We start from the raw sequence: 57,671 nt of genomic DNA on the forward strand, positions 1-57,671 counted from the left end.
TAAACGGCGACAGGGGGAGGTCGCCGAAACATGTTATTTCCGCACAACACTGACTGTGTTCGCTGCAGTAACCGTGTCGCTGTCTGCAACTGACGACGACAGGTGTGATTGCAGCGGGGAGCATTTACAGAAGTCATGAAGCAACTGGAATATCAACGAAAATTTGACAAGGTCGTTTCAACAGCTGTCGAATAATCTGGTCAGCATGTGACGGAAATCCAGGTCTCAGCTTGACAATGAATCGCGAAAATGACATAATTTATACTTCAAATAACTGATGAAGATGTCATCCGGAGTGACGAAAGTGATTCGGTGGAGCGAACTTCATGGTAAGATCATCATCTGAACAATACGGTTCACGCGACCAGATGCACGATGAAGTCCCGATCGAAGAACAGAAAAAGGCGGCAATTCAGGCTCCCGGCAAGTCTTGGCATGACTGGTTCCTGAACGATTTTCTACGTTATTCTTTCTGGCTCATGGTTCTGATGGAATCCCTGTTTGTGATTTCCATACTCTCTTACGTGACTGGCGTATCGCAGTTCAATCCGCTGCTGATCGGTTCCACGGTCGTGTTCCTGCTGTTGACCGAGTATTATTTCATTTACAGAAGAATCTGGGGGAACGGAAAAAGGAAAGATGAATCTGATGAATTCGATCTGGCAAGCAATGACATTTTTGATAGAATAAAATGACGCTGCAGCTCAAACCTTTTCCATCAGGTTGTGAGCGTCTAAGGCGTCACCCGGGAATGTAGACCAAATCAAAGCCGAAGCACACTCAGTGCTCCACAACTTCGGGCATGCATTCCAAAGCTGCCGCGTCATATCACGAAGAGTTTACACTGCAGTCCGGCTATCTCATTCGTTCCAAATCTTGTGCATTCTTACGCACTTTTCGTATCTCCGTGAAACACGGTCCCAGTTGAGATTCTTGAAGAATGCTTCTATGTATCCCTTTCTGCCGGTGCCGTAATCGATGAAATATGCATGTTCATACACATCCATCAGGACCAGCGGAACGACGGTTGCGGGAAAACCTGCGTTCTGCGCATCAAGCACAACGTTGTGAAGCTTTCCGTCATCCAGACCGTAACACAGCATTCCCCAGCCGCGTGCTGCCATGCCTGATGCCACAAAATCTTCCTTCCACTTGTCAAAGGAGCCAAAATCCTCACTCATTGCCTTCTGCAGTTGCTCCGATGGTTTCGTCCCTTTTCCGTCTTCAAAGTCGCCGAAATAGAGTTTGTGATTCCACATGCCTCCGAGATTGAACGAGAGCTGTCTCTTAGCTTCGCCGTACTCGCTGTATGTTCCTGCCGATTTTGACGGATCGGCGAAGTTACTGGCAATCTTTTCGTATATTTCATTGGTCTTGTTGACGTATCCTTCGTAGAGTTTGAAGTGTTCGGCAAATGTCTTCGCCGATATGCCTTCCAGTTCTTTGTACTTGAGCGGTGCTGCTGTATATTTTTGTCTTGACATTCAATTCACCTTGCATACCTATTTTGTTTATGAAATATAAGTTTTTAGGTTTATTAATGTGGTCAATAGCTGACTAACAGATAGGATATAATTGTGATGCTCTATCAGAACTCATGGAAAGTGCAGCAGAAGCCCGCACAGTCATGGGAAGACTGTCCTTCCTTGAGGGAGAGTGGAAAGGGAGCATACAGAACAGGGACTCCAGAAGCACATATGAGGACATGCTTGTCTGTCGCAGGGAAGGGGAAAGGATTCACTGCGTATCGACGATGTACCACAACGGAGAGTCTATTGCCACCAGAGGATTCGAAATCTGGCTGGATGATCGCAGTATTCTAGGCAAATGGAACATTGACGGGGAGGACAGTGATATTTATGAATGTGAATATGAGGAGGAAAAAGACGAGTTTCTCTTCAACCTGATAGACTACCCTACATCGGTGGATTACAGAACAATTCGGCGAATCGACATGATGCATTTTATCACAATGGAACAGTTTCCCCGTGAAGGCACCTCTTCAGTGGAAACGCTTGAAGTCGAATACTCCAGAACGCTTTAGGACATCTTCCTCCCTGGAAATAATCCGCTCGAAACCCGAACCGTATTGCATCGCCTTCTTCGCTTTCGAGCTCGCAGTGAGACCCATCTGCATTGCCAGCTTCCTCAGCAGCACCTTATTCTGGCCCTCCGAGAACCTGTCTCTGTCCTCAATGTCACCGGAGAGGCTGACCACCGGTTCATACAGATATGGCGCAGCAAGCGTCTTTCCAAAATGGGCAGCGACGGCCCTGTCCCTGTCCATGCCTTTTTCCAGCAGCTCTGAAAGATCGTTTTTCATTGAAATACTCCGTTCTGCCACGCTCATCGAACTGTATCTGCTGTATCCACCGAACGCTTCGTCTGCCCCCTGTCCCGTGAATACAAGTTCTTCTCTTACATGCATCATGGCCATCACCACCGGTGAAAATATTGAAAGCTCCAGCCTGTCAGGCTTCCTTCTCAACGAGCCCTGAAATATGGTGCTGAGCAGGCTGCATGCTGAGAGCACATCGTCTACAGCTGCAGTAATCTTCACAAGAGGTATGGCCAGTTCTCTGGCACCCTCCGCTGCCGCCTTGAGATCGTGACTGCCTTCAATCCCCACTGCATATGCGGTTGTGGTCATTGCTCGTGAAGCCAAAGCCGCTACTATGCTGCTGTCGAGTCCGCCGGAATAGAGCACTGCGCATTCACTGTATCTGTCTTTGAATCCTTCAACATATTCAAGCAAGAACGATCGCAGCCTGTCCACAGGGTTCACTTTCACAATTGTTGGATGACGTCCGCAAATAGAAAAGTTGTCCTGTAGGTCCTGCTTGAGTGAAAATGCTTTCCGTCAGGGATCCTCCATGAACGACTGTTTTGCGCCAGTGCGGACCTCGCAATAATTAACTACGAACCCGTCATTGAGAGCCCCGGTGGTGACTGTGATTAGCCCCGGCGGGCCTTTCAAAATAGATGGAGCTTCAGGCGAAGTGAAGATCAGGGAATTACGATGGGAGGATTTCGCAGACATAGTGAGAAACTATTACTCTTTCCACGACGAACTCGAAGACAACCCCGATATTGGACTGATAATAGACGAACGCAGGCCCTCTATGGAGGAGGAGGCAAACTGGTTTGGCGCTCTCTATGCGGACTTCCTGGCGAGAAAGGCAGTCGTCTTTGTTGCTGAAGTAGATGGGCATGTAGTGGGTGTGTGTGATGTCAGAGGAGGAGTCAGACGTCCAGTCAGCCACGTGGGAACGCACGGCATCGCCATACTGAAATCGTACAGGCGTATGGGCATCGGCGAACAATTGATGACCCACACCATAGCATCGGCTAGAGAGTTGTTCGACGTCATTGTGCTGGACGTCTTCACAGTCAATGCAGGTGCGAGGCATCTCTATGCCAAACTCGGATTCAGGAGCATGGGCATACTCCCAATGGCTGTGAAGAGAAAGGGCCGCTATTACGACGAGGAGCGGATGTATCTGCTGTGCAGGTCAGGTGCGCCACCAGTTCACTGAACTGTGTCATCAGAGGCACCGGACTTCCATGAACAGTTGACATGTTCCGTCAATAGGAAACATTTTATCCGGTCTGCCAATATGTTTGCTCATATCGGAAAACAACTGTGAGGAACGTGGCATAATGTCAAAGATCAAATTCGAACGGGGTCTGATCCTCGCACTCGACGAAACAGATTACAGAAAGGCAATGAACATAGTGAATCAGGTAGGCAAGTATGTTGATGCTATCAAGCTGAACTGGCCTATCGTGCTTTCAAACGGACCGCAGATAATCACTGAAATTTCAAACCACTTCCGTGTGATATGCGACTTCAAAGTCTCCGACGTACCGCACACAAATTCCATGGTCGCTTCCGCGGCAGCAAAACTCGGAGCATCCGGCATAATCGTGCACGGATTTCCAGGCGAGGACGCTGTCGAGGCCTGCATAAACAGTGCTCATGGTGCATCGATCTTTCTGGTCGTGGAGATGTCCAATCCCGGTTCGGCCGAATTTGGAAAGAAGTATTCTGACGAATTGGCCAGAATGGCTGTTAAACTGAAGGTCGACGGCATTGTGGCTCCCGCAACCAGGCCGGAGAGGATTAAGCATTTCAGGGGAATAGTTGGCAACCTACCCATCATTGCGCCGGGTGTAGGAGCTCAGGGCGGCGATGCCAGGAAGGCAATTATGAATGGAGCCGACGCACTGATCGCCGGACGCAGCATCTACGAATCAAGCGAGCCGCTGGAAGTGGTGAACAACTTTCTGTCAGAGGTGCAGTCCGGAAGGGATGAAATCGGGCAGTGAACAGACGCACGGAAACGCAGATTTTTTTTACGGAGATTGTGCAGTTTTCCTGTCGGATCATGACGGCTCTAGAGGTGCAGCGCGGGGAATATTTTTCCTCTTCAGACGCGTGCAACGCTTAAATAGCAAGTTCTTTATTGTGCAAAAAATACACTCTGGTTGTGCTTCAAAAAATGGCAAATAATGACACGTCGACCATGCAGAAAAACAATCAAAAAAGACAGGACATCACCAGGCGGTCCCGGCTAGCCGGACATTTCACCGTACTTCGTGGTCTGGACTGGGAGACAATAGGTATACTCGCGTTGCTCGTTTTCTTCGGAGCCTACCTGCGTGTATACTTTGATTTTTCGCAGGCAATAGCCAATGGTTATCCAGGCCTTTCCGGTGGTTCAGACGCAGATTACTACTTCAGGGTTCTCACATATGCAATGACCACGGGCCATCAGCTTGAGTTTGACAAACTGCTCAATTATCCCGTGGGGGCAGGCAATCCTTTCCTGCCTTTCTATGTCTGGTCAACTCTGCTTGCCGCATGGCCCATATCCTTCATATTCCACCTGCCTCCAACCGCCTCGATCTATTCGGGAGTGCTTACAGGTGAAGTAGTGGCTTACGTGCTTATATCGGCATTCTCAGGCGTTGTCACAATTATCGTTGCATATTATCTTGGAAAAGAACTCTTCGACAGGCATACAGGCATATTTGCGGCGGCTTTCATGGCTTTCTTCCCGTCGATTGTTTCGGAAAGCACTGCCGGTTTCGGAGTGCACGATCCATTCATACTCATGCTCACGGCCATTTTCTTCTTCTTCCTGTTCCGTTCACTGAAAACAATTAACGGAAGAAGGTGGGTGGAGTCTTACACAAAAGAGGACTCACGTATGCTCGATTTCAGAGGCATTTATGCCGGTATGCGTAAATACGCCAATGAAAACAGACAGTCCCTGACTTATGCCCTGATGGCCGGTATAGTGGTGGCATCCATTGCGAATGCATGGGAGGGTTTCGCCTATCTGATTGTCATAGTCTCTCTCTTTTACCTCATTCAGTCGTTCATATATAAATTCAAGAACCGCGATACGCTGGCGCTCACATCGATCTATGCGGTCGTCGGCGCTTCTCTTCTTCTCTTCTCACTCCCGATTTATTTCCTGGGGCATCATGAGTATCCCTGGTATGTCGTTCCCGTTGTATTCTTCATAGGAACATTCATCGTGGGTGTCATTTACACCGTTACGAGAGATGTTCCATGGCTCACTGTCCTCGCCTCCTTTGTGATTGGCGTTCTTGCCGTGCTGGCCTTCGCTGAATTTGTCGAGAAACCCCTGCTTCATACAATCGTGGCGGACATCCTTCTGGCACAGAGCTACTTCATCAAGACTGCTGTCTATACCACAATTGCAGAAGCACTTGCGCCTCCGTTCAGCCTTCTCGCTCTCTCTCTAGGCGGTGCAGTCTTCTTCATCGCCTTTGCAGAGCTGGTCTATGCCCTTTATGCGAATAGGAAATCCATTTCAGATTCTATGATGCTGTTCGCTGTGTGGTCGATCATAGCGATTTTCATGGCAGTTTCCACAGTAAGATTCATACTGGACGCCACAACCGTCTTTGTTATACTGGGCGGAAAGGGCATATCTTCTGTAATACGATGGACGAACTTCGGCGAAGTGAAGAAAGGATTCGACACGTTCGGCTTCTCGTGGAGCGGAGCTAAGAAGAGCATCAAGCTGAAACACATCGTTGTCACACTGTTCGTAGCGTTTCTGATCGTACTCCCTGTTGTCTGGACAGGAATAGATGCTGCGACGCCCACGACAGCCAAACAGAGTCTCAACTCGCAGGTATACAACATACTTCCGTCTTTTCTCAGGCCGGCAGGTTATACCAACAACGGAAGCAGTCCATATTATTTCGGTGGTTTTGGGTACAGTCTATCGACACAGAATGACTATTTCCCGGCCGCCTGGGAGTGGCTGCACAACCAGACTGCAGGCATTGAACCGTCCTGGCAGCGGCCTGCCTACCTGAGCTGGTGGGATTATGGAAGTGCCGTAATTACAAAGGCGGGAGTACCGACGGTTGCCGACGACTTCCAGCAGGGATATCACGTTGCATCGGCAGTTCTTTTCAGTCAGAATCAGACACAGCTGATATCGCTCCTCTCCGCCAGAGTTATGTATGGAGTCTTCAAGGATTACGGTAATACGCTGCCTTCCAACATAACCACGCTGCTGAACAGTTATGGCATCAACAGTTCCTATATTCTCTCAGTATACGCCAATCCGGCAAAATACACTCAGACAGTGCTTGCAAACCCCCAGGTTTACGGCCCGTTTGCAAATAGCGTGACTCCGCCAAATGTCATGTGGGCAGTGCTGATGGCTACACTTTCCAAGATAGGTCTAAACAATTCTGTGCAGCTTTATGGACAACTGTCACAGCTGACGCATTATTTTATTGGTTACTTCTCTGTGGACACAAGACTCTTTCCGTTCAGCGCAACCAACACCGGTGTATTCTACGCCCCTGCCTTCCTGGGCGGAAGACCAATCATCGGCCCGAGCGTTTACAACATACCCTATAACTATTACACACTGACTGCCTCGACGGTTACCGGACTTAGTTATCCAATCCAGAATCTTCCACCAAACACACAGGTATCTTCATACTCGATAAATTATCAGCCGATGTTCTACAACATGACGCTTTACAGATTCTTCATGGGATACAGCGGTTATGACCTCACGGGACAGGGCGGTCTTCAGGGACTCCCGGGTCTGACAGGCAGCTTCGTATCAACCCCCGGACTCCAGAATCTCCAGCCGCTGCCGGGGTGGATGATGTCACATTTCTTCATGGCGTACAGAACTGCCTATTTCAATCCTTATCCCATACAATTTGTCAGGGATCACCCGAATTCCTGGAAGGCAATAGATGTCTCAACGGCATTGAAGCTGCTTAAGAAGGATCCGAATAATCAGAATTACACCATAGATCTCAGCCCGCAAAGTGATTACGGCAACGGAATAGTCATAATGCAGTATTACCCGGGCGCATACGTGAACGGGACGGTTCTGCTAAACAATGGAAATCCAGCTGCAGGCGTCAGGGTAACCATGCTTGACGAATGGGGTATACCGCACGATATAACCTATACAAATGCGCAGGGAAAATACTCGCTCATTGCTCCTCCCGGCAATGATACAGTTGTATTCTCAACCGGTTCATTGTCCTCTCCTTCAGCAAGGGTCGCCGGCATCGGACAGTTCTTTGGCGAGCAGACGTACAATATTTCATACAACCAGGCAATGCGCAGTCCGGCGCTCAACACCACCACTGGTCTTCCCGCGTTCAACGTTGCGGCAAAGACAATGACGCTCCAGGCCACTTCGCTGAGCGGATACGTCTTCTATGACAACAACAGGACCGGAACGTTCAACCCCGGTGTCAGCAGACTGTTCCAGAATGCGACGGTCAGGATAACGAACACCACAACGGGTCAGTCTTTCACTGCACCCGCCAGTAACGGTCATTACGACTTCTCAGCCGTCCTCCCCGGAATATATCAGTTCTCCATTCTGAAGGGTAATTCCACAATAACCACTCAGAATCAGACGACTGTTAATTATGCCTCAAACAGCACGCAGAATCTGCCTGTTTATCCCGGCGCAATTGGAGGCTATGTCAGATTCGGCGGCGGTGCGCCGGCGGCAGGCGTTTCAATAACTGTAGCGGGCGTCAGGAACGGCCTAACTGAAACGACTTCATCAACCTCCAACGGCTCATACTCGGCGGTAGGTCTGCCGCAGGGGAACTACACAGTTTCGATCACTTCCGGCGGTACAGTTTCGGGCATATACGACGCTTATGTCCGCAGCTTCAACACGACAAGTGTGGACATCACCGCTTCGTCAGAATCACACATTGACGGGAACGTTTTCATCAACGGTTCGGGTGCTGCGTTTGCAAAACTCTATTTCTATGCCAATTCCGGCAACTCCCTGCCTTATGTCATTACGACCGGCGACAACGGTCAATATAACGTCACTATAGGTTCGGGCAACTACACGGCCTACTCCATTTATTACCTCAATGGTGCAAAGTACGTGCTTCTGCAGTCAATATCCGTGGCGCCGGGACAGAATCTCAGTGAGAATCTGTTTTTGACTTCTGCGCACAGTGTCTCGGGAGTTGTGAAACAGAATGACGGAGTGCCTGCCTCCTTTGCACTGATACTCGTCCAGAACGGTGGTGCATCCATGGCATTCCGCTCGGACGGCAGCGGCAATTACTCGCTTGCGGTGCCATCGGGCACTTACAATATGTGGGCTCAGAACCCGGGCGGCGCATTCATGGGGCAGTTCACCGCCTCCGCGAGCGCAATGACCATGAACATAGCCGAGTCCCCCTCCCTGCGGTTTGCCGGGACCTTGAGCTCCAACACAACCGGTCCGAATCGCGGCATATCCGGGGCAGACATGGCAGTTGATTTTAACGGTATAACCTATCATTACTATACCGGCTCCGCCGGAAGCTTCTCGCTCTATCTCCCATACGGTAATTCATACAGCCTTTCTGTTTCTGCATTCGGTATGATTTCGCACACTTTCCAGACAGGAAAGGGTTCGAATACGTCGGTTAATCTGGTATTGCAGCCGGCAGAGGTTGCTGTAAGCGGCAACATTGCATCACAGACGTCTCTGCCGTCCGGCATACAGGTGACTTTTGTTCCGCTGGCCTCCAATTACACTTCGAATTCTACTGTTGCGGTAAAAAATGGAGGTTATTCCGACTCTCTGCTTCCGGGTTCATACGGCATTGTTCTTACGGGCTACAACAATTCCAGCGTGCACTATGAGACGACGGCTGGTACCGGCACACTGAATGTTCCTGTGGGCAGCCCACTCTCCCATAATGTTTCGATCCAGGCGCTCTATAATCTCACACTGTCTTTTGATTACCCAGCCGGCTCGGGTTTGAACGGCAGCACCCCCCTTACGAGACTGGATATATTCGGCAGTACGCTTTCTCAGCCCATAGCGGCTGACGGTTTTGCGAACGGCACGCATGAATTCCTGCCGTCCGGATCTTATGTACTCTATGCTTATGCCTCTGTATCCGGCAGAGTGTATGTGTTCCTTGACCGTATCACTCTCAATGGCGGAAGGGCGTTTCAGATGAACCTGACTTCTGCAGTAAACCTGTCAGGCGCGGCATATTATCAGGGTTCGCCGCTCTCCTCGTCTGAAACAGTCACCGTTACACAGCAGTCAACCGGCGCCAACATAACGGCTGCTGTGCAGTCTAACGGCACATTTACGGTAAGCCTGCCTTCCTCCAGCTACTCGATCAACATAACTTACTCCACCACTTCCTCTACTCCGGGTCAGAAATATGTCGTGTATTATGGTGAAGCAACAGTATCTCTGACCTCTGCGACCTTCGTGCCTATAAACGCGACACTGCACAGTGATAACAGCTCCGTCACCGGCACGGTGTCCTGGTTCTACGGCACCGGCGCACAGTCAAATATTGAATTTACTGCATCATCCAATACATCGGACACATTCAACGTCACCACAGCTGTCAACGGCTCCTTCTCAGCCTCGTTGCAGCCCGGAAGCTATCACGTGCGTGTCCTCTCCACCGGTTACACCGGTTCAAATTACACCACGATACAGGTCGTTCAGGGAACGTCCATGGTGCTCAATCCCGTTCTCCACACTTCATACAACGTGACAGGCTCACTGTCCGTATCGGGCATAGGCCCGGTCAGTGCACAGGTCACATTCATGTCGAACGCTTCATCGATAAGCGCTGTGGCTGTCAACGGTGCGTATTCCGTCCCCATGCCTGCAGGCAAATATGCGGTCTTCGCATCTTACTCAATGAAGTCGCATGGCACCACTTATTACTATGAATATGCAGGAAACCTTACGCTTGGTTCACCGGCATATGTGCCCATTACAATGAATCTCAAAACTGTCTATTCGATAAGCATGAAGGTTCTTTCCAGTCAGCAGAACGGAGGCTCGGGCGGTTTTTCCGAAGTAACCGTTCTGGTCAACAATACAGGTGATGTCCCGATAACGCTCAGCATGGGTGTTGTGACGAACGGCTGGTACGGCTCCTTCAGTCCTGCATTCCTGTCGCTTGGAACGGGCAGCAATTCCTCCGCTGTCGTCAAGGGCATTATGTTCACATCGGCTGCCGTAGGCGGCGGAAACTCCTCGGTATACATACAGGCATATTCGCCGCATCTCACTGTTTCATCAGACACAGTAAAGGTCAGCCTGAGCGTTCCAACCTTCTACTCCTTCAACGGCAAAATTTCCTATTATGCACGTGAAGAACCGGGCAGGGTGTTCTCCGTCAACCTGGCCGTTTACAACAACGGGAATGCGCCAGCCAGTTTCGTCGTTTCCATCAGCAATTATGCTGAACTGCTGAAAGAGGGATGGACGGGCGGCATATCCACAGCACTATCAGGACCGTTTAACCACAATTCGACATCGTTTTCTCTTTCTGCCGGACAGAATCAGTCTATAACTATCACACTGACAGCAAACAGTTCTGACACTCCTAACGTCGTGCCGATAGGAGTTTACATCGTCAACACAAACACAAACAAATCAAGCTCCATGTCGGTGCCAATAAGTCTGCCTAATCCCGTCGTGTCGCTCAGCGGCATCTCGGTCAGCGGGCATGGCGCATCGGTTGTTCCTCCGCCTCTGTTTACGTCAAAGAGAGGGATCATCATATTCATACTGGCGGCTATAGTCATAGCCGATATCTACATGGCAAAAAGGAAGAGGCTGATCAGATGAAAAAGTTTCTTCTCACTTTGGCAGCATTGCTGTTGCTCATGCCATCGCTTTCCGGGGCGGTAATGGCCATACCTGCATATCAGAACAGTTCAGCACCGCTTAACGTCTACCTGGCCGGACCCTCTCTGGTGGCCAACGGCTCGACTTCACAGTACTATCTAAATCTCTCGGGGGGCCCGTCCGGCTCCACGTCATTCAACTATTCCTATTCGGCAACAGTGCACGCCTCGAATATCACCGGATCCAGCGTGAGTCCATCGTCAGGAAAGAGTCCAACCGGTGTATTTCCGATAAACATAACCGCCACCTCCGGTTCGGGCGTCATGACGATCGTCGTTAACGCGTCCTATGCTGCAGGAAGCGTTACTGTAAACAAGTCACAGTCATTCCTCATTACTGTTGTGCACCCGATAGTAATCATCGTTCCTATTGTCAACAACGGCAATGTGGGAGTGCACAACGTTCCGGTTTCCATGTATGTGGATGGCGTATTTGTCCAGTCTCAGACTGTGAGTATTGCTGCCCACAATGAGACAAACATCACGTTCGACTGGATTGCTTATTCATACTCTCCCGGGACTCACTACATTACGCTCGTTATAGATCACAACGGGACGCTTCTGTTTTCAAACGGTGCCAGCCGGACTACCGTCACTCTGTACATACCGTCCAGCACGTTTACCATGATTGACGATCTGCTGATTTCAGGCATAATTCTTGCGAGCGTTGCCTTCTTCCTGATTTACATGAGAAGACCCAAACCCAGAAAATGAGTTGGCGGGCCGGGACCGGGAGTTGAACCCGGGTCTAGGGATCCACAGTCCCACAGGATACCGCTACCCCACCCCGGCCATGCGCATCTGTGAAATAGGGGGCATTATTTAAAGTTATGACGATGCTGTTTCCATGGATTAACGCCGGCAGGGGAAAGGCAGTCATGTGTGCAGGCGATGAGGCGGATGGTGCTGCTGATGCAGGATGAGGCTGAGCGGAACGTGCTGGACAGGACGGAAGCGATGGTCAGGAACAGGCTCTGCGGAGAGAGCTCCGGACATGACTGGTGGCATGTTCTGCGAGTCAGGAGAAACGCCGCACTAATTGCCTCTGCAGAGGAAGGCGTGAACACATATGTTGTGGAGCTCGCATCGCTGCTGCATGACATTTCCGACTGGAAGTTCAACGGCGGAGATGCTGCTGCAGGTTCCAGGGAAGCCGAAGAATGGTTGAGAAGGCTCGGAGTGCCTGAAGAGACCATCCGGAACGTGTGCACTGCAATCAGCGAAGTGTCGTTCAAGGGAAGCGGCACGAGCACGATCCCATCCACGCTGGAGGGCAAAATCGTGCAGGACGCTGACAGGCTGGACGCCATAGGGGCGATAGGCATAGCAAGAGCTTTTGCATACGGTGGCAGGATGGAGAGGGAGATATACGACCCGTCGGTAAAACCCCACATGCACCGGACCTTTGAAGAGTACAAGCGAAGCAGGAGTCACACGATTAACCATTTCTATGAAAAATTGCTGCTTCTGAAGGATATGATGAACACTGAAACTGCTAGGCAGTTGGCCGTGGAAAGACATGATTTTATGCTAGCATACATTGACAGATTCAAGCGGGAATGGGAAGGGACTCTCTGAAAATTGCGGAAGTGCTGAATAATATGCCAGAAACAAACATTGCTGCCAGCAGGACTGCCCTTGTGGTCATAGATCTGCAGAAAGGTATCACCTCAATACCTGTATTCCCGCGTGGTTCCGGTGAAGTCATCGCAAACGCTGCCACGATTGCAAATGAATTCAGAAAGAAGAAGATGCCTGTGTTCCTCGTCCGAGTTATGCCCGGCCAGCCTCTCGGCCTCACGCCGGAAAGCGATGCCCAGCCGCCTGCGGCTCAAAGCTTCCCTTCCGGCTGGGCCGACATTGTTCCAGAACTCGGTCCCATGGAGGAGGATGTTGTCATCACTAAGAGACAGTGGGGCGCATTCTACGGCACGGAACTTGAAATGCAGCTGAGAAGGAGGGGCATCGATACAATCGTGCTGTGCGGCATATCGACGAACATAGGTGTCGAGAGCACGGCGCGATTCGCATACGAGTTCGGATTCAACCAGATATTCGTTGAAGACGCCATGGCTGCAAGATCCGAAGAGGAACACCGTCTTGCCATGCGCACGACGTTTCCGAGGATGGGAAGAGTAAGGAGCACTTCGGATGTGCTTGTGGCGCTGTCCCGCTGCTGATGCGCACCGGTGCGAATACAAAGTCAGACAGGTGGCACGTTACAATTAAATACATTGGCACTGAATATTTGGCCCGAGGATTCATAATGGTGGACGTGAAGGAACTTGCTTCCAGGGCGATGGAATTGCACAGGAAGGGCCTTAAGCCCATGGAAATAGGAGATGAGCTGCATCTGAGTCCTGACACCGTTGGTTATCTGCTTGAAGAAGGACTGGAAGGAACGCTTCCGCCATCTGACGTGAAAATCGGCTGGCGTTCAGTCGGTGTGAGTCCGAAGAGGATGAGGCTGGCGTCGGAGATTCTTGCCGACATAGCGCAGGAGGAGATAACGAAGCAGGGCAAACCTGCGGACGCCGTTGCAGGCATAGCTATAAACGGGGTGCCGTTCGCCCTGTCCATGGCTGAAATAATGGGACTCGAGATTATCGTCTACCGCCCTCCGCCGGAAAGAGGAAAATCTGTCGGTGCCTTCAGTTCCAATTATGCGGCAACAGCCGGAAAGCGTGTCATACTCGTTGACGATGTATTGTCTACCGGGCACGCAATGGAGTTTGCGATTAATGACGTCAAGGCATCCGGCGGAGAGCCGGTAATGGCCGTTGTGATGGTAAATAAGAGCAGCCTTAACGAGATTGCAGGCATACCGCTGAGGGGAATGATTCGCGCACGTTCCATTGGCGGCACCATACTCGGCGGAGGGCCCCTTCGTTCCTTCGCATACAAGTGAAGAGTCGGCATACATCTTCGTGACCGTGGCACATCAGCCGCTGGAAGCATCTTGTTTATTTATCGGCACATCAATAAACTGTAGCGGAGAGTGGAATATCCTGCCTTAGCCCGCAGACCGGAGTTGGCGCATGCCGACAGAGCCGTTCAGACGCATCATCACGGCTTGAAAGCGGAATATCAGCCCATTTGCATAGTTTCTGATGATTTCCGTTTTTCATACGATGTTTCAAGGCGCTTCTTTGAGCTCAGATTGCATTTCTATCAGGCAGAAAACGACGCCGGCATACCCCGGGAAGCGGGCATAATAGTGAAGAAGGGACTGTCCGGTGTTTCCATCCAGGGGAGACGTTTTATCATTTACGGTGATGCAGAGGAATGCTCAGCAAAGGCGTGGCTCATACAGGGTGGCCTTGTCAACTGGAAGATCCGGGCTGTTGTAGGTATAGATCCGGGTGAGAGGCCGGGCATAGCCATTTATTCCGCAGGGAAGCGAATAGCTGTCACAAGCGCTTCGTCACCCGAAGACGTTTCGCGCTTTACGCGCGTTATATCCTCCTTGGTTGGCGTCAGGCGTGTTCTCGTCCGCATAGGAAACGGCGATCCGACAAACAGAAACAGAATCATCCGTTCCGTCTGGTCCACATGCCACTCCGTGGAGATTGTTGATGAGAAGAGTACGAGCAGGATTGCCGGTTCGGACGGCGAGGCAGCAGCCATCATCGCCGGAACACCGGGTATCAGTCTCAGTGAGCTGCCTGAACTCTCTCCTACAGACGGTGAAATCAGAAACATACAGCGCAGGAGCAGACTTTCAAGCGGCGGTCTTACAACAATATCCAGAACCATGGCAAAGTCTGTTGCCACGGGCGAATACACACTTGATGAAGCAATCAGGAAACAGAAGTCTGTCGACAGGAAGAGAACGTCAAAATAGATGCCTGCCGATGATTCTGCTCGGTCCGCCAACGCTGCACCGTATGGTCTCTATTCCGATTTCCCTGATTCTCTTTTCCACTTCTGCCGATTCGCCTTCAGGGGAGTTGATGTATACCGTCGCGCCTGTATCTATGGAAAAGTAGGCGCTCAGCCCATCCTTTCTCATTGCACGCACTTCCTCGATTACTTTCAACGTGTCCGGTTTCCACAGCAGCATACCGCCGGGCCCAGTCATGGTTACGGCGTGAAGAACGAGCGTATCTCTTTCGGCAATCCTGCCTATCCCGTCAACATCGCCCGCTCTTATTGCTTTCTCCATCTCATCGAGCGCCCCGTCCAGATACGCGAGCCGTCCCTGAAACAAGGGTGAATGCAGGACCTCCGCGTGCGCATCCTCTGTCTGTTTGACAGTTTTCACTATGGCAACCACAATGCCCATCTGAAGATCTTCCGGTCCGGCGATACATCTGGCAATGCTGTCATCATCCCCGCTGCCCTTGTACCATCTGGCGAAACCGCCTGCGACAGATCTGGAAGCGGAGCCTGCGCCTAGTCTGGCGATTGCCGAAACGCGATCGGTATCGAGTTTGAGTCCCGCGGCAGTGCACGCAGCAGTTGCAAGAGCTGCAAATCCCGAGGCGGATGCACCGAGTCCTATGCCTGATTCGAAATCACTCACGGATACTATTCTGAAATGCTCCTCTATTGATGCCATCTCTCTGACACGGTCGACGACGCTCAGCACGCGCTCAAATGATCTGCCACCGGCCTTCTTCCCGTCTATCACAGCACTGTCCTGGTCAGATTCGCCAAATTCTATGGTGGTGGTGGTCGTTATCGGTGCCGTTGCCACGGAGATGGAATCATGGAAAGGAAGACGCAATTTTTCATCTTTCAGACCATGGTATTTCACAAGTCCCTGCATTGGGTGAGCAACGGCTGTTGCCTTCATTGATGACATAATCGTGATGCCTCAGACATCTATTATGAAACGTGCGTAACCCTTATCAATATTTAATTCAAGCATGTGGTATGTCACCGCCTTCACATCATCCTTCAGCACATGTCTTCGCCTGTCGATTTTCTCACCTTTTACGGTGGAAGACAGCCGGAGTCCATTCACCCTGACTGAGAAATCACAAAAGAGGAAATGCATCGTACTGCAGAGAAATATAAGTTCGCTCAGATAGTCTACGAGCAGCGTATCCTGTGAGCCTGCCTCAAGTGTTATGGATTCAGTTCCCTTTTTCCGGACAATTCCTATGTCTGTTATCTGGTCAAACAGTGCGTACGCAGAGTTTTCGAATATCTCATTTATGTCTTTTCCGAAGGCTTCAATCCGTATGTCGGCAGTATGTTCAAGGAGCCTGTATCTCACAGGCTGAGGTAGCTGCTGCGATATGTTAAACGTGCCGTTTTAAGTTCTGGTAACAATTTATATCACAATCTCCATTGACTGGACATGAAGAGCAGGAATGCAAGACTGTTTGAGTTCATCGGCGACAGGACAGACGCTGTCGTCATAGTCAATGGTCACGATACGCATGTCGATCAGAACTTCAGGTATTTCGTCCAGGCGGATTCCGGTGTTTTTGAAGGTTCGGCTTTAATAATCGAGAAGAAAAAGCTGAGTGTCATAACATCGCCTCTCGAAGCTAGCGCACTCTCCGGGACCGATGCATCGGTCACCGTCGCAAAAGGCGCTGACGAGTTCGATTCCAGTCTTCGGCGCAAACTCTCGGGATTCGGCAGCATAGGCATGAATTTTCCAGCCCTCACGCATGACGGTTACAGACGTGTCAGAAAGAATTTCAGGGGAAAGATCGTTGACTGCAGCAAGGCGATATCACAATGCAGGGCGGTGAAGGACGAGCATGAGCTCAGGCGCCTCTCCGTTTCGTGCAGAATCGCATCAAAGGTTGCCGCCAGCATACCGGAGATGCTGAAAGATGGAATGACTGAAAGGGAACTGTCCTCGTCTATATCTGTGGCGCTCTACGAGGAAGGCAGCGAAAGTCCTTCGTTCCCGCCTATTGTTTCGTTCGGCAGAACAAGCGCCATACCGCATTACTCCCCAGGAGGCGTCAGGCTGAAGAAGGGCAGCTTCGTTCTCGCAGACTTCGGCGGCACGTATCAGCGTTACTGTTCTGATATCACCAGGACATTCGTTTACGGCAAGGCAAACAGCAGACAGCGGGAGCTGTACAACACCGTGCTGGAGGCACAGAAGAGTGCGCTCTCTGTCATGAAGGCGGGCGTAACCGGAAAGCAGGCTGACGCCGCTGCAAGAAAGGTTATAGATGATTCCCGGTTCAAGGGAACATTCATACACAGCCTCGGTCACGGTCTTGGCATGCAGGTGCATGATGGTCAGCCTGTCCTCTGGCCCAGGGGGAAGGAGAAACTGGAACCGGGCATGGTAGTCACTGTCGAGCCGGGTGCGTATATTCAGGGTTTCGGCGGCGTGAGAATTGAAGACGACGTCGTGATAACACCTAACGGTGTGAAAATACTCACCGACGCTCCAAGGGAATTTATCGAATGCTGAGCGTGCCGCATGCGTCGGCTTCAGCCGATATGTAATGGCCCTGGAGCGGAGCGATATATTCGTCGTGCATGCCTGAACCGGTTGAATTCGCGATGAATCCGGTTCACTCCAGTTTAAGTATCCGGCGCATCTCTACAATATATTGAATGACGGAAAAAGGGCTTCCGGACAATGATGTCGATCGCAATGCCACCCTGCACGAGGGTGAACCGATGGAAACCAGGCTGGATATACCATGTCATGTGTGCGGAGAGAAGAATGTTTTGAACATTTCAGTTACGCTGCGTCTTCCGCATTTCGGAAATGCGCTTCAGATGACACATCTCTGCACCTCGTGCGGCTTCAGGCATTCGGATGTGATCATGCTTGAAAACAGAGGTCCCACGAGATGCGAGCTCTTCGTAAATACGGCTGAATTGTTGAACTCGAGGGTCCTCAGATCTAATTCCGGAACGATCAGAGTGCCTGAAATAGGCGCAGTGATAGAACCTGCCGCCGCATCAGATAGTTTCGTCTCAAATGTGGAAGGAGTGCTGGACAGAATAGTCGAGGTTGTTAAACTTGTCAGTTCCGATTCCGAACTGGATGTCTATGAGCGATGCTCGGCCCTGCTAGGCAAGATAGAGAGAATGCGAGAAGGTCGCGAAAAATTCCATCTGGTAATAGACGATCCATACGGCAACAGCGCTATATTGGGTGATGGTGTCTCCGTGAGGAAGCTCAGCGAAAAAGAAACTTCTGAGCTGCAAACGGGTGAAATGACTTTGGACTCCGGGCATATATCCGCAATCCGCACCGGTGATGAAGGAGCAGGTCACAGGTCAGGTTGGTGACTTCAGATCAATGACAAACGTCGTTCCCTGCGTGTAGTCCCCGGGAACACGTTCCTCTGCATGGATTTTCCCGTCGACACTCTCGACAATCTCCCTGACAAGAGATAAACCGAGACCAGTGCCTTTTGCAGCCGTGTCGAATCTGTGGAATAACGTTTCGCGCCGATCTGGCGAAATGCCCCCGCCGTTGTCAGATACCATCACTCTGACTATGTGTTCACTTCCGTTGTTGAGTCTTTCGGCTTTTACGACAATCTCGACAGCTGAACCGGTGCAATACTTGGCGGAATTAGAGAACAGATTCGAGAAGATCTCACCAAACAGGCTGTTCCCCTTTACCAGAACGGCATCCTCGGCAATATCAAATTTGAAGTTTATGTTCTTTGAGCCGAAGTTGAGCTTTATCAGATTCGCAGATTCCTCGACAATCCTGCTCAAGTTGAGCTCGGTCGAGGAGGCAATAGATCCTGCCTTCAATTTCATTATTTTCAGCGTATTTTCAAGAAAGCTTGTTGCAGTATCAATGGACATCAACGTCTTCCTGATGTAATCGACATCGTTCGCCCCGACAGTGCTGTTTTTCGACAAATCGATCATAAGAAGCTGCATGTAAATCCGTATGGGCTGGAATATGTTTCGCAAATCGTGCGAAATCAGTCCGGCTCTTGCCTCAGCCAGATTCCTCTGCATGGTCAAGCCGTCTTTCAGTGCATTGGTTTCTATTGCAACGGACAGCAGCCTGGTCATGGAATTTATAACTTCGGTGTCCAGTCTGTTGAATGCATTTAGCGCATTTGACTGGATATCCAGGACGGCCACGACTTTGTCATGATGTATTATTGGTGCGTCATATTCACTCTTCGTTCCGGAGCCGGCAGGGTCAAAATAAGTCTGCTCGGATTTCACGTCATTGGCAAGCATGGCAACACCGGTTTGTGCGACCTGACTGATCATGCCGCGTCCGGGCGGCAATTCAGCTCCTTTCTTCATTATGCCGAGGTCCCTGTCTTTCCACGCCATGCTCTGCAGAATCATGTTATTGCCTTCGACTTTCCAGACGGCCACATTTTCAAACCCGAGTCCGTCCGAAACCAGTCTGACTGAAGCGTCATAGAGATCATCTGTTTCAGATAAGGAAAACAGCGTATCTGTTGCGTGAATCATCGACAGAAGCTGAGTCACCGTTCTTGACTGCCTGACCGAAGTTTCTCTCTGAAATGCAAGGAAGCCTATTCCTGTGGCTATCGAGCGCAGCATCGTTATTTCGGCCCTCTCCCACCACACTCTGTCTCTTTCCCTCATACCCACCATGTGATATCTGCCGTTGGGCGCCTTCGCGATGACCGAAATATATGGAACTCCGGATGCAGCCATGAGTTTACTCGCAGTATCAGAATTCTGGGAAGAGGATATGGTCACATCCGTCTCCGACAGTACAGAGACACTGTCTGTGAGATTCAGCAATCCCGGCATCTTTGCCATAGGCACGCTGTATGACATGGCCTCCAGTTCAAGCTCCCAGTCAATGCCGTTCATCGACGTGTAACAGAATACCGATGATTGTTCAAACACAGTCGGAATAAGCTCAATCACACTGCTTGCATGCTCTCTCTGCGTCATTGAAGACAGCGTGCTGTGTCCGTCACGTATGATTTTGAACGCGCCTCTCAGATCTCTGTTGAACCACCTGTAATCCTGAAGCATGCCCCAAGCCACAAAGAGCATAGACAGCCAGATGAAGATGCTTGAAAGCCACCATGCATTATCGAACGTGACACCGGACAGAAGGTGGAGTACAATTCCTGTAGACTGCAGTCCGGCAAAAATGCACAGGCCAGTCAGACTCTTGCTGAACTGGACAATGTGCAGGCGTCTGATTTCAAGAACCACAATCATGGCTGCAACTATTGCGACAATGTGTACGGACAGATCGGCCGTGGTTTTAGATGCGGAATAGAGATAGTGGACTGGACTGAGCAATAATAAAATGAGAAACGCAAGCGATGTAAGCGACGGTCCCAGAAGCAGCAAAATCAGTTGTTTACGTCCGAATCGCTTCCGTGTTACAGTCCGGGGAATACCAACGGCAAGAATTACTAAGGTTTCGGTTGCAATGTTCGGAATCAGTATGTTGGAAATAACTGTAAGAGAATAAAATCGCATGAATGCCGACACCAGGAATAACTGGAAAAATGCAACCGAAACAACTGCATCCTGGCGGAATCCGGTCTGACCATATCTCAGCCAGTATGAAACCGTCAATACTGATGCTGTCGTCATGAAATATACAGTTGACACAAGATATATTTCCGTCTCAAGCTGTGTTCCGTGCAGTAAAATCCCCAACACATTCACGATTGACAATGCGATTAGTGATGAAATGATGGCGGCCACCGGGAGCCACCAGCGAGCCAGATGTGATAGCCCCCTCTTCAGTGGCACGCTTTTCATGAATGTAATTGTCATCCCTTTACGATCCCCGTTTAGCCGGACGCATCTGCTCGTTCGTTAAAGAAAATCTTCTTCTCAACATATATAATGCATTCGTGCACAGTTTGCCTACAGGTGAATCTGAGCGCATATCTTCGATATGCCCAGGGCAGGCTCAGGAGGTTACCTCCATTGCGGGCTGAAGCCCACTGTCCTGATACTGCGACTTGTTGGCAGCACAGCATCGCTTTTATATGGCATCTGTGAATTGTGCAATCGGCGCCACCATAGCTCAGGCGGTAGAGCGGCTGACTTGTATCTGATGCAGGCAATCAGCAGGCCGGGAGTTCAAATCTCCCTGGTGGCTCCAGTGCGATTCCGGCATCTGACACCTGTAACGCCGCTGTCCTTCCTCATGTGCAGCGAAGCAGGAATGCGGCAATTGAACCATTCAAAGGCATGCGGAAGGCATTCGCACCTTAACAACATCATGTCTCTTTCCTTGCACCGCCAAATTTCGAAAAGCATTAATCGTTATTGACTTTACTCACCCCCATGACGTCCAGCCGTTCAAAGGATGCGGGTCTTCACAACGAATGGGGCACACTCAGAACTTTCAGCTCAGGTGGCAGGACATTGCATTATTATTCCCTGCCGGCCCTCGAAGAGGCAGGCATCGGGCCTGTCTCCACTCTTCCGCTCTCAATAAGAATTGTGCTGGAATCGCTGTTAAGAAACATGGACGGCAAGGCCGTAACCGAGCGTGACGTCAGAGCGCTGGCAAACTGGAACGCCACTTCCCCTGCAGATGTCGAAGTTCCATTCAAGGTTGCCAGAGTTCTCATGCAGGATCTCACGGGCGTTCCAGCTATCGTCGATCTGGCGGCGATGAGGGATGCTGTAAAGAAGCTTGAAAAGGATCCAGGACTGATTGAGCCGCAGGTGCCTGTAGACCTTGTGATAGACCATTCAGTTCAGGTCGACTCTTTCGGCACTTCCGAGTCGTTCGTGCTCAACAGGGAAATCGAGTTCAAGAGAAACCATGAGCGTTACCTGTTTCTCAAATGGGCAGCAACCGCATTCCATAACCTCAGAGTCATGCCCCCCTCGCTGGGCATCGTGCACCAGGTGAATCTTGAGTATCTGGCCACCTGCGTAACAGTGCGATCTCAGGGAGGCGTGGAGATGGCGTATCCGGATACGCTCGTCGGCACCGATTCGCACACAACGATGGTTAACGGAATAGGTGTGCTGGCCTTCGGCGTCGGTGGTATCGAGGCCGAGGCAGCGACACTCAATCAGCCGGTCACTTTCGCGCAGCCTGAAGTCGTTGGCGTCCATGTTGTCAACAGAATGAATGAGGGTGTGACCGCAACAGACGTCGTGCTCACGCTTACACAACTGATGCGTAAACACAAAGTGGTAGGCAAATTCGTGGAATTTTACGGGCCCGGTATAGCAAATCTCAGCATACCGGACCGTGCGACGCTCACCAACATGTGTCCGGAATACGGTGCTACAATAGCGCTCTTCCCCATCGACGAGAAGACGCTGGATTATCTCAGGCTCACGGCCAGAGCTGAAGACCATATTTCCATCGTGAAAGAGTATTGCCGTCTGCAGGCCTTTGATGTCATTGATTATTCAAAAGTGAAGTACAGCAGCACAATGGAATTGGATTTGTCAGCAGTCAGGCCAAGTGTAGCGGGACCGAAACTTCCGCAATCCAGAATCGATCTCGCCGATATTGGTGCAAATTTCCTGAGTTCCTTCCCTACGGTACAACGCTCTGCGGCCGTTGCGGATTCCGGCCGGAATGCCAGTCTGATGCAGGAGAAGCGGTTGGGCAAGGGCAGCGTAGGCATTGAATATCCGCCCGGGGTAAACACCACCATCTCAGACGGAGATGTCGTGATCGCGGCAATAACCAGCTGCACAAATACCAGCAACCCGGAAGTCATGATCGCTGCTGGCCTTCTTGCCAGGAATGCTGTTGAGAGGGGGCTGAAAGTTGAAAAGAAGGTAAAGACGAGCCTTGCACCTGGATCCAGGGTTGTGACCGATTATCTGCAGAGAGCCGGTCTCATGGAACCGCTGGAGAAACTCGGTTTCTATCTTGTCGGATACGGCTGTACGACGTGTATAGGAAACAGCGGACCGCTTCCGGGACCGGTATCCGCGGCCATTACTGAAAACAAGCTGTCTGTCGCAAGCGTTCTTTCCGGCAACAGGAACTTTGAAGCGCGCATTCACGGCGATGTGATGGCAAATTACCTGATGTCGCCGCCGCTCGTGGTGGCGTTCGCCATTGCCGGAACCGTTCTCACCGATCTCACTAGAGACCCTCTTTCCAGAGGTGGTGCGGAAAAGGTCTACCTCCGCGACATATGGCCTTCAAATGAGGAAGTACGGAAGGCACTTTCTCTGGCGCTTACGCCCGAAATGTTCAGGCAGCGCTATTCCGATGTGGACACTGCAAACGATGAATGGAACAAACTCCGGGCTCCGGAAGGGACGCTCTATGCCTGGGACGACGAAAGCACGTACATACAGCTTCCGCCCTTCTTCACGGAAGTCGGGCAGCAGGTGGCGCGGTTGAGAATCAGAATAAGCGATGCAAGGGTGCTCGCGGTATTCGGTGATGCTGTCACAACCGATCACATTTCTCCGGCTGGTGCATTTTCACCGGAAACGCCGGCCGGAAAATATCTGATTTCCAGAGGAGTCGCTGCGGCGAATTTCAATACTTACGGGGCGAGGCGTGGAAACGACAAGGTCATGGTCAGGGGAACATTTGCCAACAAACGTATAAGGAACCTTCTGGTTCCAGGCGTCGAAGGAGGCTTCACGCGTCACTTCCCGGACGGAGAAAAAATGACAATATTCGATGCATCCCTCAGATACAGAGATGAAGGCGTTCCGCTGGTCGTGTTCGCAGGTGCGGAGTACGGCACGGGCAGCTCGCGCGACTGGGCGGCAAAGGGACCGAAACTTCTCGGAGTCAATGCGGTCATAGCAAAATCATTCGAAAGAATTCACAGGAGTAATCTCATTGGCATGGGCATACTTCCGCTTCAGTTCAGCCCCGGGGAAGACGTGCGGTCGCTCGACATCGACGTTGCGGAAACGGTGACAATAGAACTGCCGGACAGGCTGACGCCAAGGGCAAAGGCAAAACTGTCGTTCAGTAACGCTAAAACCCACAGCGTGGAAAGTACCACTCTCGACGTGCGCATAGATACGGAGATAGAGGTGGAATACTACACGCACGGCGGCATTTTGCACTATGTTCTCTCGAGGCTATTGAACTGACGTGCATGAGCAACCGGTCAACGAGGCCTGCGGAGCCGGCGCGATTGTTTCCCGGGCATCAAACCTTTTATGCGTATTGTGTTTTCCGGTTTCATGGATCGCAAGGAAGACAGTGGCATATTCGGCTCAATCGCTTCAATAATACGAGGAGATCCTTATCTGCGGAGCCTCGACGTTCAGGTCCTTGAAATGGAAAAGGGGCACGCCAAACTGATGCTGCCGGGCAGCGATCGTGTTCTCAGACACGGCGGTATAGTCAACGGCGGTGCGATATGCACGCTGATGGATGCGGCCGGTGGCACGGCCACCGCCACGGTCAACACCGGCAAGAATCAGGTCACAATAGAATTGAAGGTCAATTTTCTGGAACCAGTGAAGAAGGGCAACATGTACTGCGCTGCCGAAGTGATCAGGGCCGGGAAAAATATAGTGGTCGTCAAAATGGATCTTACTGATGCTGACGGAGTGCTGTGTGCCAGCGGCATAGGAACATGGATGATATTGCACGAAGACAGGTTCCCGGCACGCAAAGATTGAGTTGAAGGAAGTATTGTCGAGTCAGGCCATGGCTGGTAAAAGGGGCGCCGAATCCCGGCGTAAACGCTCTTCAAGGGTTGCACTGATACTGTCCACACTCAAGAGGAACTATCCAGATGCCAAGTGCGAGCTGAATTTCACAACGCCGGAAGAACTGCTTATCGCCACCATACTGTCAGCTCAGTCGACCGACAGAACAGTGAATTCCGTCACTCAAGAACTCTTCTCCCGTCTTCCTGTACCCGGCGTTCTTGCAAGAACGAAATTGAGCGAAATTGAACGCCTCATCAGGCCGTGCGGCTATTACAGGCAAAAGGCACGCAGCATCAGGGAGACTGCGGCTGCTCTTTCCTCACGCTACGATGGGCACGTTCCGGCAAGAATGGAGGATTTGCTGACGCTGCGAGGTGTTGCCAGAAAAACAGCGAACGTCGTGCTCTCCGTCGCCTTCGGCATCAATGAGGGTGTTGCAGTAGACACTCACGTTGCGAGGCTGAGCAGAAGACTTGGTCTTTCAGAAGCGACAAGGCCGGATATCATTGAGAAGGACCTGATGGCTGCAATACCAAACATGGAATGGGGCAATTTCACCACTCTGCTGATAGCTCACGGACGCAAAGTATGCAACGCCAGAAAGCCACGCTGCTCTGCATGCTGCATCAGCTCCCAGTGCCCTTCTGCCTTCAGACTTTCGTCATGGTCCTGACGCGTGTCGGCGCAGATTTCCCTGCTGATTGCTCAATCGAAAACACAGCACTCATGGCGGGACAGGAACACTGTCGGCAACTGACAACTACAGGCAGGACTGCGGCGGACAGCCTTGACAAACGTCATGAATCAGCCGGATTGCCGGCGAAAAGTTGCCGAGGTCGTTATAGCCGGATTGTGTATTTCAGGCTCGTATACGGTGTAAATGATGGTGAAAATGGCCGATGTGGATAATTTCGACAGACTCAGGCGCGATATCGTCTGCTGCAGGAAGTGCCGGAGGCTCGTCAGTTTCAGAGAGGCGGTTGCCGCCAAGAGAACACGCAGATACAGCGACTGGGATTACTGGGCGAAACCTGTCCCCGGATTCGGCGATCCACTGGCAGAGCTTGTGATCATAGGTCTAGCGCCCGCAGCCCACGGAGGAAACAGGACAGGCAGAGTATTTACCGGCGATCTATCAGCCAAGTTTCTTGTTTCATGCCTTCATGAAGCAGGTTTCACCAACCAGCCGAATTCAGACGCTATTGATGACGGTCTGCAGATGATCAACGCCTACATGCTCGCCGCTGTCAGATGCGTACCGCCGGATAACGTACCAACGCCATCCGAAGCGTCAAACTGCTATCCCTTCCTTGAAAGGGAACTGAAGCTGCTGTCTCGTGCCAGGGTGGTTCTGCTTCTGGGCAAGTTTGCATTCGATTCTTATCTCCGATTCATCAAAGGCAGAGCTGTACAGGGCATGGGCCCGATGGTGTTCCGTCACGGTGCTGTCTACAGCATACCGCATATGCCGGCGATATACGTCTCATACCATCCGAGTCCGCGAAATACAAATACCGGAATATTGACAAGGGAGATGTTCATCTCGTTGCTTGAAAGGATAAAATCGGACCTTGAACACGCTCCATATAAGGTGATATGAGTGACTGATGCAGCAGACACTGGCAGGAAGCTGTCAGATTCCGTAGTGATAGACAGGGCAGACCTCATGATTGTACGCCTGCCGCTGGTAAGCCCCTTTGAAACGAGTTTCGGTATGACACGTGTTAAGGAGGCGATACTGGCGAGAATCGAAAGTGACGGGATGGAGTCATACGGTGAATGTGTCGCGGAACCATCTCCCTATTATTCCTATGAATACAACAGGCAGGCATGGGATGTAATGCACAGCTATCTGCTGCCTTCCCTTAAGGGGGTAGAGCTGCATACCCCGGCAGACTTCATTTCAGTGACAAAGAGAGTGCGCGGTCATAATATGGCAAAGGCATGCATCGAGATGGCCATATGGGATTTATTTGCCAGACGCGCCGGACGCCCTCTGAGCAAGGTGATCGGCGGCCGCAGGACACGCATAGAATGTGGTATCAGCATAGGCATTCAGAAGACGCCGGACGCTCTCCTCGGCGTCATTTCTAACAGCCTGGATGCAGGATACAGGAGAATCAAGATAAAAATCAGGCCCGGATGGGACACCAGCGTCCTCGGAAAAGTCAGAAAATCGTTCCCGGATATTCCGCTTCAGGTGGATGCCAATGCCGCCTACACCACTTCAGATTTCACGAAGCTGGGTAAACTGGATCGCTTCGGACTGCAGATGATTGAGCAGCCACTGGACTACGACGACCTGTACGGGCACTCTCTGCTGCAGCGAAAGCTCTCGACTCCAATCTGTCTGGACGAGAGCATAAAGGGGCCGGAAAGTGTGCGTCTCATGAGCAAACTCGGATCAGGCAGAATAGTGAACATCAAGGCAGGACGGGTCGGCGGTCTGTCCGCCTCGCTCGAAGTGCATGACATAGCGATGAAATCAAAGATTCCTGTCTGGATAGGCGGCATGCTGGAGACCGGTATAGGCAGGGCATTCAATGTGGCACTGAACACACTGCCGAACGTCAGGTTCCCCGGCGACACCTCTCCGAGTTCGCGCTATTTTACGAGGGATATTATTACGCATCCTTTTGAAATGAATGGCAGCGGCCTGATGGAAGTGCCGAAAGGTCACGGAACGGGCGTGGAAGTGGATGCACGCGAGCTCGAGAAAAGAGTGGTGAAGAGAAAATCGATTGATATGGCCTGATCACTCTGCCTGGCCGAATTTGATCGCGCTTCCGGTTGCGCGCTCGAAAAGATATATGTTTTCCTGCCTGATGTACAGTTTCAGATTGTCTACGATTGCGTCGCGCTCATTGATGCTTGTGAGGAATATAAAATCATCATCTGCCACCGTAGTGTGTACAAGCAGTTCGTTTCCCAGAAGATCGGTCCCTATGTGCTTTGCCTCAATGATCGCACCGCCGCCCGCAGGCGAAAGACTAACAGCCCTTGGTCTTACGCCCACAAGCACATCGTCCTTTATGCCCAGCTGCTTCCTTACATAGGGTGTGTCGAGTATGTTCATTGGCGGCGAGCCTGTGAAGGTTGCCACAAAAGAGTCCACCGGTTTATGGAAGATGTCGAAGGGTGTTCCGCACTGTTTGACTACGCCTTCGTTGAGTATTGCTATTCTGTCCCCCATCGTCATGGCCTCGACCTGATCGTGCGTCACGTAAATCACGGTGATGCCCGTCTCCCTCTGTATGCGCTTTATCTCAAAACGCATGGTTGTTCTGAGTTTTGCGTCCAGATTCGACAGCGGTTCATCCATCAAAAGCACATTCGGTGATCTGACTAGCGCCCTTCCAATGGCTACTCTCTGCCTCTGCCCCCCGGACAGTTCCTTCGGCTTTTTTTTGAGAAAGTCTCCTATCCTCAGCAGTTGAGTAATGGCGGCTACCCGTTTCTTTATCTCGTCGGCACGCATCTTCGCCATTTTCAGTGGGAATGAAATATTCCCTTCGACGGTCATGTGCGGATACAATGCATAATCCTGGAATACCATGGCTATGTTCCGCTCACGCGGCGAAAGCTCGGAAACATCTCTGTCGCCAATGATCAGACGGCCACCGCTCTGTTCAGACAGTCCCGCTATGATCCTGAGCAGCGTCGTTTTGCCGCAGCCTGACGGACCGAGCAATATGAAAAATTCACCGTCTTTGATTTCCAGATTTATGTTTTTCAGAACTTCTGTCGTTCCGAATGTTTTTACGATGTTGTCTATGGTGACTTTTGCCAACTTATCACACTCACTTCAGCGCTCCGGCCATGACGTCGCTTCTCAGATATTTCTGCAGGAAAAAAGTCATTGCAATGACCGGCAGAATCAGTATAATTGAATAGGCGTCTGCAGCGGGTATGCCTCCCGCTCCTCTCGTTATATAATAAAAAATCTTCGGCGGTATTGTCTGGTTGAAGGGCACAAGTATTTCTGCAAATATGAATTCGTCCCATGAAAAGAGCCATGCCAGTATGGCGGCCACGGAAACGCCTGTCAGAGCAAGCGGCAGTTCCACCGAAGCGAACGTTCTCCACTTAGGTGCTCCGTCTATCGCAGCAGATTGGGCCAGATTCGGCGGAATCGTCCTGAACGTTCCCACCAGTATGTATGTTATCATCGGTATGGCTATGGAACTCTGTGCCAGCGCAAGGCCAAGGGCAGTATTCATCAGCCCGAGTCTTATGAAGAGCGCGGCAATCGGAACCGCAATCTGTATCTCGGGAACCATTTCAGTAACGAAGAGGAACATTATCATTGCATACCTTATTCTTGCAGGCAGTTTGGAAATAGAATATGCCGCAGGTACGCCGACCGCCAGACAGATAAGGGCAACCATTGTCGCAGTCTCAACGCTCATAGACAGGGGGCCGACTATATTGAGTGTATGAATGGCAAAGGTCAGATTTGAAAGTGTATAAGTGGTGGGTATGAGCGTGGGTACGCTGACGAATACCTGGCGTTTATCGGCAAACGCAACAAGGAAAATAAGGTAGACCGGAAAGAGTACAAACCCGGTTATAATCAGCAAAAGCAGATACCACACGCCATCCCGCACTGTCCTTCTCGTGCCGGCCATATGTCTACCCCTCCATGCCAAGTCTTCTGGAAACGAAGATGTACAAAGTGACGAGCAATACCACTATGCCAAGCAATATTGTGGCAACGGCGGCAGCCTGATTTGCAGAACCCAGACTGAACGACTCGTAAATCTGGAATGACAGTGTTCCAAGGAATGCAGGCGTATATCCCGTAAGCACGAGCGGCAGAGACAGTATATTGACTTCCTGTATCAGTCTGATTGTTACGGCTATCATGATGAACGGATACAGGCCCGGAAGGGTGATGTAGACAAATTGTTTTATGAAACCGGCTCCGTCTATCGCAGCAGACTCATACTGGCTCTGCGGAATCGACGACAGCCCCCCCAGCAATATGAGCATGATGAGTGGAAAGTTTTTCCAGGAATCCGCAAGAGCTATTGAAATGATTGCTCTTGGAATCGGTCTTATCCAGTCAATGCTTGTGCTTATCAGGCCCAGGTGAATCAGCATTGAATTCAGATACCACCCTGATGGTGAGAAAATGAATGTGAAGGCTATACCGCTCACCACCGTGGCCACGCCGAAAGGCACCATTATGACCGTTCTGAAAAAGCCCCTTCCGCGGAAATCCCTGTTGAGGAGCAGCGCTGTCAATAGGGCGAGCAGGAACTGGATGGTCAGGGCTGTAACAACAATTAACACCGTGTTTATTATCGCGTCAACAACGCCGTACGTGGAAAATACATATCTGTAATTGGCCAGTCCCACCTTACCTGAGAATTCTGAAAAGCCGAGGAAGATACCGCTGAGGATAGGATAAATCGTAATGACAGAAACCATAGATAAAAGAGGTAAAAGAAAAAGGATTTCCATCAGATTCCGTTTCAGGAATCTTATGGCTCTGCTTCGCAAAACAGCATCATCTCACTTCATGTGGGACCTGTGTAGTTGCCCGACGGATAGTACGCTCCGCTCTGGTATGGGGAGACATCGCTGGAATAGTATATCTTGAGGTAATTCAGCATGCTGGAGTGTGCCTGGCCAAGTGCCTTGGTCACATTGCCGTTGCTGCCGATTATTACTCCCCACGCCACGTCAAACACAGAGTTCCACTGTGTCATCCATGGCACCGCAGGCCTGAATATGCCGTGGGTTTCCTCATAATGGAAATAGTTGAACAGATAGCTGATGCTGGAAGGCAGATTGTTGTATGCAAGCTCATTGACCACGGGCCAGCTCAGGTTCATCAGAAGATCTCTCTGAATCTGATAGCTGTTCACAAATTTCAGCCAGTCAAGAGAAGCCCACACATTCGGTGAGTTGGCCGGTATGCCCAGAACATCTCCGCCGACGACGTATTGTGCGTTGTTGTTTGGACCTGCAAATACCGGTGCCACTCCAAGGTTATATCTGGTTCCGCTGCTGGGTGCGAATGTCGTGTTGTTCATTCCCAGTCCTCCCAGAAGGCTGGTGACATAGGGCCACTGGTTAATGTATTGATAATTGTCGGACACAAGTCCCTTGTATGAGCCCCAGTAACCTGTCGCATTGTTCGGTGACATGAGTCCCGCTCTCATCATGTTCTGCAGGTATGTAAGTGCCGCAATGTCTCCGGTGTCATTGAAGACCATCGGATTACCGCCAAACTCGGCCATCCACTGAAATACCTGTGTCGGTGTGCTCGCGCCGCCGTGTCCCTGCATGTTGAACGGATGAGAATACCCCTTACTGTTGAGAAGCACCATATCAGTCATCAGATTCGTGGCGTTGGTCGGCTGAACCGTAGCGCCTGCCTTTGTCAAAGCAGACTGGTTGTAATATGCAAGCTGAACGTTTCCCCTGAACGGGAAGAAGTAGTATGTGCCGTTGAAAAGCCCCTCTTTGTAGTATGCAGGTATGATGGTCCCGCTCGATGTTGTTCCCGTTGTGCCGCCATTCATTGCTTCAAGCTGGCTGAGATAGGGGTTGAGCGGTGTTACCAGACCCTGGGAAACGAGTGCTCCCATCTCCAGATTGTCTTCCTCGATAATATTGACGCTTACATGGTGGGCAGATTCCTGGGACAGTAATGAGCTGATAATTGTTGATGCGCTCAATGTCGAATATTTCACGGTTATGTTTGGATATGCCCTCTCAAACATGGGAATAACCTTCGTCGACATGTAAGCGCCCTCCGTTCCGGCCAGACTCCAGTTTATTGTAAGTGTGGTTTTAGACGATGAAGTAGGATGTTTGCTGGAAGTGAGATACAGTGCTCCCGCAACGGCAGCTACTATGAATATTATTATGACTGCAACTGCAATTGTCTTTCCTGCCATCGCTCCCTTTCTGCTTTTCATGTTCTTTGTCGAAAACATATTTCCTAAAACGTGCTCATCCTATAAATGATTTTTGGGAAATTCGCAAATTCAATTATATATTTATCTATTATTATATAGTTTAGTTATTTTCGCATTGCCGGCAAACACCAAGTCTCAGACGCTCTATCTCACTCAAACCATGGGCAAAGAGCCGGGAAGGAGATTTGAACTCCTGTCTGCAGATGTCGACAATTTATACTGCAGTCTGCCACATGGCCGCTCTGTCATCCCGGCAGTAAGTGATTCGATATATTCCATCTTTATAACACTTTTATTGCATCCGCGGCCGTGCGGAATGGTTCTAAGCCCGATCATCTCGCTGTCACGTGCTTCTTTCTCACCAGTTCTGCCGTCATGCGCTCAGCTTCTGAATAAGGACTTGACTTTCTCTCCAGCATGCTGCAGAGCATATCATCGAGCTCCTTCATGCCGATGTTGTCAAAAATCTTCCTGGTGATGTCCCTGGAAACGAGCTCCTGCAGCTCTCTCCTGAGCTGCGCCTTTTTCCTCGATGCGAGATGTTCAGAATCACCGGCGAATGCATGATGTTTCTGTATGCTGTCGAACAGTTCGCTGATGCCCTTTCCTTCGCGCGCATTGGTCTGCAGAACAGGCGGTTTCCATCCATGCCAGTCTTCTACGAGATCCAGCATGGACCTGATATCGCTCACAGTCCTCATTGCGCCAGTCAAATCGCATTTGTTGACTACGTAGATGTCTGCAATTTCTAGCAGACCTGCCTTTATTGACTGCACCTCATCTCCGGTGCCCGGCATCGTCACAACAACTATCGTGTCTGCCATGCCCATTATGTCTACCTGCGTCTGTCCGGCGCCGACTGTTTCAACTATTATGGTGTCGCATCCCAGCGCATCGAGTATCCTCACCACGCTGCCTGCCTGTGACGAAAGGCCTCCGCTGCCGCCCCTGCTTCCCATGCTCCTTATGAATACGCCAGGATCAGCAAAGAGTTCTGTCATCCTGATCCTGTCACCGAGTATCGCGCCGCCTGTAATGGGGCTCGTGGGGTCAATGGCGACAATGCCCAGCTTCATTCCCTGAGCCCTCATTCTCTTCGCTATCTCGAGCACGATGGTGCTCTTCCCTACTCCCGGGGGACCCGTTATGCCAAGCACAGGCACGCCCCTCGCATGTTCGTAGAGGAGCTTCATCGCCTCGCCGCATCCCTCTTCCTCGTCCTCCACAAGTGAAATGAGTCTTGCGGCGGATTTCCTGTCGCCTTTCATTATGTCATCGGCAAGTTTGCGGAAGTTCAAAACGGATCACTGCCTCATGTTCTCTGCTTGATGTGTTCCCTGTGAAATTTTACAATTTCCTCTATGGCTGTTCCGGGTCCGAAAACAGCAGCGATGCCGCTCTTCTTGAGCATGGGCAAGTCCTCTTTGGGTATGATGCCTCCGGCCGTCACAAGGACGTCCATCCCGTTCTCTTTTATTAGTTCCATGACTCTTGGAAAGAGGACATCGTGCGCTCCCGAAAGACAGCTCAGTCCTATGGCATCCACATCCTCCTGCAGCGCCGCCTGCACGATCTGCTCGGGCGTCTGGTGCAGGCCCGTGTATATTACCTCCATGCCCGCGTCCCTCAGTGCCCGTGCAACCACTTTGGCTCCCCTGTCGTGACCGTCGAGGCCGGGCTTTGCAATCATAACGCGAATCTTCCTCGGCATCTGCATACCTCAGATAATGTGCTGCTCCCTGTATTCGCCGAAAACTTCGCGCAGTACTCCTGTGACCTCACCCAGCGTCGCCTTAGCCTTTACGGCAGCTAAGATCGCCGGCATTGTGTTGGCGCTTCCTTCCGCTGTCTTTCTGAGCGTGTCCATTGCTTCCTGGAATCTGCGCTTGTTCCGTCCGTTTCTGAGTCTTTTCAACCGCTCGATTTGCTTGTCGCGACCCTTCGGATCCAGCTTCAGAATCGGAACATTGAGCGGCTCGTCAACTGTATACTCATTGACGCCTACGATGATTCTCTCTTTTTTCTCCAGCTCCCTCTGATACCTGTACGACGACTCTGTGATGGCCTTCTGAAAATAACCCATCTCTATTGCCTGTATGACCCCACCGTATTCTTCAATATCGTCAAATATTGCGTACGCTTCCTCCTCCATCCTGTCCGTCAGCCACTCGACATAGTAGGAGCCGCCGAGCGGGTCTGCCACGCGCGGAATCCCGCTCTCATATGCTATTATCTGCTGTGTTCTCAGAGCTATTCTGACTGCCTTCTCGGTTGGTAGTGCAAGGGCTTCGTCAAGTGAATTCGTGTGCAGCGACTGTGTCCCTCCGAATACGGCGGCCATGGCCTGAAGCGCCACCCTGACGATGTTGTTTTCAGGCTGCTCGGCCGTAAGAGAACAGCCAGCAGTCTGCGTGTGGAAACGGAGTTTCATCGCACGCTCATTTTTCAGGCCGAATCTCTCCTTCATCTCACGTGCCCAAATCCTCCTCGCTGCCCTGTATTTCGCTATCTCCTCGAAGAAGTCGTTGTGCGCGTTGAAGAAGAACGAAAGTCTCGGAACGAACATGTTCGGGTCCAGTCCCCTCTCTATCCCCTGTCTCACATACTCGAAGCCATCGGCGAGCGTGAAAGCAAGTTCCTGGACGGCTGTCGAGCCCGCTTCCCTGATGTGGTAGCCGCTTATGCTTATTGTGTTCCAGAGCGGAACTTCCTTCATGCCATATTCAAACGTGTCAAGCACGAGCCTCATTGACGGCTCAGGCGGAAAGATGAAGCTCTTCTGGGCTATGTATTCCTTCAGCACGTCGTTCTGTATGGTGCCCCTAAGCACACTCTTCGGCACATTCTGCGCTTCGCCAGTGGCTATGTACATGGCCCACAGCACGGATGCGGGGCCGTTAATCGTCATGGAGGTGCTGACCTTATCGAGCGGTATCCCGCTGAAGAGCGCCTGCATGTCCTCGAGCGAAGAGACTGCGACGCCGCACTTCCCGAATTCCCCCTCGGAATGCGGATCGTCGGTATCGTAACCGTAAAGCGTCGGATAATCGAATGCCACGCTGAGTCCAGTTTCGCCGTGCGAAAGGAGGTATTTGAACCGTCTGTTTGTCTCTGCTGCGCTGCCGAAACCGGCGAACTGTCTCATGGTCCATAACTTGCCGGTGTACATGTTCTCGTGAATACCCCTTGTGTAGGGATAATGCCCGGGATTGCCGAGTTTCGCATCATAATCAAAATCCTCCTGCGGTGTGTACAGAGGCTCTATTTCCATCCAGGAAAGATTGTAGAATTTGTCCCTTCGCTGCTTTCCGGCTCTTATCTCCTCATCGAATTTCCGTTTCCATTCTCTGAATGTTTCCTGCAATACATTCCTGTCTGCAGGGTCGGATTCCTTTTCCCTGAGGGAAAGCGCCATGCTCTTTCAATGTATGACAATGGATAAATTCTTTGCCCACTGCAGCCGTTCATCATACACTGCTTCGGCCCGCGGTCAGATTGGCACTCTGGCCCCGCAGGGCGAAAGCCTGTATCTGCCGAAATCATCACATCCAAGCAGGAATTCTCCATCGAAAACGGGGCCATCTCTGCACACAAGCGCACCATTCAGGGAGCAGGCATCGCAAATGCCTATGCCGCACTTCATGAAGCGTTCAGTCGAAATCTGGGCAGGCGTCCTGAACTCCGACGCAAGCTCTGCCACCCTGCGAAGCATCAGTTCCGGACCGCATGCAATTATCGTGTCAAAATCTTCACGCTCCAGGACTCGTCTGGCGACAGCAGTCACAAACCCTTTCTCTCCCTGACTTCCGTCATCTGTTGAAATGAGCACATCAGCACCGGCCTGTTTCATCCTGCCGGCGAAGAATATGCCGTCCCGGTTCTTTGCGCCTATGGCCGCTACTGCTCTCCTCCCGGGGGAAAACAGGTCTGCAGCTGAAATGATGGATGCGACTCCGGTTCCGCCGCCGATGAAAAGTATGCGAGAGCCGACGGGTCTGAAGGAGTTGCCGAAGACGCCCCTGACACCGATCCGATCGCCCTTCCCGAGTCTGGAGAGCGCGGTGGTTGTCTTTCCCAGTACCCTGAACGTGAACCCCTTTTCGTCTCCAATGAATGAAAGGGACATTGGCACTTCGTTGACACCCGGCGCCCAGACCATAATGAACTGTCCTGGAGATGCTTTCGTCCTGTCCCTGTACATTACGGTAAAGACATCAGCGCACTCCTCAGTGATGTCTGTAATTTCGACGATCTCAAGTTTGCCTGTGTGCAATGCCTATCATCTCTCCGATGGTGCTGAAATGTTCTTTCTTCATGAAGGCAAAAAGTTGTCTGTTAACCGCCGAAAATACCTGAGGCCCTCTTTCTGCGACGGCCGTTCCGATCTCAAACGCAGATGCTCCTGCCATCAGGTATTCGGCTGCATCCTCGCCGGTATAGATGCCGCCCACTCCTATGACTGGTATATGCACGGATTCATAAATTTCGTAAACGCAGCGCAGGCCCACGTGCTTCACTGCCTTTCCCGACAGCCCGCCGTACCTGTTCGACAGTACAGGCATCCTCAGCCTTGCCGAAATCGCCATTGCTCTGACTGTGTTGATCGCAACTATGGCGTCTGCGCCACCTTTCTCTGCGGATATTGCGAGTGAGGATATGCTGTCTGTGTTTGGAGTGAGCTTCGCCCACACCGGAACAGAGGCATGCGTCCTGGCGCTTTTGACCACACGTTCAACCATGTCAGGATCGCTTCCAATCTCCGAACCAACACCTTTTGCATGAGGGCAGCTGAGATTCAATTCCAGTCCATCGACCTTCAGAGAAGACATGGTCTTCGCAAGAGCTCCAAATTCCTGCTCATCCTTTCCAAAAATACTTCCTATGACGATTCCGCCGGATTCTTTCTTCAGCTTTTCTATAACCTGTTTGTAATTTTCCATGCCGGGATTCGGAAGACCCATCGCATTCAGTAATCCTTCCTGAAATGAGTAGACCGTGGGATTAAGATAGCCATCTCTCGGCTCCATTCCTATTGATTTTGTCACCACTCCCCCGGCACCGTTCTTCAGGGCACGCATCATCGACTCTGCTGTTTCGCCAAGAATACCGCTCGCCAGCATCGACGGATTTTCGAGTTTGATGCTTCCCACAGAGGAATCAAGGTTCGGCTTCCGCACGTTATACCGTTAGAATTGAGTGTTATTTAAGGGTCCCTCAGATGAAAAGAGAAGAACGTTTCGTCAGTCTGTAATGCTCATCGTCCCTGTTACAAGTATGAGCGAAGCGATGTTGAATATTGTCAGGTGGAGTGTGTTTCCGCTTACTGTCATTGAATAAGCTCCCCATGTGACATAAGTGTTGAGATTGCATCCGCTGCCAATGTCAGCCACAGATGGGTTCGATGTGACGTTCTGAAGATGGGCGAGGTAAGGAGCAAGCATCTGCAGCCAGCCTGAAATCTCGGGCGATGTGACCGACAGAGAGATGTTGTTTATCAAATTAAGTCCCCTGTACTGTAAGTATTTTTGAGATTGGTTGGAAAAGTACGTTGAAAGCAGATTGGCTGAACCAGAACCGGATACGGAGAAACCTGTGCCGCGCAGCGAAGTCATGTCCATGCTCAGTATAGCTCCCGTACTGGAGTTCCTGAGACTGAATTGGGGGTTCTTGATAACTGCAATCTGTCCTCCTTGATTGAGGAGTATTGAGCCACCCTCAAACGTGACGGTTCCCTGCGAATAGTAGCGGTTCTGAACATAAAGAGACAGCAATCCGGACAATGCCATCGACTGATGCACTGATAAGAAATGCGGCCATCCCAGGGGCGCCTTGTCGTTGGCACCGTAATTCTGCACATAGCCAATGTCGTTGTTGCCATAGAAATTGAAACCACATGGATAGCTGTTGTCCCCAAGTCGGTTGTTACTTCCATATGAGATATACCAGGCAGTCAGGTTATTTCCCAGACCGTAAAATCTGACATTATCATGATTTCCTTGAACGTAGGTTATCAGATTGAAGTCATTCAGCGGCCTAAGATTGGAACTGTTTCCCCAGCCTAGGTAGATGTTATATCTGTCACTATTTACGTATGAACCATTGATGTAAAGGCAGATTACGCTTCCAGCAGAAACATTCCATACGCTTCCTCCGTCGTGTATCTTGCCTTTCCAGAGTGATATGCCGTTACCTGTTGTGTTTGGAATGAATGTTATGCTCAACTGTATTCCGTTTGCGACTGTTCCACTTGTGTTGTTGTAAATGTCATACTGGCACTGCGGAAGATATTGGGGTAATCCGACACTGTATGAGATGGATGCGTTGAAGCCTCCAGGCTGGAAAGACAGCGTTCCGGTTGTTGGCGATGTGAAAGGCGCTTCACCCGATGAGCCCATGACAAACGTGGTTGGCAGTGGATATGGCCAGTGCCCGGACTGCTGGACATAATTCTGGAGCTGGAATGATGAAAATTCCTGGTATACCTCCTGCATGTGGTTGTATTCCTGTGTGCGCATGTAACTGGGCACATAGGCGCCAATGTAAATGTTGATGAATGACAGCACAATCAGGAGTATGAAAATAGTTGCAACTGCTCCGGCTACGCCCTCTCTGTTTCCGGCAATATGTTTGCTTCGGAGCATGCAATCAAATAAACCACATCGGATCGTCTTTTTAAGAATGCTATTTGAATTTCAAAGGTGATAATTAGATATAGGCAATATATCACCACTCAAGAAAGCGGTGGTGTCGGTTTGCTGATATATGATACGATGTCCAGGGGAAAGGTGGAATTCCAGCCTCTCACCAAGGGTGCGGTTCATATATATGTCTGCGGCCCAACGGTCTATGACCATATGCATGTGGGGCATGCGCGTTCCTTTGTGTCGTTCGATTTCATTGCCCGTTATCTGGAATACAGGGGATACCGTGTTTCACTCGTCGTAAACATTACGGATGTGGAAGACAAGATCATAAACAGGGCTCAGGAACTCAATATTTCAGCTCTCGAACTCTCCTCCCGTTTTGCCGATGAGTTCATAAGAAGCTGCTCGTCGCTGCTGCTGAAACCCGCAGACGTGTACCCACGGGCCAGCGAACACATTGCCGAGATACTGAAAATGGTAATGGAGCTGGTTGCAGGCGGTTTTGCATACGAGATTGAGGGCAGCGTGTATTTCGACATTACGAAGGCAAAGGATTACGGAAAGCTCTCCGGACAGGCGCTGGAACAGATACTGGCTGGCGCCAGGGTCGACGTGGATGAGAGGAAACGACATCCTGCCGACTTTGCACTGTGGAAGGCTGCAAAGCCCGGCGAGGTGAGCTGGGACAGCCCATGGGGGCGTGGCAGACCCGGCTGGCATATTGAATGTTCGGCGATGTCAATGAAGTATCTCGGCAGGACGCTGGACATACACGGTGGTGGCGAAGATCTCATATTTCCTCATCATGAAAATGAAATACAGCAGTCTGAAGCTTTCACAGGTGTGACTTTTTCACGATACTGGATGCACGGAGGAATGCTAAATGTCACAGGTGAAAAGATGTCCAAGTCGCTTCACAATTTCATGTCCGTCGAGGAAGCTCTTAAGCTCCATCCGCCGGAAACGCTTCGCCTGCTCTTTGCAAACAGCTTATACAGAAGACAGATGGAATTCAGTCCGGAACTGCTCGCGGAGAGTGATAAGGCGAGAGAGAGGCTGGAAGGATACATACAGCATCTGCTGTCCGTTCAGACGCAGGGTGATGGCGGAAGCGAGATTGCCTCGCTCATTCGCGAAGACTTTGTCCGCGCCATGGATGACGATTTCAATACAAGAGATGCCGTTGCATCTCTGTTCAACAATCTCAGGGAAGCCAGAAAACTTGCAGACGGTGCCCTTCTCTCATCTGCCGCCGCTGAGGCGGTCATTGCAGCGGCAAGGGAAGTCAACGGGGTGCTGCGCATTTTACGGGAGACGGCATTCCACAAACAGTCTATCGGGAAGGATATCGAAGAGCTGATATCAAAAAGGGAGGAGGCACGCAGGCAGAGGCGCTTCGACGACGCGGATGCAATACGCAGGGAACTTTCCGCCAGGGGAATAATACTCGAGGACACGGAAAGCGGTGTAAGGTGGAAAAGAAAGTAGCATTCAGGTATGCGTGTAATAGAACAGCATGCTGCTCCCCTTCTCCCTTGGATTCACGAAACCGAACCGCTCAAACTGGACGGGTCTGTCTGTTTCAATGCTCCTTACGGCACCTTCCGCAAAACCCTGTACCCTCGAGCCGTCCACCATTATCACTTCGCACGGTACAGCCTCTTCCACAGGGACCCACTGCACTTTCTGTACATCTCTATTCTCTCTTCCGGTGCATTTGGCCCTGCCGTCGCTAATTATGACATTGCAATAATCCTTCAGCCTGATTTCGGTGCCGCTGAACTGAGAAACATCTCTTGATGACACATACACATGATCAGAGGCCAGAATCTTCCTCCTCCCTCTTTCAGGGAAATCGGGGTGCAGGGCAGCCTCGATATGGCCCAGGCGTGGAGCATTTTCAATCTTTATTTTCACCGGACTGTCGACGAAGAAGTATCTGTCTGCTGAAGGCTCGATGATCTTCCTGTTCTCCGAATATATGGAGTCAACGGCCACTTCTATGTCGTTGAGGCTCATGCCCAGATTCAAAATGAAATTTCTTATCGCGTCGGGGCTGAAACCTCTCGCGCGCAGAGACTGAAGGCTCCACGTTCTCGGATCTTCCCACCCGAAATACTCACCGCTTACAATCTCTTTCATCGACTTGCTCTTCGAGATCTTCACGCCGGCTATTCTCAGCAGGCCGAAATGCTCAAAGCGCGGTCCTTTGATCCCGAGCTCCTTCCATATGAAGTCCTCCATGAAGTCTTCCGTATAGAGTTCCTTGCCTCTGATTACATGCGTCATTCCCAGTTCGATGTCGTCCACCGCCCATGAGAATTCGAGCATGGGCCAGACATGGTACTTTCTGCCCACCCTCGGATGTTCCCTGTGGGAGATCCTGCAGAGCACCCTGTCTCTGAACGCTGGGTTTTTGTGTTTCATGTCAGTCCTGGCCCTCAGCACTGCCTTCCCCTCCTCAAAGCTTCCTTTCAGCATTTCGGCCCAGATTGCTGCATTCTCGGCAATGCTGTGGCTCCTGTGCACGCATTCCACGCCATCCTCTCTGTTTTTCCTCAGCTCCTCCGCGCTGCAAGTGCATGCGTAGGCTATCCCCTTCTCGACGAGCATGGACGCCCATTTATAGAATAGTTCCAGCCTGTCAGACTTGTAATATTCGCCGCTCCATTTTACTCCAAGCCAGCTCAATCCGTCCCTTATGAGTTCATAGGAATCGAGTCTGGGCAGCTTCTCCTCCGAGCCTATCGTGTCATCATAGACGAGCATCAGCTCTCCGGAATATTTTTTGGCGTATTCGTCGTTGAGTATGAGCATCCTGCTGTTACCGATGTGCAGCGCGCCTGACGGGTAAGGAGCAAGGCGAACCCTGAAACCCGGGCCCGCCCCCTCAAGCTCCCTAAGCCTTGCGATCTTCTCCTTTTTCTGCTTTACCAGAAGATCGGGTGAAGTTTCACTGAGTGCATGCACCTGCTCGTCATACGTCATGCTGTTTGCTCTCGCTACCGCATCTGCAATGACAGGCATCGCTTCCCTTGCGACGGTGCCCTTGAACTTCGCCATGATCCTGCCAAGCACGGCGTTCACATCCGCTTTTCCTTCATGGCTGACGGCATTCTGCAGCGCAAGAAGATAAGCCTCCTCACTGACCTTCGCATCCATCGTGTCCTGCAGAGATGCAGTCAGCATATATTACTGACGCCTTCGGACGAACGTTCCGGCCGTCAAGATGCTCAACGGGCAGCCCCACTGAAAGGTAATTATCCAGGTGCGCATGATCGGACGACCGTTTTGTCATACATAAAACAGGACTCGATAAATGAACGGCTGTATCAGAGACGGATAGCCGACGTTGCTTCAACAGTCTCAACGCTGGTGGTCCTTCCGACAGGGCTCGGGAAGACAGTCATTGCCCTGCTTGTCATCGACAGCGTGCTGCGGTCATCGCCTTCGAAAGTGCTGTTCATGGCGCCGACCAAGCCGCTCGTCGAGCAGCATCACGCTTTTCTGTGCGAGAGGCTCACACTCGATCCAAATCTCATATCGCTTATGACTGGAGAGATGCCCCCGGAGCACCGTCCGGAACTGTGGAAGAAGCCGCGTATCGTCGTTTCGACGCCACAGGTTGTCGAGAACGATGCCGCCTCCGGCCTGTGCGATCTTTCCACCTTCGACCTGCTCGTGTTCGACGAATGTCACAGGGCGAAGGGCGATTACTCGTACGTCCGCATTTCCGCACTCTACTCAGAGGCGAAGGAAGATGGTCTCGTGCTCGGGATGACTGCTTCACCGGGAAGTGATTTGAGCTCGGTTGAGGAGATATGCAGGACACTGAATCTGGAGCACATCGAGGTCAGGAGCGAGGACGATCCAGATGTTGAACCGTACGTACAGGAAACGGCCGTCAAGTGGGTGCCGGTGGAACTCTCCGCAGAACTGAAGAGCATCTCAAATGAGCTGAAGTCCATGCTCAATGAGCGCATAGAGAAGCTCAGGCAGCTGCAGCTCATTCCGCAGGATTCACAGGGGTCTACCAAAGATCTTCTTGCTGCCGGAAGAGAGCTCTCCTCCAGGCTCTCTTCGGGGTTGAAACACAGAATACTGTTCGATTCCATGCGCATACAGTCCGAAGCGGTAAAACTCTCACATGGTGTGGATATGGCTGAAACACAGACGGTGTTTGCACTCCGCAGATATATTCAGAAACTTCAGGACGAGGCTGCCGAAAAATCGTCAAAAGCATCGAGATTTATTGTCGCCGATGAGCGATTTCAGCATCTTGTATCGATGCTCTCGGCGATTAAAGCGGAGCATCCCAAAATTTCAAAGTTGACACAGATACTCAATGAACAGTTTGCACAGAGCCGCTCGAGCAGGATCATGGTATTCACACAGTTCAGGGATACTGCCGAAATCGTTTTCAGAACGCTTTCGGAACTCGACGGTGTCAGGCCCATCAAGCTCATAGGCCAGAGCGCGCGTCGCGACGAGCGGGGCTTGAAACAGAAGGAGCAGATTGATGTAATATCCAGGTTCAGCAGCGGCGATGCAAACGTGCTCATATCTACCTCAGTGGGCGAGGAGGGGCTTGATATATCGTCCACGGACATGGTGGTTTTTTATGAAACGGTCCCGTCCGAGATAAGATCCATTCAGCGGAGAGGCAGGACGGGCAGGCTGAGCTCGGGAAAGGTGTTTGTGCTCGTGACCACAGGCACAAAGGATGAAAGCTTCTATTACTCTTCACGCCGTAAGGAGAATTCAATGAAGGCTGCACTCATGAGCCTCAACGCAAGGCTGAGCAGGGGCGCAAAGCTGTCAGAGCTCACAGAGCCAAAACAGAAGTCGCTGTTTGACTATTGAGCGGCGGCCGGGTCAATTCTATATTTATGCTGATGCGGATACGCTTCATGCATGTTATACAGGGAAGTGGCAAACTTCTACGAGAAAGTTGAGGCCACCACAAAGAGGCTCGAAATCACGGCGTTGCTCGTCGATATGTTCCGTAACGCCTCATGCGAGGAGATAGCGAACGTTGTCTACATGACGCACGGCAGACTGTTCCCCGATTTCTATCCTGAAAAGATAGGCATGGCAGAGAAGATGGCGATCAGAACGCTTTCAACGGTTTGCAGGGTGGAACAGGCCAGAGTCGAAGCTATGTGGAAGCAGATTGGCGACGTCGGGCTGCTCGGCGAGCAGATGCTCACCGTTTCATCGCCCACCGGTTTCGGCTCGGCTGCGCTTACCGTCAACGATGTCCACAGATCCCTCTCAAAGATGGCTTCGGCGTCCGGCCAGGGCTCCCAGGAGATGAAGATCAACCTGCTCTCTGAACTCCTGGCCTCTTCGACGCCTGTGGAGGCAAAATACATACTCAGAATAGTTGTCGGCAAGATGAGAATCGGTGTTGCAGCCATGACACTGATAGATGCCCTCTCCGCGACATTCGCAACAAAGGAGGACCGGGATGCAGTCGAGACGGCATTCAACATTACCAGCGACCTCGGCAGGGTCGCCGTCGCTCTCTGCAGGAACGGCATAAGCGGTCTGAGTTCGCTGAGCCTTGAAGTCAATGTGCCCGTGCGATCAATGCTCGCCGAAAGACTGCCGGGACTGGTGGAGATACTGGAAAAGATGGGAGGCAGGGCGGCACTGGACTTCAAGTACGACGGCCTGAGGATGCAGGCACACATCAAAGACGGGAATGTCAGGCTCTTTTCAAGACAGCTGGAAGAGATAACGGATCAGTTTCCGGAGATGTTGAAAGCGGTTGCCTCGGCATTCGGCGGAAAGGAGGGAATTATAGAAGGTGAATGCGTGCCCGTGGACATCAACACTGCCGAAATGCTGCCATTTCAGGTTGTATCAAGGAGAAGAGGAAGGAAACACGGGGTGGAGGAAGCGATCGAAGAGTTTCCCGTAACTCTCTTCCTGTTTGATATACTGCTCGCAGACGGAAAGAATTTTATGAATTTGCCGTACAGCGAGAGAAGAAAGGCGCTTGAGGAAATTATTAGGGAGAATGATAGGGTAAAACTTTCGACAGTGCGTTTCGTCAGCACCGCGGAGGAGGCAGAAGACTTCTTCAATCATGCCCTGCAGTCCGGATGCGAGGGCATAGTCGCTAAATCACTCTCAGACGAATCAGTCTATCAGCCCGGTGCAAGGGGATGGCTCTGGATAAAGTACAAGAAGGATTACAAGGCAGAAATGATAGACACGGTGGATATGGTCGTTGTCGGCGCCTTCGCGGGGAGAGGCAGAAGAAGCGGGACATACGGCGCACTTCTCATGGCAACATACAACAGTGAAAGCCGTATGTTCGAGACGGTGACAAAGCTCGGAAGCGGTTTCGACGATGAAACGCTGGCTGCGCTTCCGGAGATGATGAAACCGTATCTGTCTGAAACCAAATCCCCGGACGTCGAAAGCCGCATGGTTGCAGATTTCTGGTTCAGACCCGCAGTCGTACTCGAGGTTATTGGTGCCGAAGTCACGCACAGCCCTGTTCACACATGCGGCTGGGGGAAGGTTAAGGCGGGTTCAGGTCTCGCTGTCAGATTCCCGAGATTCACAGGCAATTTCAGGCATGACAAAAGCGCTTATGATGCAACGACAAGCAACGAAATACTCGAAATGTACAGGATGCAGCTGAAGAAGGCGTGACTGTTGCGCGCATTCTGCGCGCCATTTTGCCACCGGTCAAACCTCTTCCTTATTTTCAATTTACACCGCTCAGGCTCCGCCGTTGTTATCCGATATGTTGGAGAGCATTGCCTCAAAGCATTCGACACATAAAACTCGAATCAAAAAGCGTTATAAGGTTTGTGAAAATAGGTCAGGACGAAGCGTTTGAACACATTGTGAGGATATGATGCAATGGCCGATACTGAGGCAGTACCAAATGGCGGAAAATTTAGGATTCTGGAGTCAACAGTAATACTCCTCTTTCTGATTGGAGGCATAGTATACGGCGTAAACTACGTCCTTGGGCGGTATTTCAAAAGCATCACTGCAGGCTGGATGCCTGTAATCACCTCGATCTTGATTCTTGCCGCCGGATATGCATTCATAACTATCCTCGGCAGAATGATGATAAGGTTCCTCACTGGAAGGATTGGCAAGGCAAGGGCGGTGAGCATTCACTATGTCTTTATTCTTGTGGCCTACATTCTGCTCTTATTCATCGTCTTCCACGCAGTTGGCCTGAGCCTCACCGGTTTGCTCGTGGGCGGCGCGTTTGCCGGACTCATACTCGGACAGGCGGCTTCCATCGTTCTTTCCAATTTCTTCGGCGGTCTGGTCCTCGTGCTCTCCAAGCCCATCAAGGCAGGCGACAGAATCACCATGGCAACGTGGCAGTTCGGTCTTTTCGCACCGGCCTATCCCCCGAAATTTTATTCAAACGATTTGCTCGTCAGCGGCTACACATGTACAGTGGATTCCATCGGTTTCATTTATGTCAGAATGACAACGGATGATGGAAGACCGCTCGTTGTCCCAGCCGGCATCGTGGTCCAGGCGCTGATGATCAAGAACTCCGATATAAGCACGCTTCGCGTAAGGTCGAAATTCGAGGTTGAGAAAGCACTCGAACCAGAGATTGTGATTCCCCGCATCATTAAGGAAGTGAAAAAAATTACATATGTTGCGGACGGAACCGAACCTGTTGTAATGATCAATGAGACTACCTTTCAGTCCTATGTCATAGCCGTAGATGTGGTGTCAAACATGCAGTTCGAAGAGCCGGTCAGGAGCGAAGTGCTCAGGGTCATAATGAAAACGGTTGGCGAGATAAGGAAAGAACGGCTGCCAACCTGACTGTGCACCCCTACCTGCCGATTTTCTTTGCTCGTCAGAATGCAGTTTCAGTGCTTCTTCATCAGTCCGGGTATGTCTGTCGGAAGGGCAGCAACGGTTACGCCAGCCTTTTTCAGGCTCTCTATCTTGCTCTCTGCCGTCCCTCTTCCCCTGCTTATTATGGCGCCGGCGTGTCCCATTCTCTTTCCTTCCGGAGCGCTCCTGCCAGCGATGTAAGCATAGACTGGCTTGGAGACATGGCTGCTTATGAACGCGGCGGCCTCCTCCTCCGCAGTTCCGCCGATCTCTCCGACCATCACTATTCTCTTTGTTTTCTCGTCAGCCTCGAGTAGCGGCAGGATCTCCACAAAGTTCGAACCTATGATAGGATCTCCTCCGATGCCGACGCACGTCGTCTCTCCGAAACCGCTCTCAGTGAGCGCATTCACAATCTCATATGTAAGCGTCCCGCTCCTCGATATGACGCCCACGTCTCCCTTCGCAAATATTTTCGATGGCATTATTCCTATCTTGCCGTAACCGGGTGAGGAGACGCCAGGACAGTTCGGGCCTATGACAACCGCTCCCTTGAGTTTTGCATATGCCGTGAACTGCATGGCGTCCAGAAACGGTATGTGCTCAGTGATTACGACGATGAGCCTGATGCCTGCGTTCACCGCCTCGAAAACTGCGTCCTTTGCAAACTTTGCAGGGACAAATATGCATGTCGCATTGGCACCCGTCGAAGCTGCCGCTTCCATCACCGTGTCGAAAACAGGAATGCCGTCGACCGTGCTGCCGCCCTTGCCCGGAGTAACGCCGCCTACAACCTTCGTTCCGAATTCTCTCATCGATTTCGCATGGAACTGTCCCTGGTGCCCCGTTATGCCCTGGACAATAACCTTTGTTCCATCCCCTACCAGGACTGCCATTCAGTTCACCCCGGCCGCGACTGCCTTCTTCGCCGCGCTTATCAGGTCCGCGGTGGCCTCTATGCCTATGGCCTGCAGTATGCCGCGCGCGATGTCGTCGTTTACTCCTCTTATCCTGGCAACAATCGGCACCTTTATGCCGCTCTCCTCCACGGCGGCCTTGACGCCCAGAGCCACGGTGTCGCACTTCGTTATGCCGCCGAAAATATTAAGAAAGATGACAGACGGTTTCGCATCTTTCATCAGATTGAATGCAGCCCTGACCTTCTCCGGATCATCTGTTCCGCCGAGATCCAGGAAGACGCCTGCCCTTCCGCCGTTTATGGTGAGTATATCGAGCGTCGCCATTGTGAGTCCGGCACCGTTTGCAATGACGCCTATGTTTCCGTCCAGCTGGACAAATGATATGTCCTCCTTCTTCGCCCTCAGTTCGAGAGGCGTGAGATCGTCCACATCCTCGGAGAATTCCTTGTGCCTGAAGAGGGCGTCGTCATTTATTGTTATTTTTGCATCGGCCGCTATGAGCTTCCCATCCCCGGTTATCACCAGCGGATTGATTTCCGCAAGTTCACAGTCCTCCGAAACAAAAAGCCTGTAGAGTTTCATCGCAAGATCGTCCAGCTGTTCCGTTACTGCCTTGTCCGTTCCCATTCTGTTCTTCAGCAGTTTCGTCAGGAACGGCGAATAACCAAAGGGCGGAACAGAGACGATGAGTATCCTGTCCTCCGGAACACTCTCTATTTCGACACCACCGTCGCCGCTCGCCATCATAACAATGGATCTGCTTCCCCTGTCTATCACAAAGCTGAGGTAGAGTTCTTTTGCAACGTCCAGCCTCTCTTCAAGGAGAACGCTCTTTGTTCTCTCCCCCTTTATCGTCATACCTATGATTTCGGCAGCCCTCTGCCTTGCTTCCTGCAGGTTGTCGGCGAACTTGATGCCGCCGGCTTTGCCTCTTCCGCCCGCGAGCACCTGTGCCTTGACCGCCACGGGATACTCTATTGCCGCAATATCCTCCGGGCGGGACGCGACAACTCCTCTAGGTACGGGTATACCGTACTCTGCCATCAGCTGTTTAGCCCTGTATTCGAACAGTTTCAAAATATACACCTGCCAATTCAATTGTTTCGACTTTTTTTCTGCAATCGGATCGGTGCCTGTAGCAAGCCGGAAGCACCGTAGTCTTCTTCCACTGTCTGGGTCAAAACGCACTATGCATATTAACTTAACATAAATTTTGCTCCGCCGCTCCGGCTGCCTGCTTCCTGCCGTGTGTCGCATCCCGGATTCATATTATCACTTCACGCCACACCAGGACCTCGCGCACCCGGACTTCGGGTGTTCACGGCCTTACAGCGCATTCGAGCGCAAAAGTAAATAACTAGATTACTTAAGGAAACATCTGCAATCGCAGATCAGGGGAGAAAAGTAATTGAAAAAAATAGACTGCAGGGGGTTCTGCAAATCCGATATCAGTGACGCTAGCGGTTGCGACATACCGCAGGCGGCGCTCGCGGAGATAGTCGGAGCTCTGAAGCACGGCGACGTCATAGTCTACCCGTCAGATACGATATACTGTCTCGGTGCTGACATTTATGATGAACAGGCAATCAAGAAGGTATTCATGATCAAGAAGAGACCGTTTGATATGCCAATCTCCGTTTGTGTTCAAAATGCGAAGGCGGCTTCGGCTGTCGGTTTTATCAACAAGACTGCGAGGAAACTGCTGGATGCTTTCACACCGGGACCGCTGATTGTGCTCGTGGACAAAAGGGAGGATGTGCCTGATCTCCTCACCGCCGGCAGCACGACGGTCGGAATACGCATACCCGACTTCCCGCTTGCGCTTAAGATTCTGGAAGAATTCGGTCCGATTACATCCGCCAGTGCTAACATCCACTCCAGGAAGAATGCAGTGACAGTGAACACCTGCATAAAGGATTTCGGAGACAGGGTATCACTTTACCTGGACAGCGGCAAGACCAGGTACGGCATGCAGTCGACGATTGTAGACGCAACCGACGACGATATCAGGGTAGTCAGGGAAGGTCCCATCGAGAACAGGAGAATAGAGGACTTCCTTGCTACAGTGTAGCGAAGGTGTTGCCGACGAACTGCGAGGAACTGGAAAAACTGCTGTTCGCCGGCCGTATAGCAAAGGAGGCCAGGGAACATGGCATCCAGCTCGCTCAACCCGGAGCCGTCATACTGGATGTGGTTGAGGACATCGAGGCATTCATCATCAGAAGGGGCGGCAGGCCGGCCTTTCCTGTCAACGTCGGCATCGACAGCGTTGCTGCGCACTTCACACCTTCATCAGATAACACGGATCGTTTTCCCTCACGGGGCATTGTGAAGGTCGATGTCGGCGTTCACGTAGACGGCTATGTGGCGGACACCGCTGCAACAGTGGATCTGGGCGGCAACAACCAGGCTCTCGTCGGTTCCTCAAAGAGGGCGCTTGAGGAGGCGCTTCCGCTCATCAAACCGGGTGCTTCAATCAGGCTGATTGGAGGTACAATTGAGAAGACAATAACGGCCAGCGGCTACAGGCCGGTGACTAACCTCATGGGCCACAGCATTGAACGGTACAATCTGCATGCCGGCTTCAACGTGCCGAACACCGGAAGCACCGGAGACGCAACCATTCCGTCTGAGATAGTGATTGCGGTTGAGCCCTTTGCTACAGGAGGCAGGGGTTTTGTGGTTTCAGGCAGGAACGGCAATATATTCTCTCTCGTGAATGATAAGAAGCTCGATGACGAGGCGTCCGCATCGATGCTCAAAATAATCAGGGAGCGGTTCAGCACTCTGCCGTTCGCAGAACGCTGGCTATCGGATGAGCACAGACACAGGGAGATACTCAACAGGCTCGTTAGACGCGGCGCCATTCATGCCTATCAGGTGTTACTGGAAGCGGGCGGCGGACAGGTCAGCCAGTGGGAGCATACGATTATAGTGGACAGAGACAGTGTGACTGCCACGAGCATGTGAGTGATGGTCATAGCCAGGATACACCGTAAAGCGGCGTTGATAATCGTACCTTATGCAGCGGCCGTCATCGCGCTGAACATCTATCTATCCAGCTTCGGCTACGTGCCGCTGGTGTTCTATTCCAGCCTGTTCTGGATAGTGATGCCGTTCTTCTTCTACGCGGCAGTGCGCACATGGCTCACCAGACGCAGAGAGGAAAAATAAAGGCGATAGCCCCGGGCAGATTCGAACTGCCGTCGCCGGCTCCAAAGGCCAGCATGATTGACCACTACACCACGGGGCTGCGGATGAGCGATGTCATATTCCCTTAAACCTTTTTCAGCGGGCAGCTGCTGCAGCCGGTTCAGCGTAACTCCGGTGCGTGAGCGGCTCGCATACGATGTGTATGGGTGTGGATGATACGGCACGGCACATAATGCTCTCGCCCAGAGGGTACTCGCCGGGTACGATGACCTGCCTGTAGCTGGCCGTTCTTCCAATCATGCTTCCATTCCTGCCCTTCTCCGTTATCAGAACTCTCATTTCTCTTCCCGTGAACTCCAGGTTCTTGCGGGCGGAAATCCGGAATCTGAGTGCCGTCGCCTGCCGGGACCACTCTTTTGCCTTCCATCCGGGCACCCTGCCAGTCATTCCTGCAGCGTCCGTGCCCTCCCTTGCTGAAAAACGCGTCACGTTAACTATGTCGGGCTCAGTCTCACTGATTATTTCCAGACTCTTGCTGAAATCCTCTTCCGTTTCGCCGGGGAAGCCCACGATAAGATCAGTCGAAAGCGTCAAGTCCGGATATCTGTTCCTCACCTTCCTCACTATCTCGAGGAACTGGCCGGCCGTGTTCCCCCTTTTCATCAGCCTGAGAATGCGGTCCGAACCGCTCTGAAACGGAATGTGGAAGAATTTGTACACTTTCTCGCTGCTGTACGCGTCAAGCAGTTCATCCATCAGTGGCATCAGCAGGGAAGGATTCATCATGCCGACTCTCACCATGAAGTCACCCTCAATCGCACACACTTTCTTCAGGAGGGCAGGCAGCGTTGTGCCACGATCCCTTCCGTATGTAATGGAATCCATTCCCGAAAGGAGTATCTCTCTGGTCTTCCCGCCTACGAGGCTTTTCTTCACCTCCCCGACGATCTTCTCCGGATCAATACTTCTGAGCCTGGGTCTCGCAATCCTGCTGAAACAGTAGGTGCATCTGGACAGACAACCCTGCGCAATCGGTATGATGATGTCGTTTCTGCCCGGGCTGTTCCAGCAGTCCGTGTCTGCGCTGAGGTTCAGGCCAAGGAGAGCATCGAGCATCTCATGCTCACCGGGACCATACAAAAACGCCCCCGGAGCCGCTGACAGTATACTTTCTCTCCTGACCGGTGCCATGCATCCGGTCACAACAATCATCTTTCCCAGCGAATGTAACTCCCTGAGCCTCCTCAACATTGTGTTTTCCGTGAACTCTATGACTGCACATGTGTTTAGCAACAGGACGTCGGCGTCCGACGGATTCGGGCATATTTCGACGCCTCCTGCCCTCATCCTCGACTCGGCCTCTCTTCCTTCGCCGTAGTTCATCGTGCAGCCGTGCGATTCGATATAGGCCTTCACGGGCACTGCAATCGTTCTCTTCCTAAATACGGTTTCCACATGCAGGCTTTCATGCGCCGGGCCCGGACCGTGCCATAAAACAGTCTCATGGCGGTTTGAGCGCGAGGAGGGGGATTTGAACCCCCGAGTCCTTACGGACAATGGATGTTTGCGATGCTTAGCAATCCATCGCCTTACCGGGCTGGGCCATCCTCGCCCGCGTGGTGCATACAGCAGAACTCATAAAACACTTTTCGAAGGACTCCGGGCTGCTCACCTGACGGCCAGCACCTCGGCTCCCTTTCCGGGGCCCGTTATGAATGACTGTGATTTGAGTCCGGCGGATTTGAATGCATTCTCCATCGCCGCAGCGACATCCTTCGATCCGCCCTTGCATATTGCAAAAACGGAGGGTCCGGCACCGCTGATTGAAAAACCGAGCGCGCCGCTGTCCATGGCCGCCTTCTTCACCCTGTCGAACCACGGCATGAGCTGCTTCCTGTACGGCAGGACGATTTCATCATTCAGGTATCTTCCAACCCTTTCGATATCGTTGCTCATCATCGCATGGACAATCGTGGAACAGCACGAAATGTTTTCCACTGCACTGGTCAGAGGAACATTCTTCGGCAGGATGCCTCTGGATTTGCGCGTTTCGATGACGACATCCGGGAGTGTCACAACTATGCCGAATTCAGGCAGCTTCTCCGGAGGTATGCTTATGACCTCAACCGGGTTGCGCGAGGAGACGATTGTGAATCCCCCGAGCAGAGATGCCGTGACATTGTCGATGTGCGCTGTGCCTGAAGCCATTTTCTCTCCGAGAGAGGAAGCCTGTATTATGTCTTCGTTCTTTGCGTCATAATCCATGGCCACTGCCATCGCCAGGGCCGCGCCCACGGATGAGGCGGCGCTGCTGCCGATACCGCTGCCCGGCCTCGCACCTTTGGTGATTTTCATGTGAAACGGCGCGTTGACCCTGTTCTTCCACGCCATGGAATTGGCTGCGGCGAAGGCGGCATTCTTCTTTGTGGGAATGGAATAATCGGGCACAGTTTCTATTTCAGTTTCGTACACATCCATGGTAAGTTCAATAATGTCCCTGGGTTCACGCAGCGCGAGGCCGAAGGTGTCGAAGCCGGGTCCAAAGTTGGCTACCGTTGTTGGGGCTGAAACTTTAACATACGATTTCAATAATTGTCACCACTGACGTGCCAGAGAACTCTACTGTGCTGATTGTTATTCAACGTTGTCATGCCCGTATGCAGCATGGACAGCAGTTCAGCTCCTCAGAACAATTTCTATGTTGACTCCGTCAGGCACCTGTATTCTCATGAGCTGCCTCAGCGCCCTGTCGTCTTCCGCATCCATGTCGATCATGCGCTTGTGTATGCGCATCTCCCATCTGTCCCATGTTGCGCTGCCTTCGCCGTCCGGGCTCTTCCTGACAGGCACAACCATATGCTTCGTGGGCAGCGGAACAGGTCCGCTCATTCTTACCCCGGTCTTGCTCGCAATCTGCTTTATCTGGCTGCAAACACTCTCAATCTTCGCAGGATCCGTGCCGCTCAATGAAATTCTAGCCCTCTGCGCCATCCCACAATCAGCTCACAAGGTTCTCTTTTCGACTTCGACGCAGACGCCGGCTGCAACGGTCTGTCCCATGTCTCTGATGGCGAACCTTCCCAGCTGAGGGAAATCAGAAGCTTTCTCGATTACCATTGGCTTTGTCGGCTCGATTTTGACGAATGCAACATCGCCTGTCTTGAGGAACTGCGGTTTGTCCTCTTTTACGCCGCCGGTCCCAGGGTCGATTTTCTTCTGCAGCTCTGTGAATGTGCATGCAATCTGCGACGTGTGGCAGTGGAATACAGGAGTGTATCCGACCGTTATGACGCTTGGATGGTTAAGAACGGCTATCTGGGCAACAAACGACTTCGCAACGGTTGGAACCGAGTCCACTGGCCCGGCGACGTCGCCCCTTTTGATATCGGTCTTGGCAAGGCCCCTGACGTTGAAGCCGACATTGTCTCCGGGATAGGCAGCATCCATCGTCTCATGGTGCATCTCAATCGATTTCACTTCGCCAGTCTTGTCGGAAGGCATGAATACGATCTTCATATCCTTCTTCAGCACGCCCGTCTCGACTCTCCCGACCGGAACGGTGCCTATGCCCGTGATCGTGTATACATCCTGCACAGGCAGCCTGAGCGGTTTGTCGGTGACCTTAGGCGGCTCTTTCAGCTTGTCAAGCGTTCCGAGCAGCGTGTCTCCTTTCCACCAGGACAAGTTTGCCGAGGGCTCGGTGGTATTGTCGCCACCATAAGCGCTCACGGGTATGAACGGAACCTCCTCCGTCTTGTATCTGACGGACTTAAGCAGTTCGGTGACTGCCTTCTTTGTCTTCTCATAGGCTTCCTGGGAATATGGAGGCTGAGTGGAATCCATCTTGTTCACAGCGACAATCAGCTGTGTGACGCCAAGCGTCCTTGCCAGGAATACGTGTTCTTTCGTCTGCGCTTCGGGTCCCTTTCCGGCATCGACCACCAGAACAGCGGCATCTGCCTGGCTTGTGCCCGTGATCATGTTCTTCACGAAATCCCTGTGCCCCGGCGCATCAATGATTGTGAAATAATACCTCTGCGTATCGAACCGCCTGTGGGAAACATCGATCGTAACTCCTCTTTCCCTCTCTTCCTTCAGGCTGTCCATGACCCATGCGAATTCGAACGTGGCCTTGCCCTTCTCTTCAGCTTCCTTCTTGTACTTGTCAATAAGGTACTGGTCGACGTTCTTTGTGTTGAACAGCATCCTTCCTACAAGTGTCGACTTACCATGGTCGACGTGACCGATAAACACGATGTTAAGATGTGGTTTATTCGCCATACATTTACACTCTCTTTTTATGCGATTGACACGCGATTTCGCTTATCAATCACAGTCTTGTATATAATATTTTCACACTGTCGAGTTGCCAGCACGAGAACTGCATTTGCGAAATCCATGCGGCCGGAGACCGGCGCTGACCGCGAAATTCACATAGGCGACAGCTTAAAGCTGTCCTGCCGCATCGGCGGCCAATTGAGGAACACATCCCTTGCAGGAGCTCGTTGTGTTTGCGTCCGGCGTTGCACTGGGCTTTTCACTCACCGTCCCACCGGGGCCGATGAACGCACTTATTGCATCGCAGACCGCGATGAGAGGCACGAAGGCCGGCATGCTCACTGGAGCAGGGGCGATGACCGCAGATCTGATACTGGGCATAGCTGTCTATCTGGCCAGGACGCTTGTGGATTTGCGCCCTCTGGTAAGATTCATTTATCTTGTCGGTTCGGCCGTCCTGTTCCTGCTCGCATATTTCATGCTGGCTGGCCGGAAGACAGTCATGACAGAGGAAGTGAAACTCAGGACGTATTCCAGGGCAGTGCTCCTTGGCGTATCCAATCCCTTCCAGGTGCTCTGGTGGCTCACTGCAGGACTCGCATTCGCCTACCTTGGCGGCATAGTGCTCCTAGCCGGACTGTTCACGGCAGTTGCTGTGTGGATCATCCTGTTCCCGTTGCTGCTGCACATGAGCACAAAAAAGCACCCCGGTGCTTCGAAAGCCGTCACTGCAGCCTCGGTGATTATAATGCTCTTTTTCGCAGGATATTTCCTGTTTTCCGCCCTGTGACATTCAGTCGGAGTAGTAGTTGGCGTCGTAAGGCTGCGGACTCAATCCCTTTCTCTTTCTTATTTCGGGGACCACTTTGTCTGCTATCTCCTTCGGCATCTTCTCGTATCCGGAGTTCTCTGTGGACCACAGCGCCCTTCCCTGCGTGGCGCTCCTTATCGCGCTGGCAAAGCCGAACATTTCAGATACCGGCGCCTTCGATTCGATTACTGTGTTCTCTCCTTCCTGTCTCATGTCCAGGATGACGCCGCGCCGCTGCTGAATCTCACGTATAGCGTCACCCATCACGTCCGGCGGGACGTTGATGTATATTTTCTGAATGGGCTCGTAAAGCACTCTTCCTGCGACCGCCATCGCGCCGTATATCGCGGAACGTGTTGCGGGAATGACCTGTGCCGGTCCTCTGTGTATGCTGTCCTCGTGAAGTTTTGCATCGACAATCTTCACCTTCAGGTGCATCACCCTCTCCTGTGCGAGCGGCCCGAGCCGCATCGCCTCCTCGTAGGACTGTTTGCACAGTTCCATCGTCTCGAAGAGGTACTGAATACCCTTGGTGTAGTCGATGAGCACGTTCGTGTCGTAAAACATCTGAACGCCCCTCGCCTCATCCCTCTCCATTCCATATTCCTGGAGCTTCTTGGCCAGTGCCTTCGAATCCTTGATTCTTCCTTCCGTCTTGATTTCACCGGACGTGATGGCCTTCACGACGCTCTCTTCGAGCGGCTCGACCTCGACATAGAATCTGTTGTGCTTGTTGGGCGACTTTCCTTCAAACGGACCGCCCTTTCCTTCCACACTCTCCCGGTAGACGACAATCGGCTTAGAGGCCTTGATCTCACACTTGTAGTCGTTGACGATCCTGTATTGAGTGACTTCAAGGTGCAGTTCGCCCATTCCGGAGAGCAGGTGCTCTCCAGTCTCCTGATTTATCTCGACTGTTATCGACGGATCCGCTTTACCGATGTTTCTCAGAACCTCGATGAGTTTCGGCAGATCCTTCATCTGCTTTGCTTCTATGGCCACAGTGACCACAGGCTCGCTGTAATGAACCATTCTTTCGAACGGCTCTATGCCTTCGATGGAAGACACGGTGGAACCGGCTATCGCATCCTTGAGGCCTGTGACAGCAGCTATGTTGCCTGCCCTGATCTCCTCGACCGTAATCCTGTCCGCTCCGACCGACAGTGCAACCGTCTGCACCCTGTTAGCCTGGTGCATTCCCGACACGTAAAGTTCCTGTCCCCGTTTCAGCGTGCCTGAAAACAGTCTTCCCACGGCAACTTCGCCTGCATGCGGATCAATGATGATTTTTGTTACCATGAATATGGTAGGTCCGCCCGGATCAACCTTGAGCATCGACTGGCCCAATTCAGACTCCTGATCTCCCTTCCAGATTGCAGGAATCCTCATCTTCTGGGCATCAATCGGACTCGGATGATTCTTAATTACAGATTCCAGGACCACCTTATGGAGCGGTATGCGCTGTGCAAGGGCCTTCTGGTCTCCTCTCTTCAGGTGTTCGTAAATGTCGCCAAAAGTTATGCCTGATTTCTTCATGTATGCTGCCGATATTGCCCAGTTGTTGTATGCACTGCCGAACAGCACTGTTCCGTCCTCCACGCGGACGCCCCACAGTTTTTTGAGCTCTTCCGGAGCCGCCGCATGGATTCTCTTGTTAACATCGTTGATAATGTTCACAAATCTTTTCTGCATGTCTTCAGGAGTGACCTTGAGTTCGTTGATCAGCCTGTCCACCTTGTTTATGAACAGTATCGGGCGTACCCTCTCTCTCAGCGCCTGCCTTATGACTGTTTCAGTCTGCGGCATGACTTGTTCTACAGCATCAACAAGTATTATGACGCCGTCTATGGCCCTCATGGCCCTCGTTACGTCGCCGCCAAAGTCGACATGCCCCGGTGTATCAATGAGATTGATCAGATAGTCGTTCCCGTCTATATCCTCCACCATTGATGCGTTAGCCGCGTTTATCGTTATGCCTCTTGCCTGTTCCTGTTCGTCATAATCAAGCAAGAGCTGCTTTCCTGCGAGCTCCTCGCTCATCATTCCCGCGCCGGCAATCAGATTGTCGCTCAGCGTCGTGTTGTGTATGATGAGACCCTCCACGAGCAGGTTGTGCGTTTCCTCGACAGAGAAGTCAAAGACAAACTCATCGTAAGCGCTCTCCAGCCCCTCCACTTCAACAACAGTGAGTGTGGAAGGCAATTGCGGTGCGAGCAGCGAGACTGTTCCACCCGCTACCGAAGTCATCAGTGCGAGGGACACTTCCGGCACGCTGTTATCCTTGTCATGATGTGCATTCACGACATCCGCGAGCCTGCTGACTTCATTATGGAAATC

General features: G+C 51.6%; 48 protein-coding genes and 5 tRNA genes (1 of these 53 running past the window's edge). 26 read left to right on the plus strand and 27 right to left on the minus strand.

The features are described from left to right. Window positions 1-326 precede the first annotated feature (326 nt). Window positions 327-695: a hypothetical protein gene (locus tag KIS30_02495; protein MBX8645616.1), complete on the plus strand. Its 369-nt coding sequence runs from the start codon at window positions 327-329 to the stop codon at window positions 693-695. A 165-nt stretch (window positions 696-860) separates the two neighbouring features. On the opposite strand, the gene KIS30_02500 is transcribed toward KIS30_02495, so the two are convergent. Beyond that, a complete protein-coding gene (locus tag KIS30_02500) occupies window positions 861-1,484 on the minus strand; it encodes a superoxide dismutase (protein ID MBX8645617.1) in 624 nt (207 codons plus the stop codon). Window positions 1,485-1,597: 113 nt separating this feature from the next. Between KIS30_02500 and KIS30_02505 the strand changes: the two genes are divergently transcribed. Next, entirely contained in the window at window positions 1,598-2,044 is a 447-nt protein-coding gene (locus tag KIS30_02505; protein ID MBX8645618.1) for a hypothetical protein, read from the plus strand. Here KIS30_02505 and KIS30_02510 read toward each other — a convergent pair. After that, window positions 2,003-2,791 carry a hypothetical protein gene (locus tag KIS30_02510; GenBank protein MBX8645619.1) on the minus strand — a complete coding sequence of 263 codons (789 nt, stop codon included), beginning with the start codon at window positions 2,789-2,791 and terminating at the stop codon, window positions 2,003-2,005. The genes KIS30_02505 and KIS30_02510 overlap by 42 nt on opposite strands. 154 nt (window positions 2,792-2,945) lie before the next feature. Between KIS30_02510 and KIS30_02515 the strand changes: the two genes are divergently transcribed. From KIS30_02515 to KIS30_02530, 4 genes are all read left to right on the plus strand, one after another. Continuing rightward, complete coding sequence (locus KIS30_02515) at window positions 2,946-3,536, plus strand: GNAT family N-acetyltransferase (GenBank protein MBX8645620.1); 591 nt, start codon at window positions 2,946-2,948, stop codon at window positions 3,534-3,536. A 124-nt stretch (window positions 3,537-3,660) separates the two neighbouring features. Next, on the plus strand, window positions 3,661-4,329 hold the full coding sequence (pyrF, locus tag KIS30_02520; GenBank protein ID MBX8645621.1) for an orotidine-5'-phosphate decarboxylase: 669 nt from the start codon (window positions 3,661-3,663) through the stop codon (window positions 4,327-4,329). Between the two features lie 173 nt (window positions 4,330-4,502). Further along, window positions 4,503-11,159, plus strand: a complete 6,657-nt coding sequence (locus KIS30_02525) for a carboxypeptidase regulatory-like domain-containing protein (GenBank protein ID MBX8645622.1) — start codon at window positions 4,503-4,505, stop codon at window positions 11,157-11,159. Continuing rightward, window positions 11,156-11,932 carry a hypothetical protein gene (locus KIS30_02530; GenBank protein MBX8645623.1) on the plus strand — a complete coding sequence of 259 codons (777 nt, stop codon included), beginning with the start codon at window positions 11,156-11,158 and terminating at the stop codon, window positions 11,930-11,932. Before KIS30_02525 ends, KIS30_02530 begins: the two co-directional genes overlap by 4 nt. 7 nt (window positions 11,933-11,939) lie before the next feature. On the opposite strand, the gene KIS30_02535 is transcribed toward KIS30_02530, so the two are convergent. Then, window positions 11,940-12,010 (minus strand) — tRNA-His (locus KIS30_02535). Window positions 12,011-12,130: 120 nt separating this feature from the next. Between KIS30_02535 and KIS30_02540 the strand changes: the two genes are divergently transcribed. From KIS30_02540 to KIS30_02555, 4 genes are all read left to right on the plus strand, one after another. Next, window positions 12,131-12,796, plus strand: a complete 666-nt coding sequence (locus KIS30_02540) for an HD domain-containing protein (GenBank protein MBX8645624.1) — start codon at window positions 12,131-12,133, stop codon at window positions 12,794-12,796. A 23-nt stretch (window positions 12,797-12,819) separates the two neighbouring features. Beyond that, window positions 12,820-13,398 carry a hydrolase gene (locus KIS30_02545; protein ID MBX8645625.1) on the plus strand — a complete coding sequence of 193 codons (579 nt, stop codon included), beginning with the start codon at window positions 12,820-12,822 and terminating at the stop codon, window positions 13,396-13,398. Window positions 13,399-13,484: 86 nt separating this feature from the next. Then, window positions 13,485-14,126, plus strand: coding sequence for an orotate phosphoribosyltransferase-like protein (locus KIS30_02550; protein MBX8645626.1), 642 nt, complete (start codon window positions 13,485-13,487; stop codon window positions 14,124-14,126). Between the two features lie 123 nt (window positions 14,127-14,249). Continuing rightward, a complete protein-coding gene (locus KIS30_02555; GenBank protein MBX8645627.1) occupies window positions 14,250-15,062 on the plus strand; it encodes a hypothetical protein in 813 nt (270 codons plus the stop codon). Here the strand turns inward: KIS30_02555 and KIS30_02560 are convergent. Continuing rightward, window positions 15,054-16,025 (minus strand): diphosphomevalonate decarboxylase, encoded by a 972-nt coding sequence (locus KIS30_02560; protein ID MBX8645628.1) that lies wholly within the window; start codon window positions 16,023-16,025, stop codon window positions 15,054-15,056. The genes KIS30_02555 and KIS30_02560 overlap by 9 nt on opposite strands. A 12-nt stretch (window positions 16,026-16,037) precedes the next feature. Further along, a complete protein-coding gene (locus tag KIS30_02565; protein MBX8645629.1) occupies window positions 16,038-16,442 on the minus strand; it encodes an archease in 405 nt (134 codons plus the stop codon). 84 nt (window positions 16,443-16,526) lie between these two features. Between KIS30_02565 and KIS30_02570 the strand changes: the two genes are divergently transcribed. Together KIS30_02570 and KIS30_02575 are read left to right on the plus strand one after the other, a co-directional pair. After that, on the plus strand, window positions 16,527-17,612 hold the full coding sequence (locus KIS30_02570) for a Xaa-Pro peptidase family protein (GenBank protein MBX8645630.1): 1,086 nt from the start codon (window positions 16,527-16,529) through the stop codon (window positions 17,610-17,612). Between the two features lie 146 nt (window positions 17,613-17,758). Continuing rightward, window positions 17,759-18,445 (plus strand): ZPR1 zinc finger domain-containing protein, encoded by a 687-nt coding sequence (locus KIS30_02575; protein ID MBX8645631.1) that lies wholly within the window; start codon window positions 17,759-17,761, stop codon window positions 18,443-18,445. Here KIS30_02575 and KIS30_02580 read toward each other — a convergent pair. Beyond that, window positions 18,434-20,725 carry a GAF domain-containing protein gene (locus tag KIS30_02580; GenBank protein ID MBX8645632.1) on the minus strand — a complete coding sequence of 764 codons (2,292 nt, stop codon included), beginning with the start codon at window positions 20,723-20,725 and terminating at the stop codon, window positions 18,434-18,436. The two genes, KIS30_02575 and KIS30_02580, sit on opposite strands and share 12 nt — an antisense overlap. Window positions 20,726-21,156: 431 nt before the next feature. Here KIS30_02580 and KIS30_02585 point away from each other — a divergent pair. From KIS30_02585 to menC, 6 genes are all read left to right on the plus strand, one after another. Next, window positions 21,157-21,245 (plus strand) — tRNA-Thr (locus tag KIS30_02585). 185 nt (window positions 21,246-21,430) lie between these two features. Beyond that, window positions 21,431-24,187, plus strand: coding sequence for an aconitate hydratase AcnA (gene acnA, locus KIS30_02590; protein MBX8645633.1), 2,757 nt, complete (start codon window positions 21,431-21,433; stop codon window positions 24,185-24,187). 93 nt (window positions 24,188-24,280) lie between these two features. Next, window positions 24,281-24,724: a PaaI family thioesterase gene (locus KIS30_02595; protein ID MBX8645634.1), complete on the plus strand. Its 444-nt coding sequence runs from the start codon at window positions 24,281-24,283 to the stop codon at window positions 24,722-24,724. Window positions 24,725-24,752: 28 nt separating this feature from the next. Next, a complete protein-coding gene (gene nth / locus KIS30_02600) occupies window positions 24,753-25,430 on the plus strand; it encodes an endonuclease III (protein ID MBX8645635.1) in 678 nt (225 codons plus the stop codon). A 219-nt stretch (window positions 25,431-25,649) separates the two neighbouring features. Then, window positions 25,650-26,357 carry a uracil-DNA glycosylase gene (locus KIS30_02605; GenBank protein MBX8645636.1) on the plus strand — a complete coding sequence of 236 codons (708 nt, stop codon included), beginning with the start codon at window positions 25,650-25,652 and terminating at the stop codon, window positions 26,355-26,357. Then, window positions 26,358-27,512 carry an o-succinylbenzoate synthase gene (gene menC, locus KIS30_02610; GenBank protein MBX8645637.1) on the plus strand — a complete coding sequence of 385 codons (1,155 nt, stop codon included), beginning with the start codon at window positions 26,358-26,360 and terminating at the stop codon, window positions 27,510-27,512. On the opposite strand, the gene KIS30_02615 is transcribed toward menC, so the two are convergent. The 11 genes from KIS30_02615 to KIS30_02665 all read right to left on the minus strand — a co-directional run bounded on the left by KIS30_02615 (window position 27,513) and on the right by KIS30_02665 (window position 38,330). Beyond that, window positions 27,513-28,547 (minus strand): ABC transporter ATP-binding protein, encoded by a 1,035-nt coding sequence (locus KIS30_02615; protein MBX8645638.1) that lies wholly within the window; start codon window positions 28,545-28,547, stop codon window positions 27,513-27,515. It abuts the gene before it with no gap. Window positions 28,548-28,557: 10 nt separating this feature from the next. Beyond that, window positions 28,558-29,385, minus strand: coding sequence for a carbohydrate ABC transporter permease (locus tag KIS30_02620; protein ID MBX8645639.1), 828 nt, complete (start codon window positions 29,383-29,385; stop codon window positions 28,558-28,560). Window positions 29,386-29,389: 4 nt separating this feature from the next. After that, entirely contained in the window at window positions 29,390-30,190 is an 801-nt protein-coding gene (locus tag KIS30_02625) for a sugar ABC transporter permease (protein ID MBX8645640.1), read from the minus strand. Between the two features lie 89 nt (window positions 30,191-30,279). Next, entirely contained in the window at window positions 30,280-31,707 is a 1,428-nt protein-coding gene (locus KIS30_02630) for an extracellular solute-binding protein (protein MBX8645641.1), read from the minus strand. Between the two features lie 152 nt (window positions 31,708-31,859). Then, window positions 31,860-31,944: transfer RNA gene (locus KIS30_02635), tRNA-Cys, on the minus strand. A 77-nt stretch (window positions 31,945-32,021) separates the two neighbouring features. Then, window positions 32,022-32,987 carry a methylmalonyl Co-A mutase-associated GTPase MeaB gene (gene meaB, locus KIS30_02640; protein ID MBX8645642.1) on the minus strand — a complete coding sequence of 322 codons (966 nt, stop codon included), beginning with the start codon at window positions 32,985-32,987 and terminating at the stop codon, window positions 32,022-32,024. A gap of 14 nt (window positions 32,988-33,001) precedes the next feature. Continuing rightward, a complete protein-coding gene (locus tag KIS30_02645; protein MBX8645643.1) occupies window positions 33,002-33,406 on the minus strand; it encodes a cobalamin B12-binding domain-containing protein in 405 nt (134 codons plus the stop codon). Between the two features lie 3 nt (window positions 33,407-33,409). Further along, window positions 33,410-35,104: a methylmalonyl-CoA mutase family protein gene (locus KIS30_02650; protein MBX8645644.1), complete on the minus strand. Its 1,695-nt coding sequence runs from the start codon at window positions 35,102-35,104 to the stop codon at window positions 33,410-33,412. A gap of 75 nt (window positions 35,105-35,179) precedes the next feature. Next, window positions 35,180-35,962: a dihydroorotate dehydrogenase electron transfer subunit gene (locus tag KIS30_02655; protein ID MBX8645645.1), complete on the minus strand. Its 783-nt coding sequence runs from the start codon at window positions 35,960-35,962 to the stop codon at window positions 35,180-35,182. Continuing rightward, a complete protein-coding gene (locus KIS30_02660; protein MBX8645646.1) occupies window positions 35,943-36,809 on the minus strand; it encodes a dihydroorotate dehydrogenase in 867 nt (288 codons plus the stop codon). Before KIS30_02660 ends, KIS30_02655 begins: the two co-directional genes overlap by 20 nt. A 120-nt stretch (window positions 36,810-36,929) precedes the next feature. Further along, on the minus strand, window positions 36,930-38,330 hold the full coding sequence (locus KIS30_02665; protein ID MBX8645647.1) for a hypothetical protein: 1,401 nt from the start codon (window positions 38,328-38,330) through the stop codon (window positions 36,930-36,932). 111 nt (window positions 38,331-38,441) lie between these two features. On the opposite strand from KIS30_02665, the gene cysS reads away from it, so the two are divergent. Then, a complete protein-coding gene (cysS, locus tag KIS30_02670; GenBank protein MBX8645648.1) occupies window positions 38,442-39,821 on the plus strand; it encodes a cysteine--tRNA ligase in 1,380 nt (459 codons plus the stop codon). A gap of 3 nt (window positions 39,822-39,824) precedes the next feature. Here the strand turns inward: cysS and KIS30_02675 are convergent, their stop codons facing one another. Next, window positions 39,825-41,495, minus strand: coding sequence for a glutamate--tRNA ligase (locus KIS30_02675; GenBank protein ID MBX8645649.1), 1,671 nt, complete (start codon window positions 41,493-41,495; stop codon window positions 39,825-39,827). Between the two features lie 129 nt (window positions 41,496-41,624). Between KIS30_02675 and KIS30_02680 the strand changes: the two genes are divergently transcribed. The 3 genes from KIS30_02680 (at window position 41,625) to KIS30_02690 (ending at window position 46,157) form a co-directional block, all read left to right on the plus strand. Beyond that, window positions 41,625-43,196 carry a DEAD/DEAH box helicase gene (locus KIS30_02680; GenBank protein MBX8645650.1) on the plus strand — a complete coding sequence of 524 codons (1,572 nt, stop codon included), beginning with the start codon at window positions 41,625-41,627 and terminating at the stop codon, window positions 43,194-43,196. 51 nt (window positions 43,197-43,247) lie between these two features. Next, window positions 43,248-45,002 carry an ATP-dependent DNA ligase gene (locus KIS30_02685; GenBank protein ID MBX8645651.1) on the plus strand — a complete coding sequence of 585 codons (1,755 nt, stop codon included), beginning with the start codon at window positions 43,248-43,250 and terminating at the stop codon, window positions 45,000-45,002. Between the two features lie 213 nt (window positions 45,003-45,215). Beyond that, the gene (locus KIS30_02690; GenBank protein ID MBX8645652.1) at window positions 45,216-46,157 is read left to right on the plus strand and encodes a mechanosensitive ion channel family protein; all 942 of its coding nucleotides are present in this window, start codon (window positions 45,216-45,218) and stop codon (window positions 46,155-46,157) included. 47 nt (window positions 46,158-46,204) lie between these two features. On the opposite strand, the gene sucD is transcribed toward KIS30_02690, so the two are convergent. Continuing rightward, a complete protein-coding gene (sucD, locus tag KIS30_02695; protein MBX8645653.1) occupies window positions 46,205-47,068 on the minus strand; it encodes a succinate--CoA ligase subunit alpha in 864 nt (287 codons plus the stop codon). Further along, window positions 47,069-48,169 carry an ADP-forming succinate--CoA ligase subunit beta gene (gene sucC / locus KIS30_02700; protein MBX8645654.1) on the minus strand — a complete coding sequence of 367 codons (1,101 nt, stop codon included), beginning with the start codon at window positions 48,167-48,169 and terminating at the stop codon, window positions 47,069-47,071. It abuts the gene before it with no gap. A 331-nt stretch (window positions 48,170-48,500) separates the two neighbouring features. On the opposite strand from sucC, the gene KIS30_02705 reads away from it, so the two are divergent. From KIS30_02705 to KIS30_02715, 3 genes are read left to right on the plus strand one after another with little or no spacing between them, the layout of a single operon-like run. Continuing rightward, complete coding sequence (locus KIS30_02705; GenBank protein MBX8645655.1) at window positions 48,501-49,163, plus strand: threonylcarbamoyl-AMP synthase; 663 nt, start codon at window positions 48,501-48,503, stop codon at window positions 49,161-49,163. Window positions 49,164-49,171: 8 nt separating this feature from the next. Continuing rightward, complete coding sequence (map, locus tag KIS30_02710; protein ID MBX8645656.1) at window positions 49,172-50,062, plus strand: type II methionyl aminopeptidase; 891 nt, start codon at window positions 49,172-49,174, stop codon at window positions 50,060-50,062. A 3-nt stretch (window positions 50,063-50,065) separates the two neighbouring features. Continuing rightward, a complete protein-coding gene (locus KIS30_02715) occupies window positions 50,066-50,266 on the plus strand; it encodes a hypothetical protein (protein ID MBX8645657.1) in 201 nt (66 codons plus the stop codon). A gap of 6 nt (window positions 50,267-50,272) precedes the next feature. On the opposite strand, the gene KIS30_02720 is transcribed toward KIS30_02715, so the two are convergent. From KIS30_02720 to tuf, 6 genes are all read right to left on the minus strand, one after another. Next, a tRNA-Gln gene (locus KIS30_02720) sits at window positions 50,273-50,345 on the minus strand. Between the two features lie 35 nt (window positions 50,346-50,380). Then, window positions 50,381-51,700, minus strand: a complete 1,320-nt coding sequence (locus KIS30_02725) for a tRNA (N(6)-L-threonylcarbamoyladenosine(37)-C(2))-methylthiotransferase (GenBank protein MBX8645658.1) — start codon at window positions 51,698-51,700, stop codon at window positions 50,381-50,383. Window positions 51,701-51,761: 61 nt separating this feature from the next. Next, a tRNA-Ser gene (locus tag KIS30_02730) sits at window positions 51,762-51,857 on the minus strand. 56 nt (window positions 51,858-51,913) lie between these two features. Further along, window positions 51,914-52,834 (minus strand): homoserine kinase, encoded by a 921-nt coding sequence (locus tag KIS30_02735; protein MBX8645659.1) that lies wholly within the window; start codon window positions 52,832-52,834, stop codon window positions 51,914-51,916. Window positions 52,835-52,921: 87 nt separating this feature from the next. Next, window positions 52,922-53,236, minus strand: coding sequence for a 30S ribosomal protein S10 (gene rpsJ, locus KIS30_02740; GenBank protein MBX8645660.1), 315 nt, complete (start codon window positions 53,234-53,236; stop codon window positions 52,922-52,924). Window positions 53,237-53,248: 12 nt separating this feature from the next. After that, window positions 53,249-54,526 carry a translation elongation factor EF-1 subunit alpha gene (tuf, locus tag KIS30_02745; protein ID MBX8645661.1) on the minus strand — a complete coding sequence of 426 codons (1,278 nt, stop codon included), beginning with the start codon at window positions 54,524-54,526 and terminating at the stop codon, window positions 53,249-53,251. Between the two features lie 211 nt (window positions 54,527-54,737). Between tuf and KIS30_02750 the strand changes: the two genes are divergently transcribed. After that, entirely contained in the window at window positions 54,738-55,313 is a 576-nt protein-coding gene (locus tag KIS30_02750) for a LysE family transporter (protein ID MBX8645662.1), read from the plus strand. Between the two features lie 3 nt (window positions 55,314-55,316). On the opposite strand, the gene KIS30_02755 is transcribed toward KIS30_02750, so the two are convergent. Then, window positions 55,317-57,671 carry the 3' portion of an elongation factor EF-2 gene (locus KIS30_02755; protein ID MBX8645663.1) on the minus strand. The gene runs 693 nt beyond the window's last position, so 2,355 of the gene's 3,048 nt are visible here — the last part of the coding sequence; its start codon lies beyond the right edge, outside the window; its stop codon occupies window positions 55,317-55,319.

The organism is Candidatus Sysuiplasma acidicola (assembly GCA_019721035.1).
Lineage (GTDB): Archaea > Thermoplasmatota > Thermoplasmata > Sysuiplasmatales > Sysuiplasmataceae > Sysuiplasma > Sysuiplasma acidicola.

Coding starts and splice junctions, on each gene's coding strand:
- KIS30_02630 (MBX8645641.1), bottom strand. CDS start 31,707: ATGTTTTCGACAAAGAACATGAAAAGCAGAAAGGGAGCGATGGCAGGA.
- KIS30_02500 (MBX8645617.1), bottom strand. CDS start 1,484: ATGTCAAGACAAAAATATACAGCAGCACCGCTCAAGTACAAAGAACTG.
- rpsJ (MBX8645660.1), bottom strand. CDS start 53,236: ATGGCGCAGAGGGCTAGAATTTCATTGAGCGGCACGGATCCTGCGAAG.
- KIS30_02575 (MBX8645631.1), top strand. CDS start 17,759: ATGACGGAAAAAGGGCTTCCGGACAATGATGTCGATCGCAATGCCACC.
- pyrF (MBX8645621.1), top strand. CDS start 3,661: ATGTCAAAGATCAAATTCGAACGGGGTCTGATCCTCGCACTCGACGAA.
- KIS30_02715 (MBX8645657.1), top strand. CDS start 50,066: ATGGTCATAGCCAGGATACACCGTAAAGCGGCGTTGATAATCGTACCT.
- KIS30_02685 (MBX8645651.1), top strand. CDS start 43,248: ATGTTATACAGGGAAGTGGCAAACTTCTACGAGAAAGTTGAGGCCACC.
- KIS30_02525 (MBX8645622.1), top strand. CDS start 4,503: ATGGCAAATAATGACACGTCGACCATGCAGAAAAACAATCAAAAAAGA.
- KIS30_02560 (MBX8645628.1), bottom strand. CDS start 16,025: ATGTCATCAATGAAGGCAACAGCCGTTGCTCACCCAATGCAGGGACTT.
- KIS30_02625 (MBX8645640.1), bottom strand. CDS start 30,190: ATGGTTTCTGTCATTACGATTTATCCTATCCTCAGCGGTATCTTCCTC.
- KIS30_02540 (MBX8645624.1), top strand. CDS start 12,131: ATGCAGGATGAGGCTGAGCGGAACGTGCTGGACAGGACGGAAGCGATG.
- tuf (MBX8645661.1), bottom strand. CDS start 54,526: ATGGCGAATAAACCACATCTTAACATCGTGTTTATCGGTCACGTCGAC.
- KIS30_02650 (MBX8645644.1), bottom strand. CDS start 35,104: ATGGCGCTTTCCCTCAGGGAAAAGGAATCCGACCCTGCAGACAGGAAT.
- nth (MBX8645635.1), top strand. CDS start 24,753: ATGGCTGGTAAAAGGGGCGCCGAATCCCGGCGTAAACGCTCTTCAAGG.
- KIS30_02665 (MBX8645647.1), bottom strand. CDS start 38,330: ATGCTCCGAAGCAAACATATTGCCGGAAACAGAGAGGGCGTAGCCGGA.
- sucD (MBX8645653.1), bottom strand. CDS start 47,068: ATGGCAGTCCTGGTAGGGGATGGAACAAAGGTTATTGTCCAGGGCATA.
- KIS30_02620 (MBX8645639.1), bottom strand. CDS start 29,385: ATGGCCGGCACGAGAAGGACAGTGCGGGATGGCGTGTGGTATCTGCTT.
- KIS30_02545 (MBX8645625.1), top strand. CDS start 12,820: ATGCCAGAAACAAACATTGCTGCCAGCAGGACTGCCCTTGTGGTCATA.
- KIS30_02660 (MBX8645646.1), bottom strand. CDS start 36,809: ATGCTGGCGAGCGGTATTCTTGGCGAAACAGCAGAGTCGATGATGCGT.
- KIS30_02595 (MBX8645634.1), top strand. CDS start 24,281: ATGGATCGCAAGGAAGACAGTGGCATATTCGGCTCAATCGCTTCAATA.
- KIS30_02495 (MBX8645616.1), top strand. CDS start 327: ATGGTAAGATCATCATCTGAACAATACGGTTCACGCGACCAGATGCAC.
- KIS30_02550 (MBX8645626.1), top strand. CDS start 13,485: ATGGTGGACGTGAAGGAACTTGCTTCCAGGGCGATGGAATTGCACAGG.
- KIS30_02675 (MBX8645649.1), bottom strand. CDS start 41,495: ATGGATGCGAAGGTCAGTGAGGAGGCTTATCTTCTTGCGCTGCAGAAT.
- acnA (MBX8645633.1), top strand. CDS start 21,431: ATGACGTCCAGCCGTTCAAAGGATGCGGGTCTTCACAACGAATGGGGC.
- KIS30_02690 (MBX8645652.1), top strand. CDS start 45,216: ATGGCCGATACTGAGGCAGTACCAAATGGCGGAAAATTTAGGATTCTG.
- KIS30_02570 (MBX8645630.1), top strand. CDS start 16,527: ATGAAGAGCAGGAATGCAAGACTGTTTGAGTTCATCGGCGACAGGACA.
- KIS30_02530 (MBX8645623.1), top strand. CDS start 11,156: ATGAAAAAGTTTCTTCTCACTTTGGCAGCATTGCTGTTGCTCATGCCA.
- KIS30_02580 (MBX8645632.1), bottom strand. CDS start 20,725: ATGACGACAGCATCAGTATTGACGGTTTCATACTGGCTGAGATATGGT.
- KIS30_02505 (MBX8645618.1), top strand. CDS start 1,598: ATGGAAAGTGCAGCAGAAGCCCGCACAGTCATGGGAAGACTGTCCTTC.
- KIS30_02605 (MBX8645636.1), top strand. CDS start 25,650: ATGGCCGATGTGGATAATTTCGACAGACTCAGGCGCGATATCGTCTGC.
- KIS30_02645 (MBX8645643.1), bottom strand. CDS start 33,406: ATGCAGATGCCGAGGAAGATTCGCGTTATGATTGCAAAGCCCGGCCTC.